Annotated in this window: 51 protein-coding genes (2 of these 51 running past the window's edge); 32 read left to right on the forward strand and 19 right to left on the reverse strand. The window is 46.3% G+C overall.

The genetic code is table 11. The features are described 5' to 3' along the window. Together RIG68_RS10775 and RIG68_RS10780 are read left to right on the forward strand one after the other, a co-directional pair. Positions 1 to 243, forward strand: the final stretch of a protein-coding gene (locus RIG68_RS10775) for a DUF5777 family beta-barrel protein (protein WP_350121961.1). The gene continues 627 nt to the left of window position 1, outside the view; 243 of the gene's 870 nt are visible here — the last part of the coding sequence; its start codon lies off the left edge, out of view; the stop codon is at positions 241 to 243. A 58-nt stretch (positions 244 to 301) separates the two neighbouring features. After that, positions 302 to 622, forward strand: coding sequence for a COG4315 family predicted lipoprotein (locus RIG68_RS10780; protein WP_350121963.1), 321 nt, complete (start codon positions 302 to 304; stop codon positions 620 to 622). Between the two features lie 98 nt (positions 623 to 720). Here the strand turns inward: RIG68_RS10780 and katG are convergent, their stop codons facing one another. From katG to aroA, 3 genes are all read right to left on the reverse strand, one after another. Further along, a complete protein-coding gene (gene katG / locus RIG68_RS10785; RefSeq protein WP_350121965.1) occupies positions 721 to 2,931 on the reverse strand; it encodes a catalase/peroxidase HPI in 2,211 nt (736 codons plus the stop codon). Positions 2,932 to 3,122: 191 nt separating this feature from the next. Beyond that, entirely contained in the window at positions 3,123 to 3,533 is a 411-nt protein-coding gene (locus tag RIG68_RS10790; RefSeq protein ID WP_350121967.1) for a GNAT family N-acetyltransferase, read from the reverse strand. 3 nt (positions 3,534 to 3,536) lie between these two features. Continuing rightward, entirely contained in the window at positions 3,537 to 4,766 is a 1,230-nt protein-coding gene (gene aroA, locus RIG68_RS10795) for a 3-phosphoshikimate 1-carboxyvinyltransferase (RefSeq protein ID WP_350121969.1), read from the reverse strand. Positions 4,767 to 4,898: 132 nt separating this feature from the next. On the opposite strand from aroA, the gene RIG68_RS10800 reads away from it, so the two are divergent. After that, positions 4,899 to 5,069 (forward strand): hypothetical protein, encoded by a 171-nt coding sequence (locus RIG68_RS10800; RefSeq protein ID WP_350121971.1) that lies wholly within the window; start codon positions 4,899 to 4,901, stop codon positions 5,067 to 5,069. Here the strand turns inward: RIG68_RS10800 and aroB are convergent. Beyond that, positions 5,062 to 6,120, reverse strand: coding sequence for a 3-dehydroquinate synthase (gene aroB, locus RIG68_RS10805; RefSeq protein WP_350121973.1), 1,059 nt, complete (start codon positions 6,118 to 6,120; stop codon positions 5,062 to 5,064). The two genes, RIG68_RS10800 and aroB, sit on opposite strands and share 8 nt — an antisense overlap. Before the next feature lie 2 nt (positions 6,121 to 6,122). Then, entirely contained in the window at positions 6,123 to 7,223 is a 1,101-nt protein-coding gene (locus RIG68_RS10810; protein WP_350121975.1) for a chorismate mutase, read from the reverse strand. Between the two features lie 84 nt (positions 7,224 to 7,307). On the opposite strand from RIG68_RS10810, the gene RIG68_RS10815 reads away from it, so the two are divergent. After that, positions 7,308 to 8,495, forward strand: coding sequence for a proline dehydrogenase family protein (locus RIG68_RS10815; protein WP_350121977.1), 1,188 nt, complete (start codon positions 7,308 to 7,310; stop codon positions 8,493 to 8,495). A gap of 46 nt (positions 8,496 to 8,541) precedes the next feature. On the opposite strand, the gene RIG68_RS10820 is transcribed toward RIG68_RS10815, so the two are convergent. Then, on the reverse strand, positions 8,542 to 9,594 hold the full coding sequence (locus tag RIG68_RS10820) for an AraC family transcriptional regulator (RefSeq protein WP_350121979.1): 1,053 nt from the start codon (positions 9,592 to 9,594) through the stop codon (positions 8,542 to 8,544). Positions 9,595 to 9,600: 6 nt separating this feature from the next. Beyond that, positions 9,601 to 11,244 carry an ankyrin repeat domain-containing protein gene (locus RIG68_RS10825; protein WP_350121981.1) on the reverse strand — a complete coding sequence of 548 codons (1,644 nt, stop codon included), beginning with the start codon at positions 11,242 to 11,244 and terminating at the stop codon, positions 9,601 to 9,603. A gap of 238 nt (positions 11,245 to 11,482) precedes the next feature. Between RIG68_RS10825 and lysS the strand changes: the two genes are divergently transcribed. Together lysS and RIG68_RS10835 are read left to right on the forward strand one after the other, a co-directional pair. Next, positions 11,483 to 13,225, forward strand: coding sequence for a lysine--tRNA ligase (lysS, locus tag RIG68_RS10830; protein ID WP_350121983.1), 1,743 nt, complete (start codon positions 11,483 to 11,485; stop codon positions 13,223 to 13,225). A 4-nt stretch (positions 13,226 to 13,229) separates the two neighbouring features. Beyond that, positions 13,230 to 14,219 carry a putative metallopeptidase gene (locus RIG68_RS10835; protein ID WP_350121985.1) on the forward strand — a complete coding sequence of 330 codons (990 nt, stop codon included), beginning with the start codon at positions 13,230 to 13,232 and terminating at the stop codon, positions 14,217 to 14,219. 98 nt (positions 14,220 to 14,317) lie between these two features. Here RIG68_RS10835 and RIG68_RS10840 read toward each other — a convergent pair whose 3' ends face one another. From RIG68_RS10840 to RIG68_RS10855, 4 genes are all read right to left on the reverse strand, one after another. Next, positions 14,318 to 14,812, reverse strand: coding sequence for a lipocalin family protein (locus RIG68_RS10840; protein WP_350121987.1), 495 nt, complete (start codon positions 14,810 to 14,812; stop codon positions 14,318 to 14,320). Between the two features lie 290 nt (positions 14,813 to 15,102). After that, positions 15,103 to 16,170: a tartrate dehydrogenase gene (locus RIG68_RS10845; RefSeq protein ID WP_350121989.1), complete on the reverse strand. Its 1,068-nt coding sequence runs from the start codon at positions 16,168 to 16,170 to the stop codon at positions 15,103 to 15,105. A 37-nt stretch (positions 16,171 to 16,207) separates the two neighbouring features. Beyond that, a complete protein-coding gene (locus RIG68_RS10850; RefSeq protein ID WP_350121991.1) occupies positions 16,208 to 17,851 on the reverse strand; it encodes a carbon starvation CstA family protein in 1,644 nt (547 codons plus the stop codon). A gap of 249 nt (positions 17,852 to 18,100) precedes the next feature. Next, positions 18,101 to 18,685 (reverse strand): RNA polymerase sigma-70 factor, encoded by a 585-nt coding sequence (locus RIG68_RS10855; RefSeq protein WP_350121993.1) that lies wholly within the window; start codon positions 18,683 to 18,685, stop codon positions 18,101 to 18,103. A gap of 328 nt (positions 18,686 to 19,013) precedes the next feature. On the opposite strand from RIG68_RS10855, the gene RIG68_RS10860 reads away from it, so the two are divergent. From RIG68_RS10860 to RIG68_RS10910, 10 genes are all read left to right on the forward strand, one after another. Then, the gene (locus RIG68_RS10860) at positions 19,014 to 20,084 is read left to right on the forward strand and encodes a FecR family protein (RefSeq protein WP_350121995.1); all 1,071 of its coding nucleotides are present in this window, start codon (positions 19,014 to 19,016) and stop codon (positions 20,082 to 20,084) included. Between the two features lie 139 nt (positions 20,085 to 20,223). Continuing rightward, complete coding sequence (locus tag RIG68_RS10865; protein ID WP_350121997.1) at positions 20,224 to 23,667, forward strand: SusC/RagA family TonB-linked outer membrane protein; 3,444 nt, start codon at positions 20,224 to 20,226, stop codon at positions 23,665 to 23,667. A gap of 25 nt (positions 23,668 to 23,692) precedes the next feature. After that, the gene (locus RIG68_RS10870) at positions 23,693 to 25,135 is read left to right on the forward strand and encodes a RagB/SusD family nutrient uptake outer membrane protein (protein WP_350121999.1); all 1,443 of its coding nucleotides are present in this window, start codon (positions 23,693 to 23,695) and stop codon (positions 25,133 to 25,135) included. A 50-nt stretch (positions 25,136 to 25,185) separates the two neighbouring features. Continuing rightward, the gene (locus RIG68_RS10880) at positions 25,186 to 26,334 is read left to right on the forward strand and encodes a YncE family protein (RefSeq protein ID WP_502880622.1); all 1,149 of its coding nucleotides are present in this window, start codon (positions 25,186 to 25,188) and stop codon (positions 26,332 to 26,334) included. Positions 26,335 to 26,621: 287 nt separating this feature from the next. Next, positions 26,622 to 27,245, forward strand: a complete 624-nt coding sequence (locus RIG68_RS10885) for a NanQ anomerase/TabA/YiaL family protein (protein WP_350122005.1) — start codon at positions 26,622 to 26,624, stop codon at positions 27,243 to 27,245. A gap of 152 nt (positions 27,246 to 27,397) precedes the next feature. Then, on the forward strand, positions 27,398 to 28,342 hold the full coding sequence (locus RIG68_RS10890; protein WP_350122007.1) for a D-2-hydroxyacid dehydrogenase: 945 nt from the start codon (positions 27,398 to 27,400) through the stop codon (positions 28,340 to 28,342). Between the two features lie 57 nt (positions 28,343 to 28,399). After that, complete coding sequence (locus RIG68_RS10895) at positions 28,400 to 29,527, forward strand: zinc-dependent alcohol dehydrogenase family protein (RefSeq protein WP_350122009.1); 1,128 nt, start codon at positions 28,400 to 28,402, stop codon at positions 29,525 to 29,527. Positions 29,528 to 29,570: 43 nt separating this feature from the next. Further along, complete coding sequence (locus RIG68_RS10900; protein WP_350122011.1) at positions 29,571 to 31,016, forward strand: NAD-dependent succinate-semialdehyde dehydrogenase; 1,446 nt, start codon at positions 29,571 to 29,573, stop codon at positions 31,014 to 31,016. 27 nt (positions 31,017 to 31,043) lie between these two features. Then, positions 31,044 to 32,648, forward strand: coding sequence for a malate synthase A (gene aceB / locus RIG68_RS10905; protein WP_350122013.1), 1,605 nt, complete (start codon positions 31,044 to 31,046; stop codon positions 32,646 to 32,648). 120 nt (positions 32,649 to 32,768) lie between these two features. Next, entirely contained in the window at positions 32,769 to 34,466 is a 1,698-nt protein-coding gene (locus RIG68_RS10910; RefSeq protein WP_350122015.1) for an L-lactate permease, read from the forward strand. 21 nt (positions 34,467 to 34,487) lie between these two features. Here RIG68_RS10910 and RIG68_RS10915 read toward each other — a convergent pair whose 3' ends face one another. Continuing rightward, positions 34,488 to 37,259 (reverse strand): putative LPS assembly protein LptD, encoded by a 2,772-nt coding sequence (locus tag RIG68_RS10915; RefSeq protein ID WP_350122017.1) that lies wholly within the window; start codon positions 37,257 to 37,259, stop codon positions 34,488 to 34,490. Between the two features lie 118 nt (positions 37,260 to 37,377). Here RIG68_RS10915 and RIG68_RS10920 point away from each other — a divergent pair, with 118 nt between their 5' ends. The 4 genes from RIG68_RS10920 (at position 37,378) to RIG68_RS10935 (ending at position 41,813) form a co-directional block, all read left to right on the forward strand. Next, a complete protein-coding gene (locus RIG68_RS10920; protein ID WP_151998008.1) occupies positions 37,378 to 38,157 on the forward strand; it encodes an N-acetylmuramoyl-L-alanine amidase family protein in 780 nt (259 codons plus the stop codon). A gap of 10 nt (positions 38,158 to 38,167) precedes the next feature. Next, on the forward strand, positions 38,168 to 39,121 hold the full coding sequence (locus RIG68_RS10925; RefSeq protein ID WP_350077556.1) for an MlaD family protein: 954 nt from the start codon (positions 38,168 to 38,170) through the stop codon (positions 39,119 to 39,121). 80 nt (positions 39,122 to 39,201) lie between these two features. Continuing rightward, positions 39,202 to 40,842 carry an acyl-CoA carboxylase subunit beta gene (locus RIG68_RS10930; RefSeq protein WP_350122019.1) on the forward strand — a complete coding sequence of 547 codons (1,641 nt, stop codon included), beginning with the start codon at positions 39,202 to 39,204 and terminating at the stop codon, positions 40,840 to 40,842. A 110-nt stretch (positions 40,843 to 40,952) separates the two neighbouring features. Then, complete coding sequence (locus tag RIG68_RS10935; RefSeq protein WP_350122021.1) at positions 40,953 to 41,813, forward strand: transglutaminase-like domain-containing protein; 861 nt, start codon at positions 40,953 to 40,955, stop codon at positions 41,811 to 41,813. On the opposite strand, the gene RIG68_RS10940 is transcribed toward RIG68_RS10935, so the two are convergent. After that, positions 41,807 to 42,394 (reverse strand): redoxin domain-containing protein, encoded by a 588-nt coding sequence (locus RIG68_RS10940; protein WP_350122023.1) that lies wholly within the window; start codon positions 42,392 to 42,394, stop codon positions 41,807 to 41,809. The two genes, RIG68_RS10935 and RIG68_RS10940, sit on opposite strands and share 7 nt — an antisense overlap. A gap of 56 nt (positions 42,395 to 42,450) precedes the next feature. Beyond that, positions 42,451 to 43,086: a 4'-phosphopantetheinyl transferase family protein gene (locus RIG68_RS10945; protein WP_350122025.1), complete on the reverse strand. Its 636-nt coding sequence runs from the start codon at positions 43,084 to 43,086 to the stop codon at positions 42,451 to 42,453. A gap of 49 nt (positions 43,087 to 43,135) precedes the next feature. Between RIG68_RS10945 and RIG68_RS10950 the strand changes: the two genes are divergently transcribed. The 3 genes from RIG68_RS10950 (at position 43,136) to folB (ending at position 45,331) form a co-directional block, all read left to right on the forward strand. Continuing rightward, on the forward strand, positions 43,136 to 44,065 hold the full coding sequence (locus tag RIG68_RS10950) for a WD40 repeat domain-containing protein (RefSeq protein ID WP_350122027.1): 930 nt from the start codon (positions 43,136 to 43,138) through the stop codon (positions 44,063 to 44,065). 112 nt (positions 44,066 to 44,177) lie between these two features. After that, positions 44,178 to 44,972, forward strand: coding sequence for a DivIVA domain-containing protein (locus RIG68_RS10955; RefSeq protein ID WP_350122029.1), 795 nt, complete (start codon positions 44,178 to 44,180; stop codon positions 44,970 to 44,972). After that, positions 44,972 to 45,331, forward strand: coding sequence for a dihydroneopterin aldolase (gene folB / locus RIG68_RS10960; RefSeq protein ID WP_350122031.1), 360 nt, complete (start codon positions 44,972 to 44,974; stop codon positions 45,329 to 45,331). Before RIG68_RS10955 ends, folB begins: the two co-directional genes overlap by 1 nt. On the opposite strand, the gene RIG68_RS10965 is transcribed toward folB, so the two are convergent. Then, positions 45,305 to 45,625, reverse strand: coding sequence for a HesB/IscA family protein (locus tag RIG68_RS10965; protein ID WP_350122033.1), 321 nt, complete (start codon positions 45,623 to 45,625; stop codon positions 45,305 to 45,307). The genes folB and RIG68_RS10965 overlap by 27 nt on opposite strands. A gap of 123 nt (positions 45,626 to 45,748) precedes the next feature. On the opposite strand from RIG68_RS10965, the gene RIG68_RS10970 reads away from it, so the two are divergent. The 5 genes from RIG68_RS10970 (at position 45,749) to RIG68_RS10990 (ending at position 48,468) form a co-directional block, all read left to right on the forward strand. Further along, the gene (locus tag RIG68_RS10970) at positions 45,749 to 46,270 is read left to right on the forward strand and encodes a DUF7935 family protein (RefSeq protein ID WP_151998023.1); all 522 of its coding nucleotides are present in this window, start codon (positions 45,749 to 45,751) and stop codon (positions 46,268 to 46,270) included. Between the two features lie 5 nt (positions 46,271 to 46,275). Next, positions 46,276 to 46,683, forward strand: a complete 408-nt coding sequence (locus tag RIG68_RS10975; protein WP_350122035.1) for a YkvA family protein — start codon at positions 46,276 to 46,278, stop codon at positions 46,681 to 46,683. A gap of 262 nt (positions 46,684 to 46,945) precedes the next feature. Then, positions 46,946 to 47,617 (forward strand): NAD-dependent epimerase/dehydratase family protein, encoded by a 672-nt coding sequence (locus RIG68_RS10980; protein WP_350122037.1) that lies wholly within the window; start codon positions 46,946 to 46,948, stop codon positions 47,615 to 47,617. 61 nt (positions 47,618 to 47,678) lie between these two features. Next, a complete protein-coding gene (gene dtd, locus RIG68_RS10985; RefSeq protein ID WP_350122039.1) occupies positions 47,679 to 48,131 on the forward strand; it encodes a D-aminoacyl-tRNA deacylase in 453 nt (150 codons plus the stop codon). 10 nt (positions 48,132 to 48,141) lie between these two features. Then, positions 48,142 to 48,468, forward strand: coding sequence for a nucleotide pyrophosphohydrolase (locus RIG68_RS10990; protein ID WP_350122041.1), 327 nt, complete (start codon positions 48,142 to 48,144; stop codon positions 48,466 to 48,468). An 8-nt stretch (positions 48,469 to 48,476) separates the two neighbouring features. Here the strand turns inward: RIG68_RS10990 and RIG68_RS10995 are convergent, their stop codons facing one another. After that, a complete protein-coding gene (locus RIG68_RS10995; RefSeq protein WP_350122043.1) occupies positions 48,477 to 49,661 on the reverse strand; it encodes a class I SAM-dependent rRNA methyltransferase in 1,185 nt (394 codons plus the stop codon). Positions 49,662 to 49,869: 208 nt separating this feature from the next. Between RIG68_RS10995 and RIG68_RS11000 the strand changes: the two genes are divergently transcribed. The 3 genes from RIG68_RS11000 to RIG68_RS11010 all read left to right on the forward strand — a co-directional run bounded on the left by RIG68_RS11000 (position 49,870) and on the right by RIG68_RS11010 (position 53,788). Then, positions 49,870 to 50,748 (forward strand): hypothetical protein, encoded by an 879-nt coding sequence (locus tag RIG68_RS11000; protein ID WP_350122045.1) that lies wholly within the window; start codon positions 49,870 to 49,872, stop codon positions 50,746 to 50,748. 116 nt (positions 50,749 to 50,864) lie between these two features. Beyond that, the gene (locus tag RIG68_RS11005) at positions 50,865 to 51,200 is read left to right on the forward strand and encodes a PadR family transcriptional regulator (protein ID WP_350122047.1); all 336 of its coding nucleotides are present in this window, start codon (positions 50,865 to 50,867) and stop codon (positions 51,198 to 51,200) included. Further along, the gene (locus tag RIG68_RS11010) at positions 51,197 to 53,788 is read left to right on the forward strand and encodes an ABC transporter permease (RefSeq protein ID WP_350122049.1); all 2,592 of its coding nucleotides are present in this window, start codon (positions 51,197 to 51,199) and stop codon (positions 53,786 to 53,788) included. The genes RIG68_RS11005 and RIG68_RS11010 overlap by 4 nt, the downstream gene beginning before the upstream one ends. 43 nt (positions 53,789 to 53,831) lie before the next feature. On the opposite strand, the gene RIG68_RS11015 is transcribed toward RIG68_RS11010, so the two are convergent. Both RIG68_RS11015 and gcvT read right to left on the reverse strand, forming a co-directional pair. Next, positions 53,832 to 54,539, reverse strand: a complete 708-nt coding sequence (locus tag RIG68_RS11015) for a 2-phosphosulfolactate phosphatase (protein WP_350122051.1) — start codon at positions 54,537 to 54,539, stop codon at positions 53,832 to 53,834. 4 nt (positions 54,540 to 54,543) lie between these two features. Beyond that, positions 54,544 to 55,641 (reverse strand): glycine cleavage system aminomethyltransferase GcvT, encoded by a 1,098-nt coding sequence (gene gcvT, locus RIG68_RS11020; protein ID WP_350122053.1) that lies wholly within the window; start codon positions 55,639 to 55,641, stop codon positions 54,544 to 54,546. Positions 55,642 to 56,004: 363 nt separating this feature from the next. On the opposite strand from gcvT, the gene RIG68_RS11025 reads away from it, so the two are divergent. Then, positions 56,005 to 57,072: a hypothetical protein gene (locus RIG68_RS11025; protein ID WP_350122055.1), complete on the forward strand. Its 1,068-nt coding sequence runs from the start codon at positions 56,005 to 56,007 to the stop codon at positions 57,070 to 57,072. A 91-nt stretch (positions 57,073 to 57,163) separates the two neighbouring features. Here RIG68_RS11025 and RIG68_RS11030 read toward each other — a convergent pair whose 3' ends face one another. After that, positions 57,164 to 57,671 carry the 3' portion of a trans-sulfuration enzyme family protein gene (locus RIG68_RS11030; protein WP_350122057.1) on the reverse strand. 674 nt of this gene lie beyond the right edge of the window, so 508 of the gene's 1,182 nt are visible here — the last part of the coding sequence; the start codon falls outside the window, past its right edge; it ends in the stop codon at positions 57,164 to 57,166.

Here is a 57,671-nt window from a genome sequence, read left to right on the forward strand (position 1 = left end):
CTTTCGCAGCGGGTGGCTCTTTGCGCTGAATATTATTATCAGTTTCAGCACCTCAATGAAAACACACAGAATGCGCTGGCCATAGGGGTCGATATTGAAACGGGCGGACACGTGTTCCAGCTTCAGTTCACCAATGCCACCTCTATGGTGCCGAAGGGCTTTGTGTCGGAAACGACCAACAATTTTTTCAAGGGTGAAATTCACTTCGGTTTTAATGTCTCAAGAACTTTTCAACTGAACTAAATTATTGCCCAAAGCTGGTACGTTAACCTGAATTTGAAAAAAGAATGCCGGTAACGCTATGCCCAAAAATTTATACAGGAGCAGGACGCTGTATGCCTTTACCAACGACTCAAAAGACGTTAATACTTTCACTGCCAGCGATTTTTCTGACAATACCATTTGGCCCGTGTATGCCAAAGAACTTAAAGCTGTTGTTTCCGTTGCGAATAAAAGCGATTTTGGTTCAATCGACGTGTTTGGTGAAAGCCAGCTTACTTACAAGGGATGGGCATTGTACTACTTCGGTCAAGATACCCAGCGAGGAGAAACCAAAGGAGTGAGCGTGCCGTCACCGGGTGTTTGGCCAGTAGTAAACACTTCGACGTTAGGGGCAGAGTAAATAAGATGCTTGTTATTAATGTAAAAGACCTTTTTTAATCCATAAAAAAGGTGGCCTGTTTCCAGACCACCTTTTCACTTTAAATGTTTACACCATCATTAAGCCAAATCAAAACGGTCGAGGTTCATCACCTTGTCCCAGGCTTTCACAAAGTCCTTGATGAACTTCTGCTGAGAGTCGCCGCAGCCATATACTTCAGCCAGGGCACGAAGCTCAGAGTTGGAGCCAAAGATCAAGTCGGCACGAGTGGCTGTATATTTTACTTTGCCAGTCTTAGCATCGTGTCCCTCGAATACGTCCCCATCCGCCGAAACAGCTTTCCATGTAGTGCTCATGTCGAGCAGGTTCACAAAGAAGTCGTTGCTCAATGAACCGACACGATTGGTAAACACACCATGCTTGGACCCGTCGAAGTTGGTGCCAAGCACACGCATGCCACCTATCAGCACAGTCATTTCTGGCGCAGTCAGCGTCAGCAACTGGGCCTTGTCGATCAGCAGCTCTTCGGCAGATATGGTGAATTTTTTCTTCACGTAGTTGCGGAAGCCATCAGCCTGCGGCTCAAGGGCGGCGAACGATTCGACATCAGTTTGCTCAGCTGAGGCATCGGCACGTCCTGGCGTGAAGGGAACAGTGACAGCCTGCCCAGCATTTTTCGCTGCTTGTTCAACACCCGCACAACCCGCCAATACAATGAGGTCAGCCAATGATACCGGCTTACCAAAACCCTTTTGGATTTCTTCCAGCTTACCCAATACTTTACCCAGTTGAGCCGGGTTGTTCACTTTCCAGTTCTTTTGCGGTGAAAGTCGAATACGTGCTCCATTGGCACCACCACGCTTGTCGGATCCACGGAAGGTGGAAGCAGAAGCCCAGGCAGTTGACACCAGCTCTGATACGGACAGTCCTGAAGCAAGTACTTTCGCTTTCAGGGCAGCAATGTCTTTATCATCTAATTTGTGTGTCGCAGCCGGGATCGGGTCTTGCCAGATCAGCTCTTCTTTTGGCACTTCAGGGCCGAGGTAACGGGCACGTGGTCCCATGTCACGGTGAGTAAGCTTGAACCATGCTTTGGCAAAAGCATCTGCGAATTCATCAGGGTTCTCAAGGAAATTCCTTGAAATCTTTTCGTAGGCAGGATCTACCCTTAGTGCCAGGTCGGTAGTAAGCATGGATGGTGACCTGCGCTTCGACGGATCGAAAGGATCAGGCACGGTACCTGCACCTGCGTCACCCTTAGGCTTCCACTGGTTCGCACCTGCCGGGCTCTTTGTCAACTCCCATTCGTAACCAAACAGGTTCTCGAAGAAGTTGTTGCTCCACTTCGTTGGCGTCGTTGTCCAGATCACTTCCAAACCACTTGTAATTGCGTCGCCGGCTATACCTGAGCCGTAGCTGCTTCTCCAGCCAAGACCTTGCTCTTCAATACCAGCTGCTTCAGGCTCAGGGCCAACGTTTGCTGCATCGCCAGCGCCGTGAGTTTTGCCAAATGTGTGGCCACCTGCAATCAGTGCCACGGTTTCGTAGTCATTCATTGCCATTCGACCGAACGTCTCACGGATATCTTTGGCAGCTGCAAGCGGATCAGGCTTGCCGTTTGGCCCTTCAGGGTTTACATAAATCAGTCCCATTTGTACTGCTGCCAATGGGTTTTCAAGGTCTCTGTCGCCAGTGTAGCGCTTGTCACCTAGCCATGTGTCTTCAGCACCCCAGTATACGTCCAACTCTGGTTCCCAAACGTCAGCACGACCACCGGCAAAGCCAAAGGTTTTGAAGCCCATTGATTCCAGTGCCACGTTGCCGGTTAAAACCATCAGGTCAGCCCATGAGATTTTGCGTCCATACTTTTGCTTGATTGGCCAAAGAAGTCTGCGGGCCTTGTCGAGGCTGGTATTGTCAGGCCAGCTATTAAGAGGAGCAAACCTTTGCTGCCCTCCTCCCGCACCACCACGCCCATCAGCAATACGGTATGTGCCGGCACTGTGCCATGCCATACGAATGAATAAACCACCGTAATGACCAAAGTCGGCTGGCCACCAGTCTTGTGAGTCGGTCATCAGGGCAGTGAGGTCTTTCTTTAAAGCCTTTAGGTCGAGGCTTTTGAACTCTTCAGCGTAGTTGAAGTCTTCGCCCATCGGATCAGACAGGGAAGAATGCTGACGAAGGATGTTCACTTTCAGTTGGTTAGGCCACCAGTCACTATTTGATGTGCCACCACCTGCGGTTTGATTGAGTTCGCCATTCAGAAACGGGCACATTTCCGCTGCGTTTACATCGTAGGCGCCTCCTGCGTGTGTTTTATTTTCCATAGTTATAGATTTATTTTGTTCGATATTCAAATCTACAATATTCTGATCGATAGTATAAATCTATATTTTCTATATGGTTATAGTTGAAATCTATACACTAGACATAGGGAAGATAGGCCGTAGATCGGAAGAAAATGTGATAGATTAAATAATGGAGCGAGCGAATAGGCGCTTATTGATCTTTTGAAAGCCTACCTTATCTCCTTTAAATCCCTCAGCCAAAAAGCATGGGCGTGGTGTGTCATCCCGATTTTAGGGTAATAGTCGACCGCAGCTGGAGCCGACAGCAGTATTACGTTAGATTTTGGCGCCAGCATCTTTGTCCGGCGGATGAGCTCCTTGCCAATTCCTTTGTGCTGGTATTCGATGTGCACCGCCAGGTCGCTCAGGTAGGTCGCATACACCCAGTCGGTGAGGCTGCGGCTTACCCCAACTAGCTTTCCATTGTGCCGGGCGGTAATGGTGAGGTTGGCATGCCTGAGCATCTCTTCTATGCGCTCAGGCTCGTTCACAGGCCGTCGTTCGCCGAGTGTTGAACTGACCAGCAGCTCAATGAACTCGTCGCCACTTAAATCCTGCTCTTGCTGATAGATGATCTCCATGGATTATACTTCTTTGATGTCGAGCCCGTATTTTTTGCAATCCTCCCAAAAACCCGGGTAGGATTTATTCACCACCTCCGGTTCTTCTATGATCAAAGGTACTTTTTGAGCTAGTGGAGCGAAGGCCATGGCCATGCGGTGGTCTTCGTAGGTACTAATCGTGACAGGGCCTTCAGGAAGTGCGGTCGGAGGTTCCAATTCCCAAAAACCGGGTGTTTCCTCTACCAACGTAGCTCCAAACTTTGCCAGCTCAGTTTGCATGGCAGCCAGCCGGTCGGTTTCTTTAATGCGAAGGCTTTCAAGACCCGTCATTGAAATAGGGCTTTTTAGGCCTGTGGCTACCACCATTACTGTCTGGGCCAAATCGGGGCAGGTCTTAAAGTCGATAACCATGGGGGAAATGCTGGGCTTTTTCTCGATAAGAAACTCTTCACCGCTGAACCTCGTGGTAAGCCCCAGGCCATGCATGATCTCCCTGATGCGGATGTCGCCCTGATAGGAGTTTTCTCTTAACCCCGTGAGGTTTACTTTGCTGTTTTTAGACAGCGATACCATGCTTAGCCAGTAGCTGGCACCCGACCAGTCCGACTCAATAGTATAGGAATTAGCTGTGTATTTCTGTTGTGCAATAGCGATGGTATTTCCCTTCCACTCGTTCTTTACCCCAAACTGCTGCATGAGGCCGAGTGTCATTTCTATGTAGGGTCTGCTGAACACATCTCCCACCAGTTCGATGGTAAGACCGTTAGGTAGCATAGGGGCGATCATTAGCAAGGCTGAAATGTACTGGCTGCTGATGTTGCCCTGTATTTTCAGGGAGTCCGTTTTTTGCTGAGTTAATTTTGAGACTTTAAGCGGCGGATAGCCGTCATTCTTCAGGTAATCGATGCTTGCTCCAAGCTCTCGAAGGGCATCTACCAGCAGCTTGATGGGCCGTTGTTGCATCCGCTCCGACCCAGTGATTGTTTGGTTTTCCCCTGTTAGTGCCAGGAATGCTGTTAAAAATCGCATGGTTGTTCCAGCGTCCAGCACGTCCCACGTTTTGTCTTTTGAGGCCAGTAAGCGCATCATCGTTTGGGTGTCACGGGCATCAGAAAGGTTGTTGAGGTCAATTTTCTCATCAGAAAGTGCCTGTATAATCAAGGCCCTGTTACTTTCACTTTTGGAAGCACTCAGGTTGATGGTGGATGCTGCGGGAATAGCGGCGGAGGTGTTAATTGAAATTTTATTCATGGATGCTTAGTGGAAATACCCGATTTAATTGTCTTTATGTTAGCTGGATGATGGTGACTTAAAAATAATTTTTAAAACCTTCAGCAGTCTGGCATCGTTGTTGTGATTAAATGCTTTAAACCCTTTTTCATTATGAACAGATCAAAAACCATAACTTCCATCCTCGCCGGTGCAGTTATTGGTGCAATTACAGTATTCGGCGTTACTCCAATCAAGGGAATGGTTAACAAAGCTCGTGTATCAAAATCGACAAAAACCACACCCATGAAACAGAGAGACGAAGACGATCATTTTTTTATTTAGCAGAAGAAAGATTTACCACTGAGTTGAACTCAGCCAAGGCTTCCCTAACTTCCCCTAAAGTAATAATCACATCGTATTCTGATTGACCAATGGCACTCAACAAGCTACCCTTAATGGTAGCTTTTTCATTTTTCTTATCCTGTAATATCAAGCTTTCGGCTTTTTTAATCGTTGCCTCACTTACCTGCGCCGGATGATACGTCGCCAGCAGGTATTGCGTAATCTCTTGGTAGCTTCCTTGCAGAAGTCTTGTCTTTTTGGTCGACAGGTAGGCTTCAGCAATCATCCCGATAGCAATGGCCTCGCCGTGGAGCAACCTGTTGCCGGAATCAAGCAGGGCAGTTTCTATGGCATGGCCAATGGTATGCCCAAAGTTCAGGATTTTTCTCAACCCATTTTCCTTTGGGTCTTTATCCACCACACCGCTTTTGACTTCAATAGAATGCTGGATATGGTCGTTCCAGGGCTGCTCTTCAAATGGCTTAGCAGTGAGGGTTTTCCAGTAGCGGGCATCTGCTATCAGGGCGTGCTTTAGCACCTCCGCAAAGCCCGATCTGAGCTCTCTTTCGGGCAGCGTAGCCAAAAAGCCAGAAGATACGATGACTCTTTCCGGCTCCTGAAAAACGCCGATGTGGTTTTTTAGGCCGTGGAAGTCGATGCCCAGCTTGCCGCCCACGCTGGCGTCTACTTGTGCCAGTAGGGTAGTGGGCAGATTGAGGAATTTGATGCCTCGCTTGTAGGTGGCAGCGCAGAAGCCGCCCATGTCGCCTATCACACCTCCACCAAGGTTGACAAGCAGCGCCTTTCGGTCGCATTCCAGCCTGGTGAGCTCGTTCCAGATATGCTCACAAGTCCGCAGCGTTTTCTCCTCTTCACCGCTCTTTATTTCAATCACCGAGTGCCCGGGAAGGTGAGTCGCTACTTTCGGATAGCAATGCTGCCTGGTGTTTTCGTCCACCAGCACAGCCACCTTTGAATAGGATTGGACTGAAAAAAACCTCCCCAATGACTCGGGGAGGTTGTTCGTTATTTCTACGTTACCGAGAATCATTTTTACTTTTCTCCGCCTGCAGGTACTTTAGCCATGATCTCAGTTTGCTGTTTGATAGAAGCAACGTGGATCAGCTTGTAGGTTTCTTCTACAAAGTCGGGAGAAAGTGAAAGTGACTTGCCCCACTCGGCTCTGCTTTTGTAGATTTCATTCCAGCGGTCTACCTGGAAGATAGTTACGTTGTTGTCACGCTTGAACTCACCCATTTTCTCTACCAGGCGCATTCTGTTGGCCAAAGCTTCAAGGATTTCACGGTCGGCGTTGTCAATTTGATCACGCATTTGATCCATGAAATGATTGAAAGTGGCGTCTGTCGAATGAGCGCTTTTTGGTTTCAGTTCTCTTACCATTTCACCCAGGCGGGCAGGTGTCACCTGCTGCTTGGCATCACTCCATGCGTTGTCCGGATCCCTATGAGACTCGATCATCAGACCGTCGTAGTTCAAATCAAGCCCTTTTTGAGCCACGTCCAAAAGCATTTCTCTGTTGCCGCAAATATGACTTGGGTCACCAAACAAAGGCATTTCAGGAAACTCTCTTTTTAGTTCGATAGGGAACTGCCATGCGGGCACGTTGCGATATTTCGTCTTCTGGAAAGAAGAGAAACCACGGTGGATAGCACCAATTTTGGTGATGCCGGCCTTGTTAATTCTTTCGATTGCCCCCAACCACAATGCAAGATCGGGGTTGATAGGGTTTTTGATCAGTACAGGTACATCAACGCCTACAAGAGAGTCGGCAATTTCCTGCACGGTGAACGGGTTCACTGTTGAGCGGGCACCTACCCAAAGGATGTCGATGCCAGCAGCAAGACAAGCCTCTACGTGGTCAGGGTTGGCTACTTCAACAGCAAATTTGACACCCAACTCTTTCTTCACGTTCTGGATCCAGCCAAGGGCTTCTTTGCCTATGCCTTCAAACCCACCCGGACGAGTTCTTGGTTTCCACACACCAGCTCTCATTACTCTGATACCTTCCTTATACAGTTGGGTACAGGTGTCCATGAGTTGCTCTTCTGATTCAGCGCTACAAGGCCCTGAAATAATCAATGGTCTTTCTTTTACAGGAGACCAGGATTCAAATTTGTCAATAGTAAGCTCCATACCCACCTCACTTATTTTTTATAAACTAAAAACGATCAAACTAGTCTTTTAACTATTATTGCACTCCAATTAAACACATTAACCATGCCCGTTACCCATCCCTTTACCTTCGAAGATACCGAAGTAGCTTTTGCTTCTAAGTCGGACCGGGAATTGAAGAAGATGTATTGGCTATTCGCCGCTATGAACAGTAACTTTTTAGTGCGCTTTGGAACACAGGGCGTAATATTAGCACTAAAAATGAAATTGCCCATCAAAAAACTCATAAAAAGTACTGTTTTCGGGCATTTCTGTGGCGGTGAGACGATCCAGGAGTGCAAACAAACGATTTCTGAGCTCGGTGCTTCAGGTATTGGTACCATCCTCGATTACTCGGCAGAAGGAGAGAAAACGGAGGCTGGATTTGAGGCCAATAAGGAGGAAATACTGCAGACAGTGATGAACGCTGCGACCAGTGCCCACATTCCCTTTGCCGTGATGAAAGTATCAGGTTTGGGCTCAGAAGAGTTGATGACGAAATCGCAGGATGGCAAACAACTGAATGGCAAAGAGCAGAAGGCGTTTGGCAATATTCACCGTCGGGTTGAAGAGCTTTGCAGCAAAGCTCACGAGCTTAGTGTCAGAATATTTATTGACGCAGAAGATTATGCTTACCAGGGGGTGATTGACAACCTGGCGCTGGAAATGATGCGGAAATACAACAAAGAGAGGGCGATTGTTTACACTACGCTGCAATTTTATAGATGGGATGCCTTCGACAAGCTGGTGGGTTTACGCGAAAAAGGGAAAACAGAAGGGTTTTACCTGGGTGTGAAGCTTGTGCGTGGTGCTTATATGGAGAACGAGCGTGAGCGAGCGGAGGAGATGGGCTACAAGGATCCCATTCAACCAACGAAGCAAGCCACAGACATCGATTACAACAGGGCACTTGATTTCTGCGCAGCGAATCACAAGCGGATTGCCTTTTGCTCAGGAAGCCACAATGAGCAGTCGAATGCGTTGCTTACTTCGTTGATGCAGCAGTATGGCATCGCCAAGGATGACCCGGGGGTGTTTTTTGCACAGCTCTACGGCATGAGCGACAATATTTCGTTTAAGCTGTCGAAGGAGGGCTACAACGTGGCAAAGTATGTGCCTTACGGCCCGCTGGAGAAGGTGATGCCTTATTTGATCAGGCGGGCAGAGGAGAATACGTCGGTAGCAGGACAAACAGGGAGAGAGTTTAGCTTTATTAAAAAGGAATTGGACAGAAGGAAACTGTCTGCTGCGTAGTAAGTCAGTCGTTTCTTTTGGGCACTTTGTTCAGAAAGCCAGGCGCCTATCCGGTCATTGAATTTCGGTACACAGAAGGTTTTTGCGCCGTAAACTTTGTAAAGGCTTTCGAGAAAGTGACCTTGTTGTTGAAGCCTGACTCAAGTGCAATGGCCTCTATTTTGTAGTGTCGGAACTCATCTTTTACCAGCATTTCTTTGGCATGCTCCACCCTGAACCGATTGGTGAAGTCGTTGAAACTCTCCCTGACCAGTTCTGACAACGTCTGCGATATTCTATGCGGTTTCTCTTCAATCAGCTCGCCAAGCCTGGCCAGGGTCAGGTTGCTTTCCAGGTAAGCTTTGTCTCTTTCGAAGGAGGAAATGATTTTTTCTTTGATGACACTCATGTCTTTTTGGGAGAGATTGGAGCTCAGGTATTTACCGGCAATCCTGCTAAGGAAGTCGGGTTCGGTGTACAGGACATAGCCGATAATGAAAACAATGCTGGAAGCGGAGATGTAATAAACAATAAACTGTCGCCAGTCGTCGGCATATTCTGTGAGCCACGACATGAGCACGGCAGTAATGAAATAGATGGAGCAAGTGGACAGGGTATACAGCCTTTTTTTGGAATCGAGGCTACTGTAGTTTTTGTAGATCAGGAAAACGAAGACTATTCCGTACAGCAGGATATGCGTTGCCCTGGCATAGTTGAAAGGCATGATGCGATCGAAAAAATGAGCCCCTATGTAGTCCATTCGGCTATGCCCAGGCATGAATAGGATGTCGCTAATACTAAGAAATGCAATAACAGCTGGAACAAAGTGCAACAGGTCAATGGGCTTGAAATACCTTTCCTTCAAAAGCACATTGAAATGCAAAAACAGCACCGGGCCATAAATGAAGCCGGCGGTAAAGTAATAGATGCCAAAAAATTGCGGATGCATTCTGGCCAGCACACTTGTGGAATAGAGAAAATCAAGCATCTCGATTCCAAAGAGGACAGTGAACATCGAAAGGGTAAAATAGGCCTGCCCAGACTTCTTAAAAAAGAGCCCGCCAGAGATGAAAATGGTCAGGAATGCATATCCCAGGAGAAGAAACCTTAAGGCCGTCATACTGCATCATTCTTTCGTCAATATAAAAAGAACTTCAAGCTTTTGGTACCAGGCCGGTTTGGTGCCATCGGGATAGGTCTCGTCAACCATTTTCAGGTGCAGAGCATCGTCCTCGAATTTATACTCATAGTACTGCTTTCCACCTTCAAACCCGGGCACTCTGGCAATGTCTGATGTTGTGACTATCATTGCCGATGATAGCTCGTAGCTGCCCGAATTGAAAACAATGCTTTGAAAGGCCGCCTTGATCTCAGCGTCGGTTGGCTTGGCCAGCGACTGGAATGGTTTCCTTGGCTCGTCGGAGGGGTTGTACATAATGGCATAGCGGTTCGGGGCCACCACAAAGGTGCCCGGGTAGGCTTCGGGCACGGAATAGGTAGTGTCTTTGTAGATGTAGTGAATCTCTTTGAACTTCCACGACCCCAGCAGTGGATTGAGTTGATTTCTTTTCGCCTGGATCAAGTCCATGATTTCTTCATTGCCGTAAAACTTTGCCAGGGTGTAGGCTGTGTATCTATCATCCAGCACTTTCATTTCGTAGTCGGCTCCGGCGCTGATCATCATAGTAGCAAACTCGTTGTGGCTATAGAACAGCGACCAGTGCAGTGCGGCACAATGGTTAACCGAGTCGGTGTGATCGATATTGGCTCCGGCGTCAATAAGCATTTGGCCTAATGATGCATCGCCATTTACTGCTGCACCTATGAGGGAGGTAAGCCTGTAGTGCTGGTCTGTTGCATTTGGATTCGCTCCGTTGTCGAGCAGCAGCTTCGCCATGTCTTTGTGCCCAAACCGTGCCGCCAGGGCGAGAGGAGGCTGTCCTACACGATTCAGCTTATTTGGGTCGGCTCCATTGTCCAATAGTAGCTGCGTCATTTCCAAATAGCCCTTTTGTGCGGCGAGGTGGAGCGCAGGAATGCCGAGGCCATCCGTTGCATTAGCATCGCCACCGCTTTTTAAGATTTTCCTGGCCGCTTCCATGTCATTGGAGTTAGCGGCATTCACAAGTTTTGCTGCCTGGTTGGGGATTTTCGTGGCCAGGGAGGTTTGCCTGAGTACCTCAGCCACTGAGTCGGCCTGCCAAAGCCTCAGCACCACGTCCACCACGTTGCCATGTTTGCTCCTTAGCGACAAATCGGCACCGGCCTTGATCAGGAGTCTCATTTGATCCGTGTGGCCATAGTAGGCGGCCCAGTTGAGGGCCGGATCTCCATTTATATCGATGGTATTTACTTTGGCACCGGCATCCAGCAGTAGCTTGCTGATGGTTGTGTCTTTTATGGAGGAGGCAAACATCAAGGGCGTTCCTTCAAGGCCGCCTTTTGTTTTCAGGTTGGGATTAGCGCCACCGTTGATCAGGAGGTTAACCAGCTTTGCGTTTTCAACCTCAATAGCAATGTGGAGCGGTGTTTGGCCATTTTCATCGAAGCTGTTGATGTCAGGTTCCTTTTGAATCAGGAACTCGGAGATTTTGTACGCAGCGGCTCTTACACTTTTGTGGAGGAGGGTGGTGTCAGAGCCTGGTTCGCTGTAGTAGCGGACAAAGTCCGTGACATTGTCCTCTTTCAAAATCTTCGTTAGTTTTTCCGGCTGAGCGGCGGCTTGCACAAAGAACAAGCAAAGCATACTTCCACTAATGAATTTGAACATCCTGATTATTTATTTTCAGGAAGTAATCTAACATCCATTGAGGTGGATGATGGTAAGAAAACTGAGGTTGAGGTAAAGGATAATAATTCTTAACCCTTTTTTAACGTCGAAGAATTAAAAGTCGGCGTCTACTAACTATTACTGAGCCAATCCAGTATTTTTTTCGACTTTCAGTTAACTTTGCCCCTCATTTGAAATCAGCTAACTGGCTGATACTGATTAAACCTTAAAAACGTCCATGCAATTAAGCGAGCAGGAAATTTTGCGCCGGAAAGAGCGAGAAGAACTTATAGCTGCGGGGATTAACCCGTACCCATCCGAAACATTTGAAGTGAGCGTCACCTCAGACGAAATCCACGAGTTCTACGAAAAGCGCAAGACTGATTATAAAAATATTTCCATGGCTGGCCGCATCATGAGCCGCCGCATCATGGGCTCAGCTTCTTTTGCTGAGCTACAGGATTCTACCGGACGTATGCAGATTTATGTTCGCAGGGATGATATCTGCCCCGGAGAAGACAAGACGCTTTATAACGACGTTTTCAAAAAGAAACTGGGCATTGGCGACATTATAGGTATTAAAGGCTTTGTGTTCACGACGCAAACCGGGGAAATATCCGTGCATGTAACGGAGTTTAAATTGCTTACAAAAGCACTGAAGCCGCTTCCTATTGTGAAGGAAACAGAAGACGAGCACGGCAACAAAGTGCTTCATGATGCCTTCACTGACCCGGAGCAACGCTATCGGCAGCGCTATGTGGATTTGGTGGTGAATCCTCACGTAAAGGATACGTTCATCAAGCGCACCAAGCTGGTCAACTCTATCAGAGAATACCTGAACAACAAGAGCTACCTGGAGGTAGAAACACCTATTCTACAGCCACTTTACGGAGGCGCAGCCGCCCGCCCATTTAAAACACACCACAACACGCTGGATATGACGCTCTACCTGCGTATTGCCAACGAACTGTACCTAAAAAGGCTGATTGTAGGTGGCTTTGATGGTGTGTACGAATTTTCAAAGGATTTCAGGAATGAGGGCATGTCCCGCTTTCACAACCCTGAGTTTACCCAGGTGGAGCTGTATGTGGCCTATAAAGACTATAATTGGATGATGGATACTGTGGAGGAGATGATTGAGAAAATCGCTCTTGACCTCCATGGAACCACCCAGGTGCAGGTAGGGGAGAACGTAATCGACTTCCAGCGTCCCTGGAAGCGCTTCACCATGTTTGAGGCGATCGAGCATTTTACCGGTATTGACATCAGCAGCATGGATGAGACCGAGCTTAGGGCTACGGCCAAAAAATTGGAAGTCCCTATCGACGACTCCATGGGCAAAGGCAAGCTGATTGACGAGATCTTCGGTGAACATTGCGAACACAAGCTAATTCAACCGACTTTCATCACGGATTATCCTGTGGAAATGTCACCGTTGGCGAAGAAGCACCGCAGCAAGGAAGGACTTGTGGAGCGTTTCGAAGCGATCTGTAATGGCAAAGAGATTTGCAATGCCTTCTCCGAGCTGAACGACCCGATTGATCAACGCAAGCGCTTTGAAGAACAGCTTGAGCTTGGGAAGAGGGGTGACGATGAGGCCATGATGCTCGACGAAGACTTCCTTAGGGCACTTGAGTACGGCATGCCTCCAACCGCCGGGCTGGGTGTTGGTATCGACAGGCTGAGCATGATTATGACTAATTCGCCATCCATTCAGGAAGTGCTTTTCTTTCCTCAAATGAGGCCGGAGAAGAAAGTGGCTGAGCTAATGGAGAAGGACTACGAGAAGCTGGGAGTGAGAGCTGAGCTGATCCCGATACTTCAGAAACTCAACATGTCTACCAAAGAAGCCATTGCTGATAGCAAAGACAGTAAGCTTTTTAACGATGTGTGCGGTATGCGCAAGAAACTGAAGCTGAACGACGTTACTAATCCAACCATAGAAGAGGTGAAGGCCTGGATAGAGGCTGCCTCGAGATAAACCAATGGAAATAAAGAACATCCCAACCGAATCCAGCTTCTTAATAGTGTTGGGTTTGGCTGGGATGTTTGCTTTAACGGGGTGTGGTACGAATGTTCCCCACGATGTTAGTGGCTACGTTGACTCGTTTATTGATGAGGCTAAACTGCGGGGCTATGACTTATCAGATGCCCGTCGAGGTTTGATTGTCGAATTTACCGATCTGCCAGACAACAAGGGCGGGAGTTCCAAATCCTCTTTTTTCACCAACCTGATCAAACTTGACCCCTTCATCTGGAAACAAATGAATGACAGGCAAAGAGAAATGCTTGTTTTTCACGAGTTGGGTCACTGTGTTCTGGGTCGCAAACATAAGAATGAAACCTTGCTACTAGGTGAATGCGCCAGTATCATGAAGGAGGGTGGAGAGAACACTTGCGTGGCTGATATTTACAGTGAGTCGTGGCGCTCTTACTACATCGATGAGTTGTTTGATGCAGCCGTGCAGGTGCCAGACTGGTACAGGACTCAAGACCTCTCTAAATTGGTCATAGGAGATACGTTGCTTCTAAAAGAGGACTCACTGATATATGAAAGTTTACAGACAAGACGGTTTGGAATAGCGGGTCAGTTGGCAATTGACGATTCAACTGACTACCTGATCACACTGACATATGACTCACTCAACTTCATATATGGGTTTCAATGGGATGCTATCACCGTTGGGTTGTATCAGGAAGGTGGAGAGTATTCGATCAGCAACAAAGGCAAAGAAATTTGGGATAATTATTCGCTTTACGCTGATAAGATTCAGCCGGAAAACCCAATTAAACTTTCCCTCTTAAAGCAGGGAGCTTTTTATCATTTCTATGTAAATAGAGAGGAGAAGCATATGATGAATACGCACTATTTCCAAACAGACACTATGAAGCAGCCGGAAAACATGTATTTCGCTACCTATGGCGGAAGCAGTCCAACGGCGAACCTTTCTGTGATGCAAATTGGTAAACGGTAAATAGCCGAACAAGGGGAGCTAGCTTGAAATAATGTTAGCTTTTAAACAAGGTTATATCCTCAGACCACAGCAGCATGCAATGGCCTGAGGATATGCTATCAGGACTTAGTGAAACTAAATTCAATCACGATTTTTATAGTCACACCTTCGCTCTCTTGTTCTTCATCTATTCGAGCCACGAGTGACGACGATGACAGGGTTTTGACATCATATTGGGTATCATCAATGGTCAAAATTTTGCCATCATCACTCAGCGACCACGTGCCCGTTTCATCAGCTTCGCCCGGCTGAGTGCTCAGGTAGGTGTTATCTGCCTTGAACTCCATGGTCACGTTGGCAATGTCTGAGTTTTCTTCCGCCGAAGCCGAAATATCAGCTGCAAATTCCTCTGCAGTAGCCTCATCCAGCCCCAGGTCGGTAAAATACTCGACAAAGTCTTTTCCGTCAACGGAAACCTCAATTACATCTACTTTACTGATTTTCCAGGTGCCAATAAGTGGAGACGACACACCTTCATCATCTTTACCTCCGCAGCCAGCCAGAAGCACTAAAGCGATGAATGGTAACAAAAGGCCTTTTGTAAAATTTCTCATAGGAATGGTTTTTTTGAAAAGTAATTATTGAAATAATAAGGCGCTTCGAAAGCTTTGACCAGATAGGCCCAAATAATGAGTATTTGAAACTAACGAAGGGTTAAACATGCTAAAATCATTTGAAAGCTGAAAGGGGAAATATCTAATGATACTTTTTGAAGGCTAAAGTGAGTGGTTGGAGGAGACAGAAGTGGAAGCTCTGTAATTTTTAGCGATCCGATGATATGAGAAATAGGAGAAATGAAACTCTGCGGGTCAGCGGATTGGCTTAATCATTAGTTTTGAGGCTTTCAAATTTCCGCAAGTGCCGCTATCACGGCATCACCCACTTCTGATGTAGTAGAGGTGCCTCCCAAATCTGGCGTTAGTGTTTTCTTTTCCACCATCACTTTTTCAATGGATTTCAACACAGCCTTACCCCAATCGTCATACCCAAAAAAATCAAGCATTTGGCTGGCGGACCAGATGGCAGCGAGGGGATTAGCTATTCCTTTGCCTGCAATGTCGGGTGCCGATCCGTGAATTGGTTCAAACATTGAAGGGTGTAGTCTTTCCGGGTTAACATTTGCGCCGGCAGCAAGCCCCATACCGCCAGCAATAGCCGCTCCCAGGTCGGTGATGATGTCTCCAAAGAGATTGGAGGTTACCACTATCTGGAACCGTTGCGGCTGCTTCACAAAGAACATGGCAGCGGCGTCTACCAGGTAGGAAGCGGTTTTTACTTCCGGATACTCCTTGCCCACCTCTTCAAATACCTGATCCCAGAAGACCATGGAATAGTTCAGGGCGTTGGCCTTGCTTATGCTGGTTAAGGTCTTTTTCTCTTTTCGGGCCAGCTCGTAGGCGTACCTGATGATTCTTTCTGTCCCCTTTCTGGAAAAGACGCCGGTTTGAAGCACCACCTCTTCGGGCTTTCCTTTGAACAGCCAGTCGCCTGCTCCGGCATATTCACCTTCGCTGTTTTCTCGGATCACGATCATGTCGACATCTTCTCTTTTCACATCTTTCAAAGGGCATGGGGCACCTTCCAAGAGTTGGACGGGCCGAATGTTGACGTACTGATCGAACCCCTTTCTGATTTTCAATAGTAGTTCCCTGAGGGAAACATGATCCGGCACCCCAGGGAACCCAACAGCACCCAAATAGATCGCTTCAAAATTCCTAAGCTGCTCCATGCCATCATCGGCCATCATTTTTCCATGGTTGGCATAGTACTCACAACCCCAGGGGAAATGCGTAAAGTCGAACTTCATTTTACCGTCAAGTGCTTCAACTTTCTTCAACACTTTGATCCCTTCAGCCAAAACCTCAGGCCCTATTCCATCTCCCGCTATCACGGCTACTTCGTGAGTTTTCATCTCTCTTTTCTCTTTTTAATTGGCGTATAGTGCCTTCTTAGGCGTTAGTTAAAGTTTGCCCCTGTTCATTCATTTCTTTTTTCAGACTTCGGGTAGCCAGCCAAATAAGTACTATGGAAAGGATGAAAAGAATGCCAGCAATGATTGACAAAACATAAATGCCATCGGTGAAATTTTTGATAGCGAACAGGAGGAGTGAACTGAGCGTGACCGAAAACATGAAAAACATGGGGACGAGCACAAAATTGGGATTGATTTTGTTTTTGATGAGCCACACGGCCACGGCCAGAAGGGCCAATGCTGCCAGTAGCTGATTGGCTGACCCGAAAATTGGCCACAGCGTAGTGAACTCGCCGGAAGTAAGCAACAGCACTGAGCATACGACGACCACCGAAGTGGCCAGGTAGCGGTTTTTGGTAAATGCCTTCCCCACTTTGTTGTCGACATCTTCGAAGTACTCCTGCACTGTAAAGCGAGCCAGCCGGGTGCAGGTATCGAGCGTGGTGAGCGCAAAAGCAGACACCGTTAATGCCACGAATGAAATGGCTAGCTGTGCAGAGATTCCCGAAGATGAAATGATGTTACCCAGTCCGTCGGAAAACAAGGTCACTGGCCCTTCGATGACCAATCGACTAGCGTATTCTCCCCGGCTGATAATGATAACCGTGCCCACCGAGATGATAGCTAAAAATGACTCAATCAACATGCCACCATATCCCACCACCTTGGTGTCGTTTTCTTTGTTGATTTGTTTGGAAGTGGTGCCGCTGGCCACCAGCGAATGAAAGCCGCTGATGGCACCGCACGCCACGGTAACAAACAGCACAGGGAAGAGGTAGCCGAGGTTTTCAGAATTGATTTGGACGTTGTTGTCCATTTTAATCTCCGGATTCGCAATAAAGACACCCACCACAGCGGCTATCATGAGGCCATATAAAAGAAAACTGTTGAGGTAGTCTCTCGGTTGCAGGAGAAATGAGACCGGTGTGACAGAAGCCACGAAGGCGTAGGCCAACAGTAGCACAACCCACAGTTGGTAATCCAGCAAGAAAGGTATTTGCATGCCCAGATAAACAAAATAGTACATAGCAAGCACGCCAATAACGGTGTTGATCAAAAAGGCATGTTTGACGTTTGCGGTCGCTTTGTTAACAATCCCAAAAACTACAGCTAGCAGCATGAACAGGATGGATGCAGAGGCTACCCCTGGATTATTGATAAAGGTTTTGGCTATGATATCAACAAAAACCGCAGTGATTAGAATAAGCGTGGCGAAGCTGAAAATCAGGAAAAGGCGCTTTCCTCCCTGCCCGATATATTTTTGGATAATTACCCCGATAGACTTGCCGCCGTGCCTCATAGAAGCAATCATGCTGGTGAGGTCGTGTACTGCACCAAAGAAAATGCCTCCGAGCAATATCCAGATCACTGCTGGAATCCAGCCGAAAGTGACGGCGATGATCGGCCCGACTATTGGCCCGGCACCCGCAATTGAGGCGAAGTGGTGCCCCAGGACCACGGGTGTTTTGCTTGGGATATAGTCGACCCCATCTTCAAAAGAGTGTGCCGGCGTGGTGTTTTTGTTGCTTATGTTTAATTTTTTGAACACAAACTTCCCGTAAGTAAAATAGGCTACAAGCAGCACAATGGCAGATACTGATAAAAGAATGATGAGGTTCATAAGTAGAGTAATTTAGCCTGAGCCAACAGTTGCCAGCAGTAGGATATTTTGTGTGTGAAATTAGGGTAGTTGTCTTTCCCTGTGAAGTAGTACAATGTGATCAAGCCTTACCCTGAATTAGGTGACATTTATTTTTGGAAGTTAGGTGGTTGAGTAAACCGTCCTCTGGTGTAGGATAAAGATGAAGGCCAGGTTGGCACTGGTCAGCTGAGAACTAATCGGGGTATCAAACCACAAGCAATCAATAGGTTAGCTGGCAGCCAGAAAAAAAATCGATGCTGAAACTATGAGGTCAGTGTTTGATTTCAACACCCCTCTGAAATGCTTGAGTGCGAGCTGCATTTGTGTTTCCACCGTCTTCACCGAAATCCCAAGCTTTTCTGCAATTTGTTGATAACTCAGGCCTTCCATTCGGCTAAGGATAAAAATCTCTTTCCTTTTTTTCGGGAGCACCTGCAGGGCTATCTCATAAAGCTTTTCAAAGTCATGGTATATAACATCATCCTCTGTTGAGTTACTAGTAATGTCGGCTACATGGAGCCGGTATTCCTGATAAGCTTTATGATGAATTTTTTTCTTTAGGCTATTGAGGATCGTGTTTTTAGCAATGGTAAAAATGTACGACTCAAAAGCGCCGTCTCTGTTAATGGATTTTCTATTAAACCAAAGCTTCAAAAATACTTCCTGTACAATTTCTTCGGATTCTTCCTTGTTATGAAAGTAGCTCAAACCGAAATGGTAAATCCGCTTGTTATATAGGTAAAATAGAGTGTCAAGGGCCTTTTTGTCACCTAATTTAAGTTGATCAATTATCGTAGCTAATGATTCTTTCATAGGATGAGTGCTATTACAAAATCTGCAATACTGGGCAACAACATCGTCATAAAAATTAGAAATCGATAGTTTGGGTTGCTTTTTTTTGATGAAAGGCAATTTGCTCAGAACCTGGCAGGTCGGTCTTTCTTTGGCGGTGTTGGCTCAACCATACAGCCACATGCACTTGTGTGGTGTGATGGTCATTGTAAGGCATAGCCTGAGTAGTTTTAGGCAGGTCTGCTCCACGTTAGTTTCACGGTATACATAGTCGAACTGATTTTTTTTACAGCTCTTTTCAGGGTAGCAAGCCAGCACATTGTATTACCACTAAGCAACAAAAGTAAAAATGGACAAAAAGCTGTTGGAAAGGTATTTCCAAGGAGAATGTAGCATAGAAGAGGTGAAGTATATCCTTGAAAGCCTGGAGTCTGGAAAATTGGATGAGCACTTGTCTGACCAGATTCTGGAATTCAATCGGAAAAGGGATGCTGAGAAGAGCGCCGATGAAGAAGGCATGCTGAGGAAGATTCATGACCTGATCAATATGGAAGATTTGGTTGAGTACGTGAAGAAAACGGACAGTATTACCGAGACTGATGAAAGCCCATTTAAACAAGTTTATGTGGCGAAGGATAGAAAATCCGGTTGGTTGAGAAGGGCATCTCTTGCAGCCGCCGCTGTGTCGTTGCTGATTATTGGAATGTTTTTTTACAACAAGGGAACATTTGACAATCCACCGGAGGTGGTAGAGACTGTGCCGCAATTGCAGAAGGAGACACACAAAGGACAAAAATTGACTATCCACCTTTCGGACGGTACGGAAGTCATTCTCAACTCTGGCAGCAGTATCTCCTACCCGGAGGTGTTTGGTGATGCTGAGCGAGTGGTGAGCCTGGTAGGTGAAGCGTTTTTTGAAGTGACGCCTGATAAAAGCAGGCCGTTTATTGTCAGGTCGTCCAATTTAGAAATGAGGGTTTTGGGCACGTCGTTTAATGTGCAGTCTTTCCCGGAACTTGATATATACAATGTGGCACTGGTAACGGGGAAATTAATGGTAGGTAGAGTAAGGAAGGGTAATGACGGGCTTGAACACGAGACTTTACTCTTAAGCCCTGGTGAAATGGCCGACCTAAACGTACAGTCGGGTAAGCTTAGCAGACAGTCGTTTAATGTAGAGGAGATGACCTCATGGAAAAGAGGCATCATTTATTTCAGGGATGCTGACCATCGCAAGGTAATTAAGATACTTGAGAATTGGTTCGATGTGGAAATAACTACTGTGGGGAAACCTGATCAGGAGTGGAAACTAACTTCAAAATTTGAGAGAGATAATCTTAAGAATATTATGGATGTTTTGCAGGCATCGCAAGACATTACTTATGAACTAAAGGGAAACAAAGTCAAAATATTTTTCTAAGCCTATGAAAACAGAATCGATAGATAGTGGATAAAAAAAGTCGGCAACCAGAAAGCTGCCGACTTAGTCGCAAGTATTTTTTATGTATCAGATAAAAAATATTGCCAGATAAATTATTTCATACTTAAACTACAAAGTTATGTTAAAAAGATTTCTACACCAAACCCCCTGTGTGTTCAGGCGACTGCTATACGGGTTATTTCTTCAATTTTTTGCATTTACGTTCAGTTTCGCATCCGTTCAGGAAACCAAGAGTGTGCGAGATTATCCATTGAATATTGAATTCAATAAAAATACTTTAGTTGAGACTTTCCAAATTATCGAGTCGGCAACAGATTACCATTTTGCATATGACAGGGGCAAACTTGATCCCAATGTTAAGTTTTCGGGTAAGTACAAAATACCACGAACTGTTGGCGACGTGTTGTTGGATATTGCCAAAGAAACTGGCCTGAGTTTTAAACAGATAAATAAAAATATCACAGTAATTAATGCCAATAAAGACAAGGAGTCTTCACCTTCTCTTGAAGTAATTATAGAAGATGTCATAATAACGGGGAAGGTAACTTCCGAGGAAGGTGAGGCGCTTCCGGGTGTTAATATTATTGTAAAGGGAACCAATATCGGTACAGTAACGGACATTGACGGACATTACTCTTTAAAGAGCCCGGAAGGTAGTACCACCTTGATTTTTTCTTTTATTGGCTATGCAAGCCAGGAAGTGCCGGTAAATGGGCGCTCTGTAATTAACATCATGCTGACCTCGGACATAGCTCAGTTGAGTGAGATAGTGGTGGTGGGTTATGGAGAGATGGAGAGAAAAGACGTCACAGGCTCGATTTCGTCTGTGGGAAGCGACGAGATAAAAGATTTGGGAGCCACCAGAGTAGACCAGGCATTGCTGGGAAAGGCTGCTGGCGTTCAGGTAATGCCAGTTTCTGGTGAGCCTGGAGCGCCGCCGCAAATCAGGATAAGAGGTGTAGGCAGTATTTCCGCTGCAGGTGATCCCCTGTACGTGGTGGATGGTTTCCCTATGCAAAGCATTCAAACCATCAACCCTAATGACATCGAGAGTATCGACGTATTGAAAGATGCCTCGGCTACTGCCATTTATGGATCGAGAGGCTCCAACGGTGTGATAATAATCAACACCAAAAGAGGAAAAGAAGGAAAGCCAACCTTCAAATACGACGCCTACTTTGGCTTTCAGAAAATCGCCAAAATGCCTGAATTTCAATCTGCAAAAGAGGAAGCACAGCACTACTTTGACGGAATAAGAAACAGAAATATTGACGAGGGCAATGACGTATCTGGCCCGGTAGAAACATGGAAAATTGCCGTTCCGGTTACCGTTGTTGAAGTACTGGAAGGCAGAACACCTACTCAGCCAGGTGTAACTCTCGATTTCAAAGATCCATTCGATGAAATTCTGGTAACTGCGCCTCAGCAGCAACATCAGCTATCGGCTAACGGAGGTGGCGAAAATGTGAAGTATGCCATCAGCGGCGAATACTTGTCTCAGGATGGGATTATTTTGAACAGTAATTTCAAAAGGTATTCAATGCGGTCCAATATCGATTCTAAGTTGACGGACAAGCTGTCTATTAAAACAAGCATCAACCCGTCGTATGTAGATAAAACTAACGTAGGTGGAACCAGTTTTGACGGAGTTAACAGCAACACTGATATTTTGTACAACTCCCTGGTAATTCCACAATACTATTCATTGTACAATCCTGATGGTTCTTATTTTCCTTTTGGTGGCGGACTCGACGCAGTGGTTACAACCCAAAATCCCGTTGCTTTAGCTAATGAAGTGATTAACAGGCAAAGGGGAATAGGTTTACTTGGCAATATCAACGTAGAGTACGCCATCCTTGATGAACTGAAAGTGAATGTAGCGGCAGGCACAAACCTCCAGGCAATCAAAGGGATGAGTTTTAAGCCACAGCTTCCAGCATTTTTCAACAATCCGGCTGTAGGCTCCGACTATTCTGCCCTTCGCTTAAACTGGCTTACTGAAACGACTCTTAACTATAACAAAAGTTTTGGCGACCATAACTTTTCGGGATTAGCAGGTTTTACTACCCAAAAAGAAACAGTTGAATCTAATAGTCTGACTAGTAACAGGTACCCAAACAACCTCGTCCCAACTTTGAGCGCCGTGAGTGGGATTATTACTGGTGGTACGTCCAACTACTACGAATGGTCTTTGGTATCCTACCTGGGAAGGGTCAACTACAACTATCTGGGAAAGTACTACTTCACAGCTTCATTGAGAACAGACGGCTCGTCTCGCTTTGGCTCCGAAAACAAGTTTGGAGTTTTTCCTTCGCTGGCTTTAGCTTGGAGAATCTCTGACGAAAGCTTCATGCAATCCATGCCTGCTCTTTCTGAAATGAAGTTAAGAACAAGCTACGGCAGCACAGGTAACAACAATATTGGTAATTATGAGCACTATGCCACGATCAATTACGACAAGTATACCCTCGGCGGCGGTGCTGTTGGTGGATATGCGCCGGGCAGGCTGGCCAATCCTTCTCTAACCTGGGAAACGCAAAAGCAAATAAACGTAGGCGTCGACCTAAGTTTTGTTGATAACAGGCTTGGCTTCAACATTGACTATTTCAATTCCAGGAATTATGACCTGCTTTTGAATGTAAATGTGCCCGATGTTACCGGTTTCAGCACTGCGTTAAAGAATATTGGAGAGGTGAAAAACAGCGGATGGGAGTTTGTGGCAAGCACTGTAAATACCACAGGCGATTTCAAATGGACAACTAATTTTAACATCTCTACTTATAAGAACGAAGTGGTTAAGCTTGGCCCGGAAGGAGACCCAATTATCTCCGGAGGTAACATAACCATGATAGGTCAGCCGATAGGCATGTTTTATGGCTGGTTGTCTGATGGTGTATTCAAAAACCAGGCAGAGCTGGACGCAGGGCCTATTTTTAATCCCGGTGCCAGAGATGCTTCAAGAGTGGGTGACGTAAGGTTTGTGGACGTGAGTGGCCCGGAGGGAGTGCCTGATGGAGTCATCAATAGTCTTGATAAAACCATTATGGGTTCTCCTTACCCTGATTTCTATTATGGAATGACCAATAACCTATCCTATAAGAATATTTCCTTGACAATCGGTATTCAGGGGTCAAAAGGAAATGAGATTTTGGCCATTTCCAGAAACCAGCTTGCTAACAACAGATCGAGGTTCAGGCAACTATCGATCATGAACGACTACTGGCAGTCTGAAAGTGAGCCAGGCGACGGATCGCCTAGACCTAACGATACCCCAACAGGTAACTTTCGTGGGCAATTCAGCCAACTGTGGCTGGATACAGGAACTTATTTGCGTATTAACAATATAACACTTGGTTATTTGCTGCCGGATGCTTTTGTTGAGCGTCTTAACCTGAGCTCACTGAGAGTTTACATAAACACAATCAATCCTTTTCTGTTTACGAAGCATATTGGTTTCAACCCTGACGTGAGCAGGAGTGGAAGTGCCCTGAATCCGGGGAATGAACAGTATGATTATCCTGTAGCCAAAAGTATCAAGCTGGGCTTAAACGTAGGATTCTAATTTACTCACCCTAAATAAAATAGAGATGAAAAACATAATTAGCATAGTCACATTCGTATCGCTGTTTATGATGTCATGTAACAAGGACTTTATTGACATAGCACCGGTAGATACAGTAAGTATAGATGCTTTATTTAAGACAGATAAAGATTACAATGATGCGGTAATAGGCATTTATGGTTCATTGCAGGATCAATATCAGGACATGTGGTTGTTTGGTGATATGAGGGGCGACGACTCATGGGATGAGTTGGTTAAGAATACTGCTGCGGCCATGGACAACTTCACTATCAACAATGACGACAATGTGTTGCGTGACACATGGCGTAACTATTACGTTACCATTAGCCGCTGTAACATGTTGCTCGCTAGAATTGAGAAGGCGGATCCAACTGTTGTTAAGAACAAAGACTTGTATACAGGTGAGGCCAAGTTCATTCGTGCTCTTGCCTACTTTGATATGGTGAGAATTTTTGGCGATGTACAATTGATCACCACGCCTATCACCATTGAGGAGTCGTACACAAAGGGACGTGAAAGTGTCGAAAAGATATACAACGAAGTCATCATTCCCGACTTGCTGGACGCTGAAACAAAGTTGCCAGGCAGCTATTCTGGGTCGGACGTTGGCAGAGCCACTATGGGAGCTGCCAAGTCAATTCTCGGCAAAGTGTACATGACCCGCCACGAATTCGTGAAGGCGGAGGCCAAATTGAAAGAAGTGACGATGATGGGTTATGCACTACTTGAGAACTATAATGACTTATTCGATTACATGCAAGACGAACATCACAGCGAATACATCTTCGATATCGAGTATGAGGAGGGTCTTGGGGGTGAAGGAAACTGCTTCACCACTAACTTTACTCCAAAGAACCCGGAATTGGCCGAGTTTTATGGTGTTACCGGAGGTCAAAATGGGAACAACAATGCGCCTCCCCACTTATTTGAAATTTTTGAACCAGGTGATGTAAGAAAGGATGTTACTGCTGCCAATGGGCATACAGATGCCGACGGTAACTTTATTCCCCTTATTCCAACTTCTAACGACGTGGCTACATTTACCAAAAAGTACATGGTTCGCTTGCTTACTAGCTGCGACAGCCGTGCCAACTGGAAGGTGATTCGTTATGCAGATGTGTTGCTGCTTTATGCAGAAGCACTAAATGAAAATGGCAAAACTGTTGAGGCACTTGGTTTCCTTAATCAGGTGAGAAACAGAGGTGGGCTCGACGACTTGACCGGCTTGTCACAGGCTGAAACTCGTGATCGGATTTACACGGAAAGAAGATTTGAGCTTTCGTTTGAAGGCCATCGATGGTTCGACCTGGTTAGGACCGGCCGGGCTCTGGAGGTGATGGCACCACTTGGGATGAAAGACTACATGACAGTTTTCCCAATCCCGCTTGCTCAGATTCAGTTGATGAATGACCTGGAAATTTTCCCTCAGAACTCCGGATATAATTGAACAAGCTCATTTTTAAAGCAAATAGTAAGAAACATAAGAAACTACATATCATGAAAAAGAACATTAACGCTTTTAAGGTTGCGATCCTTGGCATGCTTTTGATAGTCTCGGCGGCGTGGATATCGCTGCCAGGCGAAGAACCGTCAGCAGGAAGTGATGAATTGGCGGCCACATCGAAACGATACCTGTATGTGGCCACTCCCGGGATAAGAGACTATCTGGGGTATGGGGGTCATGGAATACTTGTCTTCGATATGGACAATAACCATCGTTTCGTGAAAAGAATACCGATGAAGGGTTATCACAAAGACGGCACACCCTCTAATGTAAAAGGCGTAGCGGTAAGCCTGGCCACGAACAGTATCTATGTCAGTACGCTGGAGACCCTGCAAAGGATAGATATTACTTCTGAGAAAGTAGTGTGGGAGATACCTTTCGAAGGTGGATGCGACCGAATGTCGATTTCACCGGATGGTAAAACAATGTACCTGCCATCATTGGAAAAAGACTTTTGGAATGTAGTTGACTGTGCGTCAGGTGAAATCAAGAGCAAAATACAGGTTTTCACCCGTGCCCACAATACCATCATTGGCATGTCTGGTACCAAAGCCTATCTGGCAGATATTGGCACGCCTTTTTTGAATATTGCTGACACTAAGACCCATACGCTTGTGAGCAAGGTGGGGCCATTTGGTGGAGGTATTCGCCCATTCACAGTCAATAGTGATGAGTCGCTTGTGTTTGTTAACGTCAACGAGTTGCTGGGTTTTGAAGTTGGAGACTTGAAAACAGGCGAAAAGTTAGCCAGGGTGACTGTGGAAGGCTGGGAAAAAGGACCAGTCAGGAGACATTCCTGCCCTAGTCACGGTATAGGTCTCACACCTGACGAGAAGGAAATTTGGGTGAGCGACGGACATAACATGCGCATGCATATTTTCGAAAACAAGCCTCCATACAAGCAGCTCACTACTATTCCTTTGCAGGACATGCCAGGGTGGGTGACTTTCAGTCTTGATGGTAAGTATGCCTATCCGTCAAGCGGCGAAGTGATCGATGTAAAAACCCGCAAAATTGTGACGTTGCTTACTGACGAGGATAACAACTATGTGGCTAGTGAGAAAATGGTCGAAATTCAATTCGTTGACAACAAAGCGGTAAAAATTGGTGACCAGTTTGGACTGGGTCGTGCTCCTCATTAAACGATTAAGTAGGTAGGTGAAAGCAGGGGGGTATACAGTGTCAGCTGATCATAAGCAGTCTGATACGTGAATGCCGGTCGAATCATAGCTATTGGCAATCATTACTGTATAACCCCTCCCTTTTTTTTTGGTTCAAACAGCACCCCAAACCTATTCCATGTCGTGCGGCAGTTCATTTGGTTGCCATATGTAAATTGTTTGACATGATTTGTTTTTGACTACAGTAAGTAATGTTGCTCACTACTATAGGTAACGTTTTATTAAGCTAACTCTAAAATTGTAATGCTATGCATAGTTTTTTTCGCTGTTTGTTATCTGCTGTAACGCTATTAATGGCGCTCAGCATGTGTTTTGAGCTACAGGCGCAATCAGGCAAAGCCCTCGGAAAAAAGGAGTCAAAGGAATGGTTCAAAGAGCGTAAATGGCTGAACAACGATAATCTGGTTCCTCATAAGTCCATTGACAAACAAGAGCTGGCGAGCCAGTACAGTGCCCATACTGATTGGTGGGATAAGGCCTTTGCCTACATGCAGCGAGACGACCTTGCCAGCATTGAGCCGGGCAGGTACCCCATTGACGGTGAAAACGTTTTTGTGATTGTCAGCGATGGCCCAACCAAAGAGCTGGCCAAGACGAGATACGAGTCACACAAGGTTTACGCCGACATTCACTATGTTTTTGACGGCAAAGAGAAAATTGGCATAGCCCCAGTGGAAGGATCCACGGTGACTGAACCGTATGATGCTGGAAGGGAGATCATGTTTCATGAAGCCAAAGGCAAATATTACGAGGAGAATCCTGAGACCTTTTTCGTCGTTTTTCCTGACAAAGACGCCCATCGGCCTGGCGTAAAAGTAGAAGGGTACGATACGGTGAAAAAGATAGTTATTAAAGTCAGGGCTGGTGGCTGATTTCGTCGCAAGCGATTGGCTGATTTAGTGCGACTGCCGAGTTGACCACGGCTTACGCCGATCCACTTCACGCAAAGTATTTTAATAAGGATATGCAACGCCTAAAATTAGGTGACTGGGTGAGAATTGTATAAGGTTAAAAAAAAACGCCAATGAAGCTGGTTTTTCTTGATACCAAAACGATTGGAGATGTTCCCAATATAAAATCATTGGAGCGTTTCGGTGAGGCCATTTATTACGAAACTACCTCTTCGGATCAAACGCTGGAGAGAGTTCGGGAAGCGGATATAATTATCACTAATAAGGTGGTCATCGACAGAGGCACCGTTAACGAAGCCAAAAGGCTGAAGCTGATCTGTATCGCAGCCACAGGAACCAACAATGTGGACATAGCAGCGGCTAACGAACTGGGTATTCCCGTGAAAAACGCTGTCGACTATTCTTCAAAAAGCGTAGCTCAAGGGACCTTTGCCATTTTGCTCCAATTGATAAACAAAGTGCCCTACTACGACAATTATGTGAAGTCGGGGGCCTATTCAAAGACGGACATTTTCACGCACTTTGAAAAACCGTTTTGGGAATTAAGCGGAAAAAGGTTCGGTATTATAGGGCTCGGCAGCATTGGATTGCAGGTGGCGAAAATTGCGGAAGCCTTTGGGGCCGAAGTGGTTTACTATTCCGCCTCGGGTCAAAGTTATGAGGTACCCTACCCTCGTCTGGAACTGGAAGAGTTTCTTGCCACTGCCGATGTTGTAAGTATACATGCCCCTTTGAACCAGCACACCAGCAACCTGATCAACTACGAAAGACTTGGTCTCATGAAACGCTCCGGCTTGTTGATTAATGCTGGTAGGGGAGGTATAGTCAATGAAACAGACCTGGTGAGGGGACTCAACGAGGGACTTATTGCCGGGGCTGGTATCGATGTGTTTGCCAGAGAGCCGCTGGACCCTCAAAGTCCACTTTTTTTGGTAAATGAAAAGGAAAAACTGGTGATGACGCCGCATTCCATCTGGGCAAGCATGGAAGCTCGAACACTGCTGATTGATAAAGTAGGGCAAAATATTCAGGAATTTTTGGGAGGAGTTGATAAATGAAAACTGGTGGGCCGTATGAGTCACCTAGATAACTTAAAGCTATTCAGATAACATACTATGAAAATAAGAGCTGCAGTATTGCATGAAATGGGAGCAAGCAGACCCTATCATGAAAGCAAACCTCTAACCATAGAGGAGGTAGACCTCGCTAGCCCTGAAGCTGGCGAAATTCTGGTAAAAATACACGCTGCCGGACTTTGCCATTCCGACTTGTCGGTGATGGATGGAAACAGACCCCGCCAGATGCCCATGGTGCTGGGCCATGAAGCCGCCGGAGAAGTGGTAGAGCTGGGGCCAGGAGTCACTGACCTGGTGGTGGGTGACCATATTGTATTTTCATTTGTGCCCATTTGTGGGCACTGCATGCCTTGCATGACCGCCAGGCCCGCTTTGTGCGAAAACGGCATGGCCGCCAACAACAGCGGTGTTTTGCTAGGTGGAGGCACAAGGCTAACCAACAAGGAAAATGCAAAAGTACATCACCATATGGGAGTGTCAGGTTTTGCTGAATACACTGTTGTGTCGAGGCAGTCGGTAGTGAGAGTAGTGAAAGACCTTCCATTCGACATAGCCGCCCTATTTGGCTGTGCCGTCATGACGGGTGTAGGTGCAGTCATCAACACAGCCAGGCTGTCGATGGGCGAGTCTGTGTTGATCACTGGCATGGGAGGCGTTGGCTTTGCCGCATTGCTCGGAGCACTAGCAGGCGGTGCGAGCAAGGTGATTGTCGCCGACGTAAATAAAGAGAAACTGGCTAAGGCGCTGGAGCTTGGCGCTCATGAGGCCATTGATACCTCGGAGCCACATGCACTCGAAAAGGCAAGAGACCTGACCAATGGCGGTGTCGCCATCGGGCTGGAGTTTGCCGGGGTAGTTGCTGCACTGGAGTTTACCTACAATGCCACGGCACGAGGCGGAAAAACGGTAACAGCCGGATTGCCACACCCAAGCAAGAAAATGGAATTTGCTCCTGTGAAGCTGGTAGCTGAAGAAAGAACGCTACAGGGCTCCTATCTGGGTAGCTGCATTCCGTCCAGAGATATTCCTGCGTACATCGCTTTGTATCAATCCGGCCGGCTACCAGTAGACAAACTCATGACTCACAAGCTTGCGCTCGATCAGGTGAATGAAGGCTTTGAAAGGCTGGCAAATGGAGAAGCTATACGCCAGATAATCACTTTTTGACCCTGGCATGCCCAGAGTTGAATTAACTTAAACAGACAAAAAAGTGGACACTAGCAAACTTATAAGAACAGAATCCTATGTAAATGGCCAATGGGTGAAGGCTGCCAGCGGAAAGACTTTTGATGTGATCAACCCGGCAACAGGCGAGGTGCTGGCTGCCGTGACAGACATGGGGCGTGAGGATACACGCAGGGCCATTGAAGCAGCCAATTCAGCATGGCCCGCTTATCGGGATCTCACAGCTAAAGAACGGTCAGCGCTGTTACGCAAATGGTTTAACCTCATTTTGGAAAACAGGGATGAGCTAGCCAAACTAATGACCCTCGAATGTGGGAAAGTATTGAACGAGAGCCTCGGCGAGGTGACTTACGGAGCCGGTTTTGTTGAGTGGTTTGCAGAAGAGGCTAAGCGCACTTATGGTGATGTGATCCCTGCCAATAGCAACGACAGGAGAATTGTCGTCATCAAGCAATCGATCGGTGTAGCAGCTGCCATCACTCCATGGAATTTTCCGCTTGCTATGATCACGAGAAAAGTTGGTCCTGCCCTGGCGGCGGGCAGCCCGGTAGTAGTGAAACCGCCAACTGAGACTCCGCTTACCGCCCTGGCCATTTCTCACCTCGCCGAACTGGCAGGCTTTCCTCCGGGCGTATACAACACGGTTACAACGTCGGACAACAGCGAAGTAGGCAAGGAGCTATGTGAAAATAAGAAGGTACGAAAGCTGTCATTCACTGGCTCCACTGCCGTAGGCAAGGTGCTCATGAGCCAAAGCGCTTCGACCCTTAAAAAGCTTTCGCTGGAACTCGGTGGTAATGCGGCTTTTATTGTTTTTGATGATGCCGACATTGATGAAGCAGTGAAAGGGGCTATGGCGTCCAAGTTTCGGAACAGCGGCCAAACCTGTGTTTGTGTCAACCGGCTTATAGTGCAGGAGGGTGTTTACGATGAGTTTGTGGAGAAATTTTCAAAGGCTGTGGCAGCGCTGAAGGTAGGCAATGGCATGGAGGAAGGCGCTGAGATTGGGCCACTCATCAATGAAAAAGGGCTGGCTAAGGTAAAAAATCATTTGGACGACGCCCTGGCCAAAGGAGGTAAAGTAGTAGTTGGGGGCAAGGCATTGGAGGGCTTGTATTTTGAGCCCACCGTCCTTGCCGAAGCCTCTCAGGAGATGATCATTTCCCGGGAGGAGGTGTTTGGCCCGGTAGCTCCTGTGTTCAGGTTCAAGACAGAAGAAGAAGCCATCCGGATCGCAAATGATACCGATTTTGGTCTTGCATCATATTTCTACAGCCGGGATGTTGGCAGATGCTGGCGGGTAGCTGAAGCCTTGGAAACGGGTATGGTGGGCATTAATGAAGGTATGATATCCACCGAAGTGGCACCTTTCGGCGGAGTGAAACAATCAGGTATTGGCAGAGAAGGGTCCAAGTACGGCATGGACTACTTTATGGAGATCAAATACCTGTGCTTTGGTGGCCTTAAATAAGTATAAGAAAGTTAAGTAAAGCGGAAAATGAAAACATCAAAAATAGATATACCAGGAGTAAAGATAAACGGAGCAATGTCGAATGGATATTACTCCGTTCTGACCCCCGAGGCCATTGAGTTTGTAGTGTCGCTGCATCGTAGCTTTAACAAAAGAAGAACCCAGCTTTTGCAAGCCAGAGGAGTAAGACAAAAGATTATTGATGGAGGTCAACTGCCTGACTTTCTTGAGGAGACCAAACGGATACGTGAGGGAAACTGGCAGGTAGCACCCATTCCGGCCGACCTACAGGACAGAAGAACGGAAATTACTGGCCCCGTCGACCGGAAAATGGTGATCAATGCCCTCAACTCCGGTGCGAAGGTGTTCATGGCCGACTTCGAAGATGCTAACTCGCCCACGTGGGAAAATTGCATCGATGGTCAGGTCAATCTAAAAGATGCCATCTTGAGGGAAATAGACTTTACAGCGCCGAATGGCAAACTTTATGCACTGAAGAAGGAGATTGCTACACTTGTAGTCAGACCCAGGGGCTGGCACCTGACCGAGAAGCATGTTGAAGTAGACGGAGAGCCTTTGTCGGCGTCACTGTTCGACTTTGGGCTTTACTTTTTTCACAATGCTCACTCCCTTATCGAAAAGGGGTCTGGGCCCTATTATTACCTTCCTAAGCTGGAAAGTCATCTTGAGGCACGTTTATGGAACGATGTTTTTGTTAAGGCCCAGCAATTGCTCGGTATTCCCCAGGCAACCATAAAGGCCACTGTGTTGGTGGAAACTATTTTGGCTAGCTTCGAGATGGAGGAAATACTGTATGAATTGAAGGATCATATTGCTGGAATGAACGCAGGTCGTTGGGATTATATATTCAGCAGTATCAAAAAATTAAGGCATCACAAGGCATATATCTTACCAGATCGTGCTCAGATCACAATGGGGGTGCATTTCATGAAATCCTACGCTGAGCTTTTGGTGAAGACCTGTCACAAACGGGGTGCCCATGCCATTGGAGGCATGTCTGCTTTTATTCCGTCAAAGGATGAGGCAGCAAACAACCTTGCTTTCCAAAAAGTACATCAGGACAAGAAGAATGAAGCCAGCCAGGGCTACGATGGTACCTGGGTGGCCCACCCATTTCTGGTGCCTGCGGCCATGGAGGAGTTTGATGCGGTTCTAAAAACGAAGCCACATCAGAAAAATGTCATGAGAGACGACGTAAAGGTGGGAAGGGACGATCTTTTGAACCTGAATATTGAAGGCGGAAAGATCACTGAAAATGGCTTGCGCTTAAACATCAACGTGGGAATCCTTTATATCGAGTCATGGCTTCAGGGTACTGGTGCCGCTGCTCTGTACAATCTGATGGAAGACGCTGCTACAGCAGAAATATCGAGGGCTCAGGTATGGCAGTGGCTGCATAGCGATGGAGTATCACTTGATGATGGCAGGAGTGTGGATCTTAGCTTGTACCAGACACTTTTTGATGCCGAAAAAGCCAATGCGGCGCTACTTCTCGGTGAAGAAAGGGTCGCCACCGGCAAACTGCAAATAGCTGCCGACTTGTTCGACAAACTGGTGAGAGAGGAGGACTTTAAAGACTTTCTTACCCTTGATGCCTACCAATTGTTGTGAGCGGCTGGTTAAACATTTTGAATTGATCTATCTTCAAATCAGGCACTTGAATTGAGTATTCAAAGCATGCTTGTGCCTTTTCGGTAAGCCCGCTGGGGCGACTTTATAAACACCATACCTATGTCTTTGTCACTACTTTCATTTCTTGCGCTTTTTCCCATTCTGGTTGTCGCTATCATGTTGGCGGGCTTCCGGCTTTCAGCCCGAATTTCGATGCCGATAGGCTTTTTGCTTACAGCAATCGTGGCTTTTCTAGCGTGGGACTTCCCACTGGCTAATATTCTGGCGTCTACTATCCAAGGACTGTTCATCACCTTCGATATCTTATATATCATCTTTGGTGCCATCCTGATGCTCACATTATTGAACTACTCTGGAGCTATCACAGTCATCCGGCGTGGCTTTTCTGACATCAGCACCGACAGGCGGGTGCAAGTGGTGATCATCGTTTGGCTATTTGGGTCGTTCATTGAAGGGGCCGCAGGATTTGGTACTCCTGCTGCTATTGTGGCGCCGCTGCTGGTGGCCATGGGTTTCCCATCCATGGCGGCTGTCATGCTCGGCATGATGGTGCAAAGCACTGCTGTTACCTTTGGCGCTGTGGGCACGCCCGTGCTGGTGGGACTACGAGGTGGCCTGCAGGGCGTTGACTTTGAAAGCCAGCTGTCCGCCGCTAATATTAGTTTCCTCGATTACCTGCACATAGTGACCAGTCAAGTGGTGGTGTTGCACGCCATTGCCGGGGTTTTGATGCCCCTATTTATGATTTGCATGATGACCCGCTTTTTTGGCGCCAACAAAAGCTGGCGGGAAGGCTTTGCCATGATTCCATTTGCCATCCTCGGCGGATTGGCGTTTACTATTCCTTATATGATCACAGGGTTTGTGCTGGGGCCGGAGTTTCCTTCCCTGTTTGGATCCCTCGTTGGCCTTGTTATCATAGTGGCAGCTGCCAAAAAAGGATTTCTGATACCAAAAAGTGGCTGGGACTTCCCCCCTCGGGAGAGCTGGCCTAAACTATGGCTTGGAAGCCTCGAAGTGCAGCCAGACAACAAACTGGAAAAGGCTCCATTTTCGCTGGCTGTTGCCTGGGCTCCCTATCTGTTGGTGGCGGCGCTTCTGGTACTCAGCCGCCTTCCGCAGCTTCCTTTTAAAGGCATGCTTACCAGCATCGCTGTGAGCTACAACCAAATTCTGGGTACAGATATTTCAGCCAGCAGCACGCCCTTTTATTTACCGGGCACCATTCTTCTTTTGGCGGGGGTTTTAACGGTTTTGTTGCATAAAATGGAGATGAGGAAAGTCAGGCAGGCATTTTCCGACAGCAGTAAAATGATATTAGGTGCAGGCTTCGTGTTGATTTTCACTGTGCCCATGGTGAGAATTTATATCAATTCAGGGGTTAATCCTGGAAACATCCCCGGAATGCCTATTGTTATGGCCGAGTGGGTGGCCTCCAATGTCGGAAGTATTTACCCGCTATTTGCCCCTTCCATTGGTGCGCTGGGAGCCTTCATTGCCGGCAGTAATACTGTCAGTAACCTAATGTTCAGTTTTTTCCAGTTTGGAGTGGCTGAGAGATTGTTGATGCCCGGCACGCTTATGGTGGCATTGCAGGCGGTAGGGGCAGCTGCAGGAAACATGATAGCTATTCACAATATTGTGGCGGCGTCAGCTACTGTGGGGTTTTTAGGGCAGGAAGGTCTCATTTTGAGGAAGACGATCATCCCTACTATTTACTATTTGTTGGTAATTGGAGTTTTAGGGCTGCTGGCTATGAACTTCATGGAGATTGCCGACCCGTTGTTTAAACCCTAGACGTAGCTGGGCAGCGGCTCTTTAAAACGAATCGAAGAAGCTTCTCTGTTTGCTAAGCTTCAAATCTTGCAGAAGTGACGACTTGGCTCTCAAAGTTACAGAGTAGGATGTGAATCGGCCAAAGGGTGTCCAGTCGACGGAAAGCTCCCAGCAGTGGATGTCCCTTATGATTCCCAACCTTGTTTGCGTTATTTCTTTGTTTTTAAAGTCGTAGCCAGAGCTGAAGGTGATCTTGGTATTTTCGGTGATGGAGGTGTTGCCATTCATGGTGAACGACTGCGTAACTACTGGGTCAGCAAACCCTGTTTTTCTAAAGTCAACATTGTAACTGAGACGCAAATCCCAGGGGATGTTAAAATCTACATATTGATCAGGGTGTGTTCGGATGTAGTCTTTTTCTTCTTCGGTGCCAAACTCACTTTCTTTGTCTTTATTCTGCTCTTTTTGCGCCTTTGGATTAAGGCTGGTGCTCAGCGCAATGCTCGCATTGCTTAAGTTTCCCAATCCCTGGCCGTGATTCCAGGTGAATTCGTCTACTTTGGTTTGATAAACTGTTCTGGCTCCTGTTGAGCTTGTTGTTGAGCTGTCGAGCACATACAAATAGGGATCAAGCGTCATTCTATAGTTGATATCCAGCTTGTTGAACAGCAGAGTTCTCGTTGTGAAGCCTATTGTGCTCAAATTAAAGGAATCGGCCAGCAGGTTATAACCGGAGCTGATTGAAAGGTTGTCGAGCAGTTTCACTTTTTTGAACTCCTGGGTGCTGTCCTTTCTGTCTCTCACTTTCATCTCAAAGTTGTTGTTAAGCGAAAAACCGATGCTGCCTGATTTCCCCAGGCCGGGCCCGCCAAACACAAACCCGTCGTATTTCGAATACAACTTCGTCCTTCCCAGCGAGTCATTTTGGACGTTTTGATAGATGCCATACTTCTCTTCTGAAAAGTCGGGAGAGTAGGAGAGAGAGATAGTAGGTGTAATCACATGTCGAATGGCTTCCACTTTTTCGCCTTTCACGAACACCATGCCATAGAGTCTGGTGGAAAAACCTGTTCCGAAACTATAAGATCCGGCCCGGCTAAAGCCACGGATCGTGTCAGCCACTACCTCTTTTTGCTCATCATCCCACCGCCGGTTGAGCTCTTTCAGGTACCACCATTCGGTATAGTTAAAGCTGGGGCTGACGCTGATAAATTTGAATACGTTGAATGTGGTTGAAATAGGCACCGAATGCCGCCCTCCGTTTTTGGAGTTGCGAAGCATGCTGGGCAGATTGTCGGAGTTGACGGGCAGGTACTGTTCCGATCCCTCTACCGTGGGACTGTAGTTTGGGTTGGTGTTGTTGAATTCGTTTTTAAGGCTAAAGTTGTGTGAAACACTCAACTTATCGAGCACAGAGGCATTTCCGGAGGTAATCCAGGCCAGTGGAAAAAACCGGTTGGTGTTCAGCGTAAACTCTGGCGCCGAAATGGTCATCGATTTGGTTTGCACGTTCTGGCTCTGCCTGAAGTTGAGCGAGGCATTGAACGGTGTGCCTGTGAACGTTTTGCTCATACTCACACTGGAGTTGAACTGCGCATTGGTATTGAACTGCACACTCTGGTAGTTATTTTGGCTATAGGTGGAGCTACCAGCGTTCACTGACGACGAAATCCGGAAAGTACCTTTTGTTTCTGGAGTGTGGCTCCACCTGATCCAGTAGTCTTTGGTCGACAGGCTGTCTTCTTCCTTTTCTCCCTTATTCCTGTTGAACGACAGGTTCATATTGCCATTGAATGCATAACGTTTTTTGTAGCGGAAGTCAGAGGTAGCACCGTAACTGCCTTTAGAAAACACCTGAGCGGTGAGCGCAAGATCCATGTAGTCGTTGATGGCGAAGTAGTAGCCGCCGTCTTTTAAAAAGAAGCCCCTCCGTCGCTCTTCACCGTACTTGGGCACCAGCACGCCTGACACTTTCTTTTTCGGCTGCGGAAACATGCCAAAAGCAAAACCCAGGGGTGTTGGGATGGACCTGAAATGAAGATTGAAAGGCCCTGATACCACCTTATTGCCTGGGATCACTTTCAGCTTGCTGGAGGCTATATGAAAGTGGGGATCTTCTAAGTTGCAGGTGGTGTATTTGGCATTCCTGATAAAAAGCTCGCTGCTGGCATTCATCTTTACCTTTTCACCATGCATATAGGCATCGCCTTGCTGGGTGACAATCCCGTTCACAAGCGCCTTCCTGGTTTTGAAGTTGTAAGTCATGTCCTGAGCATTGTAGCTCTCATCACCCTCTGTGAATACCGGCACACCAACTTTCTTTCCCAAGGAATCTGTTGTATAGTTGGCTTTGATCGTATTGGTAGGCCAGTCAATGTCTATCCTGTTTCCCTGAAGCTCGATTTTGCCGTAATTGATTTTGCCCTCACCATAAAGCATCACTCTTTGTGTGTTTACGTCCAAAAAAATGGAATCTGCTGCCTCGTATTTAATAGCAGTTTCGATATCGCTTTTAGGAATTTCTTTGGCCACCTCAGCCGAGTCAGTCCTCAATGTGTCTGCCCCTAACTGCTTGTTAACCAGTGAGTCGATATCCAGATTTTGAAAGAAATCACTCCCTGGCAAACTCAATGTGTCGCTGCCCAAAAACCGTTGCTCTGGTTTGGGCACCAGTGTATCTCCTTTCAAAATGGGGAGTTGCTCTTCGATAGCTATGCTATCTTGTCCCGATTTCTGGCCTAAATTTTGCCCATGCCCCCATGTGGATATAATGATGCCGATAGCAAGTAGTAAGGCATTTTTTATTGAGAGCATTTAAAATTGGGACAATTAAGAAATGGTTATTTGAAATGAACGACCAGATTTCAGTTTCTGATAAAAATTTTCAATTTTGCGTAAAATTATTTCGTTTAAGGTTAACAACCGAAATGTTGTGAAAAATATTGTCTTATTACTTTCATTTTCACTGCTTCTGGTTGCTGCATCCTATTCCCCTATTGGGGTTCACGACTATCGGGTAAGGAAGGTCGTGATTGATGCCGGACATGGCGGCAAGGATCCTGGAACACACGGAAAGATATCCAAAGAGAAGGATATAGCACTAAAGATTGCTCTGGAATTGGGGCAGACAATCAAGAAATATCTTCCTGATGTAGAAGTCCTCTACTCCAGAAATGATGATTCTTTCCCGTCGTTGCATGACAGGGCGCTTTTTGCTAATCGAAACAACGCTGATCTTTTTATTTCGATACATTGTAACTGGGTTTCAAATCCTGCTGTTGAGGGAACCGAAACCTATGTAATGGGGCTTCACAAAAGCGATGCTAACTTTGACGTAGCCAAAAGAGAAAATGCTGTTATACTTCAGGAAGAAAACTCCGAAGTATACGAGGGCTTTGACCCCAATTCTCCCGAGTCTTATATACTTTTTAGTTTGACCCAGAGCGCCTACCAGCAAAATAGCCTTAATTTGGCGTCAAAAATTGAGCATCAATTCAAAACAAGGGTAGGTAAAAAGAGCCGGGGAGTGAAAATGGCCGGTTTTTGGGTGCTGTGGGAAACTTCTATGCCTAGTGTTTTGGTTGAAACAGGGTATCTTAGCAATGAGCAGGAAGAAAGAGAACTCAACGATCCATTGCAACAATCGTATATAGCTTCTGGCATCTTTCGGGCATTCAGAGATTACAAGAATGAGATTGAGTCAATGAACTAAACCAGACTACGTGAGATTTTCTAAAGAATTTAAAGTAGGCTTATTTACTATTGTATCTGGAGCACTGCTATACTACGGCTTCAATTTTTTGAAGGGAACCGACTTTTTTTCCAACACCAGCAAGTACTATGCACTTTACGAGACCATTGATGGCTTGAAAGTAGCTAACTCGGTCATAGTCAATGGTTATTCTGTTGGAAGGATCAGTAGAATCCGCATCCTGCAGGACAGGGATAATCAGGTTTTGGTAGAAATGACCATCGATGAGGATATTATTCTGACCGACTCTACACGGGCAAAGCTGTACAATGTCGACTTTCTCGGGAGCAAGGCCATAGAGCTTAGCATCGACGATGTAGGAATGCCAATAGAGGACGGTGACACCCTTATTTCCGAAATCGACAAAGGCATTACCGATTTTCTGAAGGAGAGTGCCGCACCGGTTGCCGACAACCTTGGGATTACAATAAGAAGAATTAATGAAATACTTCTTGGGCTTCAGGGTAGCGGCGAAAAGATCAATAGTACTATTGGTGAGCTTCAGGTGATGGCCCACCAGGTGAATGGTATTATTGGCGAGAATAAGGAAGAACTCAACAATGTCATGATTTCGTTTCAGGAACTGGCTGCTCAGCTTAGCCAAACCATTAAGCGGATTGACCCAATTTTAGTCAACGCCAATGGAGCGATTGAAAAAGTAAATGCGCTGGAGCTACAGGCTACCCTGGATGAGACGCAGGAGCTCCTTTCGCATGTCAATACCACACTCGACATGTTCAATAAAGGTGAGGGCACAGTGGGAAGATTGCTGAAAGAAGACTCGATCTATTCTAATCTGAACAAAACCATCGAGGACCTTGACAGCCTGGTAGTTCATATCAATGCATATCCTAAGCATTTTTTTGCTCCGCTGGGCAAAAGCAGGAAGAAAATCGAAAAAGACCTGGCGAGGGACAAAAATTGATCCTTTTGAGGTAATTTGGGTTTCATCTGAGCCGATGCGAAGGAGGCACGTCAGAATTAGCTATTAACCCAAAAGCTTATATGAATCTGGAATTCAACAAAAATGAAGATGCACTAAGGCTCCTCGTTAGTGAACTCAATCAAAAACTTGCCGAAGTAAAAAAAGGTGGTGGCACTAAAAAAATAGACGCCCAACATGCCAAAGGCAAACTAACTGCCAGGGAAAGGATACACCACCTGATTGACCCGGAATCGGAGTTTCTCGAAGTCGGTGCTCTTGTGGGCGACGGCATGTATGAAGAGCATGGCGGTTGCCCGTCCGGAGGTGTTGTTGTTGGCATCGGCTACGTAAGCAAACGCCAGTGTGTGATAGTGGCCAACGATGCCACTGTAAAGGCAGGTGCATGGTTCCCCATCACAGCCAAAAAGAACCTTCGGGCCCAGGAAATCGCTATTGAAAACAAATTGCCCATCATTTACCTCGTCGACAGTGCCGGCGTCTTTCTGCCTATGCAGGATGAAATATTTCCTGACAAGGAGCACTTTGGGCGGCAGTTTCGCAACAACGCTCTTATGTCGAGCATGGGAATTGTGCAGGTGGCTGCCATTATGGGGAGCTGTGTGGCGGGCGGTGCCTATTTGCCTATCATGTCCGACGAGGCGCTGATTGTGGATGGAACAGGTTCTATTTTTCTCGCTGGCAGCTATTTGGTAAAAGCAGCTGTTGGTGAGGATGTGGATAGCGAGACACTTGGCGGGGCCTCAACCCACTGTGAAATATCCGGGGTTACGGATAATAGATACCCGAACGACGAAGCATGTCTCGATGCAGTAAAGAAGATTTTTGACAAGATAGGGGCTCCTGATAATGCCGGCTTTGACCGGGTAAAGGCCGAACTACCACGTGATGAAGAAAAGCTGCATGGCCTCTTTCCTGTAGATAGGGTCAAGCCCTACGACATGCTGGAAGTGATCAAGTGCATAGTAGACAAATCCGAATTTGATGAGTACAAACCTGAATACGGAAAGACCCTCATTTGTGGGCATGGAAGAGTGGACGGATGGGCCGTGGGCATAGTGGCCAACCAGCGGAAAATAGTAAAAGCCAAAAAAGGCTCAGGAGCAGCTTCAGAAATGCAAATGGGCGGAGTGATTTATAGCGATTCGGCTGATAAAGCAGCCCGTTTTATCATGAACTGCAACCAGAGGAAAATACCACTAGTTTTTCTTCATGACGTGAGCGGATTTATGGTGGGGAGCAGGGCCGAGCATGGTGGTATTATAAAAGATGGCGCAAAGATGGTCAATGCTGTGGCGAATTCGGTGGTGCCCAAGTTTACTTTCATTCTTGGCAATTCATATGGTGCTGGCAACTATGCCATGTGTGGCAAGGCTTATGACCCGAGGTTGATTTATGCCTGGCCAACGGCCCAGATTGCCGTAATGAGTGGCAGCTCAGCAGCCAAAACGCTCTTGCAAATCAAAGTATCAACCCTCAAAGGGCAGGGAAAGGAAATAACACCGGAGGCTGAGAAGGAACTCCTGGACGAGATTACAGACAGTTACAATAAAAAGTTAAGTCCATACTATGCGGCTTCTCAGCTATGGGTGGATGGCATCATTGATCCCTCCGAGACCAGGAAAATTATTTCTATGGGGATTGAAGCGGCCAATCATGCCCCTATTACCAGACCATTCAACGTGGGAATTATTCAAACGTAACAGGCGTTAAGGGGCATGCATTAATTTGAAACTCTCTTTTGATTCTTATTTTTTTGAGGCATTTTGACGAGGTATTTCTCCATTAACAGAACTAAAGTTATTCAGTATAAATGGGTGTAGAGGTGATCAATGAGGGAGAGCTAAAAGCTTTGGTGTCGCTGCTCGACGACGACGACACAGAGGTGAGCACTCATGTGGAGGGCAAAATAATGTCGCTTGGCACGACCATTATTCCGTTTTTGGAAGGAGAATGGGAAAAAAGCTTCAATCCTACCGTTCAGCGAAGGTTGGAGGACATGATTCATACGCTGCAGTTCGATCTTTTGCAGGAGCGGTTGAAGGCGTGGATGGATGAGAGGGAAGACAACCTGCTTGAAGGCTTGTGGTTGATTGCGACTTACCAATACCCCGATCTGGAGCTCAGCAAGCTGGTAAGAGACTTTGAACAGCTTTTTGTGGACGTTTGGACGGAGCACAACCCTGAGTTGAGTCCGTTTGACCAGGTGAAGATGTTGAACAGTGCCATCTTCGGAAAACTGAAGTTCAGCGCCAATACCAAGCATTTTCATTCACCCGCCAACTCCATGATTAATACGGTGCTGGAGTCAAGAAAAGGCAATCCGATCTCTTTGTGCGTGGTTTATATGCTGATAGCCCAGAAGCTCGATATGCCTGTGAAAGGCGTGAACCTCCCCAATCTGTTTATACTTACTCATAAAACTGAGAAGCTTCAGTTTTACATCAATGTATTCAACAAAGGGTTAGTTTTCAGTAAAGAGGACATCAACAACTATATTGAGCATTTACACCTCGTTCCTCAGGAATCTTACTATCAGCCGTGCTCTAACCTCGAAATCATAAGGCGTATCATGAGAAACCTGATCGTTTCTTTCGATAAGCTGGGTGACTACCACCGCACCGATGAAATAAAGATACTGTTGAAGGTGCTGGGTGATGAGGAGATTTATTGACGGCTTTTGATCATGCACCCGGTTGGTCTGGTGGTTTTTTTGGCAACCGCTTTCCCAGCAGCTAAAGCCCTGGCAGCATTGGCCAGGTACGTTTCGGTCACCTCTTCTTCCGACATGGGATTGTCGTCGAAAGCTCCCTGATAGACCAATTCAAAATTGCTTCCTGAAGCCTTGATAAGGAACACTTCTGGTGTTTTTTGGGCGTTGAACATTTTCACACACTGCTGCTGTTTGTCGGCCAGGTAGGGAAAAGGATAGCTTTTTCCTTTCATCTTTTCCACTGCATCATCGGGGCTTAGAATGCCGTCGTTGGGATTTACCAACACTGTGTGAATGCCCAGTCCTTTGAGTTCAGCTGCCAGCGAGACTATTCGCTTTTCGTAGAGCTTGGCATAAGGGCAGTGTTCGCTCGTAAAAAACACGACAATACCTTTAGCTCCGGACAAACTTGAAAAACTAAAGGATTTTCCTGACGAAACGTCCTGCAGGTTGATATCGCCCGAGATAGTTTGGCTATAAACCGGCGCAGTAGTTTGAAGTAAGCAGGCAACTAAAAAAAATACACAAGCAGTCTTTTTCAATTCTAATATTCTTTTAAGAAGATAAAATATAAAATATTTTATATAAATATAGCTATTTATCGGGTATATACCACCCAGTTTTCTTTCATTCGAAAGAAATCGAGAGATATTTTTTTAATGCTACCACTAATATTCGCCTTAGACAATACCTTTTTTTTGGTATTTTCTATGCTCTCTATTGTTATGTCGTCCTTCAGCGACAAACCGCTTCTTCCGTTCATTTTGAAAATAGCTTCCTTGGCGGCCCAAATGAGGCATAGCTGATCGAGGTTGTTTCCTTCAATCAAAGATAATTCCTCGTCATTCACATATTTCCTGCTGGCTCTCACGAGTTGTTCCCTTGGTCTTTCAATATCTATGCCAACAGGCTTTTTGAGATGGATACAGCTTACCGCATACGGATAGGCATGCGACCATGAAAGGAAAAACTCATCTCCTTTCGGATGAGGCTTGCCGTGGAAGTCTTTATAAACTCCGTGAAACGGTATGTTGATGGCTTCGGTCAGATGTTCGGTAGCAAAACGGCAGGCAAGGTACTCCAGTCTCTTGATGGGGTGTATGGTTCCTTCCTGTCCATTGTCGATCCAGGGGGTTCTGTGAAGGCGCTCTTCAAATTCCTCATACGACTCGGTGATTTCCCAAATCGCCAGAATTTCGTCCTCACTAATACGTTTCGTCAGAACCACTGGCATCTTTTGTATGTTTGTAATCCGTTGATCGAAACTAAAGAGAGATAGTGCAATGTCAAAAGTGGAGGTGAAAAAATTAGCTGCCATTACCGGGCACAAGGACTGTATTTACACGTTAGCTCCTGGAGATACCAACCAACTGTTTTATTCCGCCGCCGGCGATGGTATGGTGGCTAGCTGGGATTTGGAGGCACCGGAAAATGGGAGATTGGTGGCTAAGCTGGATAATTCAATTTATGCGCTTTGTTATATTCGTGAGGCTGGTTTTTTGGTTGCCGGACATAACTACGACGGCATTCATTTCATTGATACTGCCAAAGGCAAAGAAAAAGCTTCCCTGAAGTTGACCGACGCCGCCATATTTGATATTCAGTATTACAGGGATTTATTATTTGTGGCCACCGGTAGTGGCGAGGTAATCATCATTGACTGGCCAAACGTAAAAATTGTTCGAAGGCTTAAATTCAGTGACAAAAGCGCCAGAACGATTGCAGTTAACCCGGTAGACAGACACCTGGCGGTGGGCTACAGCGACGCTACCATAAGAGTGATCGATCTTCAAACTTACGATGTGGTTCATACCATCGATTCTCACACCAATTCCGTGTTTTCCGTTTGCTACTCACCTGACTTTAAGTGGTTGCTAAGCGGGGGTAGGGATGCTCATTTGAAGGTGTGGGATGTGGAGAAGGACTATGTGGCTTTTGAGTCCATAGTCGCTCATATGTATGCCATCAATCATATTGCCTATAGTCCTTCAGGCAGCCATTTTGTAACATGCAGCATGGACAAAAGCATCAAGGTGTGGGATGCTTCTACACTGCAGCTGATAAAGGTCATCGATAAAGCACGCCATGCCGGGCATGGCACTTCCGTGAATAAAATGCTGTGGACGTCTTACAAAGACCAGCTTGTTTCTGCCAGTGACGACAGGTCCATATCGGTGTGGGATTTGAATTTCAACCCCTCTCACTTTGAATGACAATAGATTTTACCTACCTTTCCTCCCTATTTTAGCTCACCTGCAACTTCATTTTCGGTTTATTAGTTAACCCCTTGGCGATACCGCCGTCGAAAGGAAGATATACTATCAGATGAAAATTACTCCATTAGAAATAAGGCAAAAGGCTTTTGAAAAGGCTTTTAGGGGCCTCGACAAAGATGAAGTGAATGCATTTTTGCTGACGCTTTCACAAGAATGGGAGAGGATGCAAGATGAGCACAAGGAGCTGCGCTACAAACTGGAGGCCGCCGAAAAAGAAGTTGCCAAGCTTCGTGAAGTTGAAAGTTCGCTGTTCAAAACCCTCAAAACTGCTGACGATACTGCTGCTAACCTCATTGAGCAGGCAAGCAAAGCCGCTGAACTTCATATGAAGGAGACGCAAATGAAGGCGGAGGCGCTTATGAGTGAGGCAAAAAATAAGGCCCGTGCGATGATAGAGAGGGCTGAAGATCATTCAAGAGAAATTATTGAAGATTTGCATGAGGAAGTGAAAACCCTGGAGCAAACCTATAAGTCTATTGAGAACCACCGTGACAATTTGATCAATAGCCTGAGGATGTCGTCCAGCGATATCATGGAGAAGGTGGATCGCATCGAAAAGAATAGAAGCGGCAAAACCTTTGACGAGCAATTGAAAAAGGTAAAGGCACTCTCCCGTGTGAAAAAGGAGATTTTTTCGGATGAGGATGTGAAGCTTGAGTCGCCTACTGAGGTCAGAAAACTCTCCGTGGAAGCCGAGGTAAAGCCAGCTCAAAAAACCCCCGTAAAAGAAGAGGTCAAAGCGAAGACCGTCACCGAATCCAGAAAGGTGATCAAGGTAGCAGGTGAGGAGTACAGCCTGGAGGAAATCAGCTCGACAGGCTCATTTTTTGATGAGCTGAATTGATGCAGGGAAAAATTGCACTGAAGGGGCTGATGTTTCACTCTTTTCATGGCGTTCATAGCTTTGAACGTGAAAGGGGCAATGATTTTCGCATTGACCTGGTTTTCCAAACAGACATTTCCAAGGCCGCTTTGTCAGATAAACTGACTGACACACTCGACTATGAAGAGGTGTATCAGATAGTGGCTGAAATCATGGAGGTTCCGGTTAACTTACTTGAGCACCTGGCCTATAAAATATCAGAGAAGCTTTTTGAAGCATACACCGAGGTAAAGATACTTGACATAACAGTGGCTAAGATACTGCCGCCGCTGGAGGGTAGGTGTGAGGAGTCGTCAGTGAGCCTGGTCAGGCACCGGTAGGTCGGGGTTGACAAAGGAAAAACCACGGGCATCGGCGCCATCGTAAAAATCTACTTCCAAACCGATCAGGTACATGGTGTGCCTTTTCTCAATAAACACGGAAATTCCCGCTATTGAGTACTCAATGTCACCCTCTTTTTTCTTATCGAAACCAAGCATATAGGAAACACCTGCACAGCCGGCTCCTCTGATGCCAATGCGCAGCCCATAGCCTTCCGGTATCTTCTTTTTGGCAATGATCTCTTTGATCTCCCCCAGCGCTTTCTCGCTAATACTTACAGGGTGTATATTCATCTGTATTCGCTAATTTTTCCTGAACCCCGGCAAAGTTGGTGCAATTCGGGGATTTAAATTTATTTATTTTGAAAACGGTAAGTCCGTTAAAATAATTCTAACTTCAAATCAAAACCCTGGTAAATGGAGCCCTTAGTTGATCTTGCGAAAATTATTATTCCGGCTGGTCTGGTACTTTATGCTATGTACCTGATGGTGCGGTCGTTTCTGAACAAAGAGTTGGAAAAACGAATGCTTGAGCTGAAAATGAAGAATACCGAGAGCATTCTTCCTATCAGGCTCCAGGCCTATGAGAGAATGTGCCTTTTTCTGGAACGGATATCGCCAAGTAACCTGCTTGCCAGGCTGAGCACCGGCAACCTCACTTCTAAGGAACTGCAGCATGTGCTTCTCAAGGAGATCCGGGACGAGTTTAACCACAATTTGTCGCAGCAGCTGTACATGTCAGACGACGCCTGGAGGTCGATAAAAAGCGCCATGGAAAGTGTGATTATGATTGTTAATCAGGCGATTACGGAAGTGAATCCTGAGTCGAAGAGCATTGAGTTGGCAAAGGCTGTTATTCAAAGGGCCATGCAAGAGGAGCGTGATCCGGTAGAGCAGGCCTTGAGTTTTATGAAAGATGAAATCAGAAAGGTGTTTTAGGTCATATGGAGGAGAATAAGGAAAAGAAAGCACTGTCGTCGTATGAAAAGAAAGCCGAGAGGGTACTTCGGGATGGCGATCGTGTGGATAAAATAATTGGGAGTGTGTCCACAAAGCTTGGCGAGATTACCCAGAGCAGTGAAAGACTCAGTGGTTTTGTCGGGCGAATCAAGGTCATTTCCAGAATGGTGAAGAACTATATTTCTGGTAATTACCGTGTGATGCCCTGGAAAAGTATCGTCCTCCTGGTTGCAGGTCTTATTTATTTCATCACTCCTATCGACCTTATTCCTGATTTTATCCCAGCGCTGGGCCTGATCGATGATATCTCCATGATTGCTTTTATTTACCGCAGCTTAAAGCAGGATATTGACGAGTACCTGTTATGGGAAAGGGATAATTTCTCGATTTGAAAAGGGCTGAGCAGTTGGCAAAATAGGGGGTGACTAAATTTTCCAAAGGATATTTTGTACTTAAGCAAGATGGAAATAACTTTATCTTAAACGACTTGCCGTTTAATGCCAGCAATAATATTTCAATAAGCGGGTAAGTGTTTTTTCTCAACCAGCGCCAGCCAGAAAATAGGTCTGTGGAAAGAGTGGCCGCAGTGGCGGTATCCGTCAATGGTTTTAAGTAGCCTTTAGATAGAGTTGCCGACAATTAAACTTCAATGATATGGGTAAGACTGCACTTATAGCTGGCGCCACTGGTCTGGTTGGCAAATCGTTGCTGGATCAGCTGGTTGGCGATGATTATTACGATAAAATTGTAGTCCTCACACGAAGAGATCTCCCATCTGCAAGCAGCAAAGTTCGGGCTGTTATAACAGATTTTGAGAATTTGGAGAGACTTTCCGCTGATATGCAGGCCCATCATTTTTTTTGCTGCCTGGGCACTACTTTGAAAAGGGCTGGGTCGAAGGAAGCGTTTTTCAAAGTGGATTATACCTACTGTTTCAATCTGGCTCAAGTGGCCGCTAAAACTGCTACTTGTGAGCAATTTCATGTGGTTACTTCGCTGGGAGCCAATGCTGAGTCGGTCATTTATTACAACAAGGTGAAAGGAATGCTGGAGGATGCATTGAAAAAACTGGGCCTCCCTTCGCTGTATATTTACCAACCCTCTCTTCTTTTGGGTGAAAGGAATGAGCGTCGCCCTTTCGAAGAAATTGCCAAGTTTTTTTCCAACCTATTCTCCTTTTTTATGATAGGATCGAGTAGAAAGCTTTTTGCTATCGAGGCCAGCAGGGTGGCAAAAGGAATGGTCGTTACAGCCAAAAAGGGGCTACCAGGCCTCCATGTTTTCCCCTCCCGACAAATTGAAAAAATTACGACCACAAAGGATTAGCCTGAATTGATCATTAATCGTACTTTGAACCTGATAATGTTTCGAAGGAAAAATACGAGCAATGATAGGAGTGGTTCAAAGAGTGTCGGAAGCATCGGTAACAATTAACGGCGCCGTCGAAGGAAAAATTGGAACTGGTATTATGTTGCTTCTGGGCATTGAGGAGGCGGATACGCAGGAAGATGTCGAGTGGCTGAGCAGGAAGATTGTCAACCTGCGGATTTTTAATGACGATGACGGTGTGATGAACCGAAGCCTTGTGGAGGTGGCAGGCGACATACTGCTTATCAGCCAGTTTACACTACATGCGAGCACAAAAAAGGGCAACAGACCTTCCTACATCAAAGCTGCCAGACCGGATGTGGCGGTACCTCTCTATGAGAAAATGATTGCCCAGTTGCAGACTGACCAGCAAAAGACGATTGAGACGGGTGAGTTTGGTGCCGACATGAAAGTGGCGCTTGTAAACGACGGCCCTGTTACGATCATTATTGATACTAAGAACAAAGCTTAAATCCTTCCAAATGACGATAGAACAAGCACAGGAGCAGGTAGATCATTGGATAAAAACCGTTGGAGTCCGCTATTTTAATGAGCTGACCAACATGACAATCCTGACAGAAGAGGTAGGAGAATTGGCCCGTATTATGGCCAGGACTTATGGTGAGCAGTCGTTCAAGGAATCAGACAAGGGCAGAGACCTGGGTGATGAGATGGCCGATGTACTATGGGTATTGATTTGTCTTGCCAACCAAACGGGAGTTAACTTAACAGAGGCATTTCAAAAGAACCTGGAGAAAAAGACCAGCAGAGACAAGAACCGCCACAAGGGTAATGAGAAGCTGAAGTAGGTTTTCGGTTAGCTTACCTGCAACACCAATCCCTTCAAATACTCCCCCTCAGGGTGGTAAATGCTTACAGGGTGATCGGCTGGCTGGTGCACTTGGTACAGGATGCGAACCTCCCGCCCTGTGGCAGCGGCAGCTGAAAATACAGCCGTACGAAAATCTTGCGGTGACACCACCTGAGAGCATGAAAACGTAAACAGAATTCCTCCCGGCTTTATTTTTTTAATGGCCTTTTCGTTAATCGTGCGATAGCCCTTGAGGCCGTTTTCAAGCACCCTTACATGCTTGGCAAAGGCAGGTGGGTCGAGCACAATCACGTCAAAATCGTCGGGCATCTTTGCGAGATAGTCAAAAGCATCCGTACAAATGGACGTATGTTTTTCCGTTTTTCCGAAATTTAAATCAATGATTTGCTCCGTCAGGTCAATGGCTTTTTGCGAACTATCGACACTTACCACTTCTGTGGCACCAGCCTTGAGCGCAGAAACTGAAAAGCCGCCGGTGTAGCAGAACGTGTTAAGCACTTTCTTGCCTTTGCTAAACTCCTCCAGCAGTCGTCTGCTTTCCCGTTGGTCGATAAAAAAGCCTGTTTTCTGGCCTTCTACTACATTGATGGTGAACTTACTTCCGTATTCGTTCACCTCCACGGTGTCGCCTTCCCCAAAGATAAATCCATCTTCAGCTTGAATAGGCGCTTTAAAAGGAATGGTGCCAGCACTTTTGTTGTAGCAGGCGGTTATGGGGAGGTCAAGCTCTTTGAGGATAGAAGCAAAAGTGTCTTTCAGCAGATACATGCCAACAGAGTGCGCTTGAAAAACCACCGTTCCGTTGTAGTAGTCCATGATCAGGCCGGGTAAGCCGTCGCCTTCCCCATGTATCAGGCGGAAAACATTGAGGTTATCTTTTTTTCTTAAACCAACTGCCCTGCGAGCTTCAACTGCTTTTTCAATTTTGGCTTTCCAGAAGGCTTGATCGATTGTGACATCGGAGAAAGCCACCATGCGCACGGTGATGGAGCCAATTTGGTAGTGGCCAATTCCCAGAAACTTCTTTCTGCTGTCCAGCACCTCTACCAGGTCGCCTTCATTTAACTCCTTTGGAGTATGTTGGATAGCCCCTGAAAATACCCATGGGTGGAAACGCTGGATGGAGCGTTCTTTTCCTGCTTTAAGAATAATAGAGGGATGGGAGGACATGGTTCTTTATTAAGCCGCAAACTTATGAAATCGGTTGGAAAGTTAGTGATTATAAGTGACCGATATGTGAGGTCAACCTGCGATGGATGATGATTTTGTCAATGCTGCAGATATTAAGCGGTAGAAAATTCGGACATCCTCAGAAATATTGCTTATATTTTATGAGGATCATATAAGGATGAAGAAACCAACCCAAAATAGTCAAGCCATGAAAAATGTTTCGATCTTTTTTATTGTCAGTATATATGTGCTTATCAGCGGCTGCTCAAACGATTCTGGTAAGGAATCAACGGAAGCCCCCAAAAGCCTTGTGGGAACGTGGGAGTTGGTGTCTTACATGAGCGACTCCAGTGGTGGAAAGGCATGGATAGATCACCCCTCCAATATTCTATACCAAAAACACCTGACCCCGACCCATTTTACCTGGATAAGCTATCAGAAAGATAATGACCAACTTGTGGGGATGGGAGGCGGAACTTACACCTACGATGGTGAGAATTATGTTGAAAACATTGAATTTTTTCTACCAGCCACCAGTAGCATCCTCGGCCAAAAAATCAACTTCACGGCTGACTTTGTGGACGGTGAATGGCATCATAGAGGTTTCGTGAAAGATTTTGAGTTTGATGTCGAAAGTGCTGAAACAGTTGTCGTGGATTCGTCTCGCATTGAGGAAATGTGGAGGAAGGTATCCTCAGTTGCAGAAAACGATTCTTCTCTGGTCGGAACCTGGGAGCTGGTTTCCTATCATGAAAGGGAAGGCGGTCCTGAAATGAGCTACCCTGGCTTTGTGAAGTATATGAAGCTTGTGACTCCTTCACATTTTGTTTGGATTCAATACAATGATGACGGAGACTATATTTCAGGAACAGGCACAGGATCCATTATCTATGACGGGAAGACGTACACCGAGAATGTGGCAATGATTCACCCGTCGGGTCACACCCTAACGGGGGCTACCATTACATTTGGTGGTGTTGTTAACGCCAACAGGTGGACACTTTTTGCGGAAAAGACAGTGAAGCAAGGACAAGAAATTGACTCCGTATACATAGATGAAACGTGGGCGAGATATAAAAGACCATAAGTGATTGATGAATAGGGCCAGGAGCCGGGATAACCTCCCGGCTCTTTTATTTTTATTTCTTCTACAAAAAGACAACATAATGCATTACTTTTATGTTTGTATAACTAATAGTGACTATGAAAGGCTCGTATTTGGGTGAATTGGAAGAACTTATACTGCTGACAGTTGGGGCATTGTTTGATGAGGCCTATGGCGTGGCTGTAATGGATGAAATAGAAAAGCAGACTGGAAGAAGCATGAATGTAAGTGCAGCCCATGCTGTGTTGCGTAGGCTGGAAGAGAAGAGCTATGTAACGTCACGGATGGGAGGAGCGACCAACGAAAGAGGCGGGCGACGCAAGCGGTACTTCACTTTGACGGCCGTTGGTAAAAAGGCGTTGGATGAGTCTTTTGCTTTCAGGAGCGAGCTGTATAAAAGGATACCAAAAATTGCCTTCAACTTTTCATTATGAAGCAGCTATCGCCGCCTAAATGGGCTGATAAATTCCTTAGGTGGTATTGCAATCCCGATCTTCTGGAGGAGATCGAAGGGGATATCTATGAGATTTTTGAGAGGGAGGCTGCTGTAGACACCCAAAAAGCCCGGCGGCGGTTTATTTGGAATGTACTTCGGTTTTTCAGGTGGGCGAACATTAAAAGAACAAACTCAAATTATAAGGCTAATCAAATGGGACTCATTAAAAATTACTTTACGGTAGGTTTCAGAAACCTATCCAAAAACTGGGGCATATCGCTCATCAATATCCTCGGCTTGTCTGTAGCGATAGGCATGGGCATCGCCATTTTCATATTTGTTGATATGCAGACGCATATGGACGATTTCCACTCCAACAGGAAGAATATTTACCAATTGATCAATCATGTGAAAACCGAGAACAGCACTGCAATGTGGGCGGATGCTCCCTTGCTGATAGGGCCGGATTTGGTGGACAAGCACGCTGGAGTTGACAACGTGGTGCGGGTCGAATTCCAGTACGGCAATATGCGGTTTGGTGACAACGTTTTTAGTGAGTTGGTATCGTTTGTTGACCCGGCTCTGCTGAAAGTGTTTGATTTTCCGATCAAGTATGGAGATGTAAATGCGCTGGAGAATAAAAGCTATGTGGTGATTGATAAAAATACCGCCGAGAAATATTTCGGACAGGAAAACCCAATGGGCAGGGATGTTTCCATCAAGTATTCCAACGGTTTGATTCAGAACTATACGGTGGGGGCGGTAATGGACAAGACGCCGGATAAAGCGAGCTTTTCCTTCGAAATCATGGTGCCTATCGACAACTTCTTTGATTTAAAGCTCGAAGATCACTACGACTGGTCATATGCTACTGATGCTATTTTTATTGAAATGAAAGATGGTCATCAGCCGCAGGAGTTAGAGGAGACTTTTAATGGATTTGTGGCTCTTCAGAATCAGACAAGTAGCAAATGGCCTATCGAACAATTTGAAATGGTGCCATTGGGTCAACTAGCGCTGAGGTCATTTGAAATAGATGGTTCGATAAGCGGAGCCGGGCACCCAGCCGGGCGTATTGGGCTTTCTGTCGTAGCATCTATGTTGGTTTTGCTGGCTTGTTTTAATTATATGAACATTTCCGTCACAGCTGCCACAAGACGTTTGAAGGAAATAGCCATGAGGAAGGTGATTGGAGGAAACCGGCGACAGATTATTTACCAATTCATTTTGGAAAACATCATTCTGTGCACTTTCGCTTTGGCTTTGGGTACCGTAATGAGCTATTATTTCTTTTTGCCTGGGCTAAACACAATGATCCCGATTACTATTCCTTTTGAATTTTCAAGTTTTCCCATGCTGATTGCCTTCTTCGGTGGGCTGTTACTATTTATTGGCCTAGTGTCAGGTGCCTATCCGGCCTTCTATGTGTCGAAGTTTCAGCCAACCAGTATTTTCAGAGGAAATGAGAAGCTCGGTTCGAAGAACGTCTTTAGCAAAATATTGCTGGGCTTTCAGTTTTTCTTTGCCATAAGCACGATCATCGCTTGCTTTGTTTTTACTGACAATGCCATTTATCAGGCAGAAAAAGACTGGGGATACAACCCCAAAGGAATCATTTCAATGCCACTGGTGGAGGCGTCGGACTTTCGGGCCTTGAGGGATGCAGCTAACAAGAATACCTCTGTTTTGAGCTATGCCGGGAGTAACTACCATGTAGCCAGGGCCAACAAACTCACCAAAGCCGAGGTGCTTGATAAGGAGGTCAAAACCTATGCTTTTCATGTGGGCGAAAACTATATGGAAACGATGGGCTTCCGCCTGAAGGAAGGGCGGTTCTTTGGAGACAGCAAAGCAGCTGACCAATCAGGAAGTATTATTGTAACAGAAATGTTTGTTGAAAAGGCCGGTTGGGGCGATGCCATAGGCCAACAGGTGACTTACGATAGCACACGGTACACAGTAGTGGGGGTAGTTGAAAACTTTATGTGCAATGCTTTTTATGATGAAATGCTACCATCTGTTTTCACTGCTGCTCCCGAGGAGGATTTTAATTATTTCGTAGTGAAAACCGCTGCGGGGAATGAAAAAGAGCTGGACGAATATTTTGCATCAGCATGGACAGGAATTGCCCCTAACGACCCTTACAACAGCAAGTATCAGGTAGATGTTTTTGATTACTTCTTCAAAGAGAATCAGGGAAATATTGTAATCATAAGCTTCATCTCTGGCTTAGCTATTGTGCTGGCTTGTCTGGGCTTGTTTGGTTTGCTCGGCTTTAGCATTCAAAGTCGGAAAAAGGAATTTGGGATAAGGAAGGTGCTGGGGGCTGATGCGACGCAAATTATCAGGATAGCCAGCAAGCAGTATTTTTGGACGATAGTTGTCGCCTTTCTTTTGGGGGCTCCGGCGGGCGCTTTTCTCATCACCCAAATGATCAACGCCATTTATCCGGATCCTAAGGAAACGACAGCGCTACCTTTTATTCTGGCGATGGGCATAGTGCTCGTGACTACCGTTGTAACAGTGGCGAGCCAGGTGACCAAAGCCACCAGCGTAAATCCTGTGCAGACGTTGCGAAGCGAGTAGAAATAGAAATGTTGTGCCGGTGGGGTTGCCCGCCGGCATCATTTTAGCACGCTAAAACGAGATGTCCCTCCGTCAGCACAGGAACAACATCAAACCGATCTTCCTGCACGCAAAATTCGATGTCCTTGAATACCTCCAGCTTGTTCAGCCGACGGGCATGCGACGATGCCTTCACAAATGTGAAGAGGTCATTTTTTTCGACCTGGTAGAGCTTTGCCATCATTCGGGGGACATCGCACTCAGGTTGGTGCGAAGTGGCCAGCCTTTCAACCAGGGCGCCGGCAAACAGGCTGTCCTCAAGATTCACTTTTCCTTTCCAGGCCGCACAAACTACTACCACATCTTTGTCTTGCTGCTGGATGTATTTTGCAACGGCGCTCAGGTTGAGGAAGGCACCGATAACGATTTGATCTGCTGTCTTTGATTTTTCGATAGCTAGGGTACCATTGGTGGTGGTAACGGCCACTTTCTGCCCTTTCAGGTGAGGTTCCATGTATTCGAAAGGGGAGTTGCCCATGTCGAAGCCTTCCACCTTGCTGCCGTTGCGTTCACCGGCGGTATAGTAACCTTCTTGCTTGAGCCCTTTGCAGATGTCCGCATCGGCCAATGGTTTGATGGCGGCTACTCCGGTGGCCAGGCCCGACACCATGCAGGAGGTGGCTCTGAGTATGTCTACCACCACCACAATTTTGCCTTTTAACTCGTATTGATGGATTAGTTCCGGAGAAAGGCAGACATCAATATTCCTCATCAGTTTACTTTTTTAGAAAAGGCACTTTTACCACTTTGGCCTTTAGGAACTTGCCCCTTACTCCCACAAATATTTCCGTGTCGGGCTGGCTGTATGCTTTGTTCACGTAGCCCATGCCTATGCCTATGCCAAGGGTGGGCGATTGTGAGCCGGATGTTACTTCGCCAATTTTTTCTTCAGAGGCATTGAACAGCTCGTAGTGCGCTCGTGGAATGCCTCTGTCAACCAATTCGAAGCCAACCAGCTTTTTGCTGATACCAGCTTCTTTTTGGGCCTTGATGGCTGCGGAGTTAGTGAATTCTTTGGTGAATTTAGTTATCCAGCCTAGGCCGGCTTCAATTGGAGAGGTGGTATCGTCGATATCATTGCCATACAAGCAGAAGCCCATTTCCAGACGCAGGGTGTCTCTGGCACCAAGCCCAATAGGTTTGATGCCAGCGTCTTTTCCAGCTTCAAATACTTTATCCCAGAGCTTTTTAGCGTCCTCATTTTTTACATACAGCTCAAAGCCGCCTGCGCCTGTATAGCCTGTAGCGGAAATGATAACGTCTTTGATGCCGCCCATTTCTCCTACAGTGAAGTGGTAGTAGCCAATAGCTGAAAGATCGACGCTAGTGAGCTTTTGAAGGACCTCTAGTGCCTTCGGGCCTTGCACCGCAAAAAGAGAAGTGGCGTCGGAGATATTGGTCATTTTTGCTCTGAAGGAATTGTGACTGCTGATCCAGTTCCAGTCTTTGTCGATATTGGAGGCGTTGACCACTAGCAGGTATTTCTCGTCAGCCATTTTATATACCAGCAGGTCGTCGACAATGCCGCCCTTGTCGTTGGGCAGGCAGGAGTACTGCGCCTGTCCGTCTACTAGTTTCGAAGCATCGTTGGATGTCACGCTTTGGATGAGGGGCAGGGCACCCGGGCCCTCTACCATAAACTCTCCCATGTGCGACACATCGAAGACACCTACGGCATTTCTAACGGTATGGTGTTCGTCCAGGTCAGAGGAGTAGCGAACAGGCATATTGTAGCCTGCGAAAGGCACCATTTTGCCACCCAGGGCCACGTGAGCATCGTTGAGGGCAACTTTTTTCAATTCTGCAGAATCCATTCTTTTTGCTGTTTATTCGGAAGCTGCAAAAGTAGTAATATTTGACAAGGGACAGCATATGATCAGCAGCAGAATATCATTTAAGGATGACAGAATATGCAAGCGAACGTCATTGTCTTGATGTGGGCATGGTGTGTTTCGATTGGTTTAAGGTTTTAATAATTGGCCGACTTTTTGCATAACCCACAATAGCAGGTAGCATGCTATCGCTACTTTTTGATCCCGTGTTATTGCTCAGCATCCTTATGCGAGTTTTTTTTAAAGGCGGAGGCTATAGCTGATAGTGCCTGGCCTACCTGAGATTCAGGGTTTGAACTTAAGATTTTTTATAAGACCAATATCATTTTTTAAACGATTCGTACTATGAAAGCAAAACTGATTTTTTCATTTGTGGCTGCTCTAGTTATTTCATTTGCAGCTTATGCACAGGAACCAACTGCCGACAGCCTGGCGGAAAGGGTGGTTATCACTACTCACGATGGCATTGTAAGAGTAGGTGTTATCGTGAGCGATGATGGGAGAGAAATACTTCTTGAAACGGAGAACCTTGGAAAAATTTATATATCCAAGAGCGATGTCAAAACGATCAGACCCTTTGCCGAGTCGGATCGTATTGACGTAACCGGAGAGTACCAGGGCAATGACCCGTTCAGTACAAGGTACTATTTCACTACCAATGCACTACCAATCAGGAAGGGCGAGGACTATGGTATGCTCAACCTGTACGGGCCTGAAGTTCATTTCTCCCTAACCAACAATTTTTCCGCTGGCATTATGTCTACCTGGATTGCCAGTCCGTTCGTTGGGGTATTCAAAGTATCAATCCCGACGGCCAACGAGAAAGTGAATTTCGGCGTGGGAACGCTACTGGGTTCGTCAGGATACATCAACAATTTCAGGGGTACGGGTGCGTTGCATTGGGGTATGGTGACTTTTGGCAACCGCAGAAGCAACCTCACCTTTTCGGCAGGCTATCTGTACGTCAAGCTGGGTACAGATAACTATTACGAGGAGCCGGGCATTTACCCTGTGGTAATGAACGAATTTGGAGGATACGACTACCCAAATATTCCTTACCGATCTGAGAAAAATGGAATGGCAAAGGCACCGTCTTTTTCGATAGCCGGGGTAACGCCTTTGGGAAACAAGTCAAGTTTTATTTTTGATTCCATGTTTTTTGTGGCCAGCCAATACCGCAACAGCAGTACGTGGCACGAAACCTACGACGGCAATGGGATGCTTACTTCGATAACAATCTCGGATGAGTCTGGTTATGAAAAGTTTTCAGCACTGGTTTTGATGCCTGGAGTTAGATTTCAGCATCGGGAAGGGCGTGCCTTCCAGATAGCTCTCGCTGGTGTTACGGTGTTTCAGGACGGGGAGGTCAACTCCTTTCCACTGCCTAATTGCTCGTGGTTCTTTAAGATTTAATAGTGGTGGACATGCCTTGCCACCTACGTCAACTCAGCCGTTCTTATTTAGGGGCGGCTGGGTTGGCTATTTTTGCAGGAAAGTGATGTGTTTACTTTGAAGCTTTGATGGCCTGCTCCAAGTCTTCTTTAATGTCATCCAGGTGTTCCAGTCCCACAGAGACTCTGATCAGCCCATCCGTGATGCCCACTACTTTTTTCTCCTCTGCGTTGAGCTTCGAGTGTGTAGTAGAGGCAGGGTGAGTCGCTATGGTGCGTGTGTCGCCCAAATTGGCTGAGAAAGAGATCATTTTCAGTGCATTGAGGAATCTCTTTCCTCTTTCTACTCCACCACCCAGCTCAAAGGTGACGAGGCCGCCGCCAAGGGTCATTTGTTTTTTTGCCAACGCCTGTTGAGGGTGAGAAGGAAGGAAAGGATATTTCACCCAAACCACCTCGGCGTGGCTTTCCAGGTGAGTGGCTAGCTTGAGCGCATTGTCACAATGTTTTTCCATCCGCACTGCCAGTGTTTCCAGGCTCTTGGAAAGAATCCAACCATTAAATGGAGACATGGCAGGGCCAGTGTGTCGGGCGAAGAACCTTACTTTTTCAATATGTTCC

Origin of the sequence: Imperialibacter sp. (genome assembly GCF_040222385.1) — a bacterium.
GTDB lineage: Bacteria > Bacteroidota > Bacteroidia > Cytophagales > Cyclobacteriaceae > Imperialibacter.

What these genes read in the sequence shown, in the direction of transcription:
- RIG68_RS10780 (WP_350121963.1), top strand. Translation starts at nt 302, where the DNA reads ATGCCCAAAAATTTATACAGGAGCAGGACGCTGTATGCCTTTACCAAC.
- katG (WP_350121965.1), bottom strand. Translation starts at nt 2,931, where the DNA reads ATGGAAAATAAAACACACGCAGGAGGCGCCTACGATGTAAACGCAGCG.
- RIG68_RS10790 (WP_350121967.1), bottom strand. Translation starts at nt 3,533, where the DNA reads ATGGAGATCATCTATCAGCAAGAGCAGGATTTAAGTGGCGACGAGTTC.
- aroA (WP_350121969.1), bottom strand. Translation starts at nt 4,766, where the DNA reads ATGAATAAAATTTCAATTAACACCTCCGCCGCTATTCCCGCAGCATCC.
- RIG68_RS10800 (WP_350121971.1), top strand. Translation starts at nt 4,899, where the DNA reads ATGAACAGATCAAAAACCATAACTTCCATCCTCGCCGGTGCAGTTATT.
- aroB (WP_350121973.1), bottom strand. Translation starts at nt 6,120, where the DNA reads ATGATTCTCGGTAACGTAGAAATAACGAACAACCTCCCCGAGTCATTG.
- RIG68_RS10810 (WP_350121975.1), bottom strand. Translation starts at nt 7,223, where the DNA reads ATGGAGCTTACTATTGACAAATTTGAATCCTGGTCTCCTGTAAAAGAA.
- RIG68_RS10815 (WP_350121977.1), top strand. Translation starts at nt 7,308, where the DNA reads ATGCCCGTTACCCATCCCTTTACCTTCGAAGATACCGAAGTAGCTTTT.
- RIG68_RS10820 (WP_350121979.1), bottom strand. Translation starts at nt 9,594, where the DNA reads ATGACGGCCTTAAGGTTTCTTCTCCTGGGATATGCATTCCTGACCATT.
- RIG68_RS10825 (WP_350121981.1), bottom strand. Translation starts at nt 11,244, where the DNA reads ATGTTCAAATTCATTAGTGGAAGTATGCTTTGCTTGTTCTTTGTGCAA.
- lysS (WP_350121983.1), top strand. Translation starts at nt 11,483, where the DNA reads ATGCAATTAAGCGAGCAGGAAATTTTGCGCCGGAAAGAGCGAGAAGAA.
- RIG68_RS10835 (WP_350121985.1), top strand. Translation starts at nt 13,230, where the DNA reads ATGGAAATAAAGAACATCCCAACCGAATCCAGCTTCTTAATAGTGTTG.
- RIG68_RS10840 (WP_350121987.1), bottom strand. Translation starts at nt 14,812, where the DNA reads ATGAGAAATTTTACAAAAGGCCTTTTGTTACCATTCATCGCTTTAGTG.
- RIG68_RS10845 (WP_350121989.1), bottom strand. Translation starts at nt 16,170, where the DNA reads ATGAAAACTCACGAAGTAGCCGTGATAGCGGGAGATGGAATAGGGCCT.
- RIG68_RS10850 (WP_350121991.1), bottom strand. Translation starts at nt 17,851, where the DNA reads ATGAACCTCATCATTCTTTTATCAGTATCTGCCATTGTGCTGCTTGTA.
- RIG68_RS10855 (WP_350121993.1), bottom strand. Translation starts at nt 18,685, where the DNA reads ATGAAAGAATCATTAGCTACGATAATTGATCAACTTAAATTAGGTGAC.
- RIG68_RS10860 (WP_350121995.1), top strand. Translation starts at nt 19,014, where the DNA reads ATGGACAAAAAGCTGTTGGAAAGGTATTTCCAAGGAGAATGTAGCATA.
- RIG68_RS10865 (WP_350121997.1), top strand. Translation starts at nt 20,224, where the DNA reads ATGTTAAAAAGATTTCTACACCAAACCCCCTGTGTGTTCAGGCGACTG.
- RIG68_RS10870 (WP_350121999.1), top strand. Translation starts at nt 23,693, where the DNA reads ATGAAAAACATAATTAGCATAGTCACATTCGTATCGCTGTTTATGATG.
- RIG68_RS10880 (WP_502880622.1), top strand. Translation starts at nt 25,186, where the DNA reads ATGAAAAAGAACATTAACGCTTTTAAGGTTGCGATCCTTGGCATGCTT.
- RIG68_RS10885 (WP_350122005.1), top strand. Translation starts at nt 26,622, where the DNA reads ATGCATAGTTTTTTTCGCTGTTTGTTATCTGCTGTAACGCTATTAATG.
- RIG68_RS10890 (WP_350122007.1), top strand. Translation starts at nt 27,398, where the DNA reads ATGAAGCTGGTTTTTCTTGATACCAAAACGATTGGAGATGTTCCCAAT.
- RIG68_RS10895 (WP_350122009.1), top strand. Translation starts at nt 28,400, where the DNA reads ATGAAAATAAGAGCTGCAGTATTGCATGAAATGGGAGCAAGCAGACCC.
- aceB (WP_350122013.1), top strand. Translation starts at nt 31,044, where the DNA reads ATGAAAACATCAAAAATAGATATACCAGGAGTAAAGATAAACGGAGCA.
- RIG68_RS10910 (WP_350122015.1), top strand. Translation starts at nt 32,769, where the DNA reads ATGTCTTTGTCACTACTTTCATTTCTTGCGCTTTTTCCCATTCTGGTT.
- RIG68_RS10915 (WP_350122017.1), bottom strand. Translation starts at nt 37,259, where the DNA reads ATGCTCTCAATAAAAAATGCCTTACTACTTGCTATCGGCATCATTATA.
- RIG68_RS10930 (WP_350122019.1), top strand. Translation starts at nt 39,202, where the DNA reads ATGAATCTGGAATTCAACAAAAATGAAGATGCACTAAGGCTCCTCGTT.
- RIG68_RS10935 (WP_350122021.1), top strand. Translation starts at nt 40,953, where the DNA reads ATGGGTGTAGAGGTGATCAATGAGGGAGAGCTAAAAGCTTTGGTGTCG.
- RIG68_RS10945 (WP_350122025.1), bottom strand. Translation starts at nt 43,086, where the DNA reads ATGCCAGTGGTTCTGACGAAACGTATTAGTGAGGACGAAATTCTGGCG.
- RIG68_RS10950 (WP_350122027.1), top strand. Translation starts at nt 43,136, where the DNA reads ATGTCAAAAGTGGAGGTGAAAAAATTAGCTGCCATTACCGGGCACAAG.
- RIG68_RS10955 (WP_350122029.1), top strand. Translation starts at nt 44,178, where the DNA reads ATGAAAATTACTCCATTAGAAATAAGGCAAAAGGCTTTTGAAAAGGCT.
- folB (WP_350122031.1), top strand. Translation starts at nt 44,972, where the DNA reads ATGCAGGGAAAAATTGCACTGAAGGGGCTGATGTTTCACTCTTTTCAT.
- RIG68_RS10965 (WP_350122033.1), bottom strand. Translation starts at nt 45,625, where the DNA reads ATGAATATACACCCTGTAAGTATTAGCGAGAAAGCGCTGGGGGAGATC.
- RIG68_RS10970 (WP_151998023.1), top strand. Translation starts at nt 45,749, where the DNA reads ATGGAGCCCTTAGTTGATCTTGCGAAAATTATTATTCCGGCTGGTCTG.
- RIG68_RS10975 (WP_350122035.1), top strand. Translation starts at nt 46,276, where the DNA reads ATGGAGGAGAATAAGGAAAAGAAAGCACTGTCGTCGTATGAAAAGAAA.
- RIG68_RS10980 (WP_350122037.1), top strand. Translation starts at nt 46,946, where the DNA reads ATGGGTAAGACTGCACTTATAGCTGGCGCCACTGGTCTGGTTGGCAAA.
- dtd (WP_350122039.1), top strand. Translation starts at nt 47,679, where the DNA reads ATGATAGGAGTGGTTCAAAGAGTGTCGGAAGCATCGGTAACAATTAAC.
- RIG68_RS10990 (WP_350122041.1), top strand. Translation starts at nt 48,142, where the DNA reads ATGACGATAGAACAAGCACAGGAGCAGGTAGATCATTGGATAAAAACC.
- RIG68_RS10995 (WP_350122043.1), bottom strand. Translation starts at nt 49,661, where the DNA reads ATGTCCTCCCATCCCTCTATTATTCTTAAAGCAGGAAAAGAACGCTCC.
- RIG68_RS11000 (WP_350122045.1), top strand. Translation starts at nt 49,870, where the DNA reads ATGAAAAATGTTTCGATCTTTTTTATTGTCAGTATATATGTGCTTATC.
- RIG68_RS11005 (WP_350122047.1), top strand. Translation starts at nt 50,865, where the DNA reads ATGAAAGGCTCGTATTTGGGTGAATTGGAAGAACTTATACTGCTGACA.
- RIG68_RS11010 (WP_350122049.1), top strand. Translation starts at nt 51,197, where the DNA reads ATGAAGCAGCTATCGCCGCCTAAATGGGCTGATAAATTCCTTAGGTGG.
- RIG68_RS11015 (WP_350122051.1), bottom strand. Translation starts at nt 54,539, where the DNA reads ATGAGGAATATTGATGTCTGCCTTTCTCCGGAACTAATCCATCAATAC.
- gcvT (WP_350122053.1), bottom strand. Translation starts at nt 55,641, where the DNA reads ATGGATTCTGCAGAATTGAAAAAAGTTGCCCTCAACGATGCTCACGTG.
- RIG68_RS11025 (WP_350122055.1), top strand. Translation starts at nt 56,005, where the DNA reads ATGAAAGCAAAACTGATTTTTTCATTTGTGGCTGCTCTAGTTATTTCA.